We start from the raw sequence: 56595 nt of genomic DNA on the forward strand, positions 1-56595 counted from the left end.
TCTCGGACGTTCGGCGCGGTAGACGGGGCGGCGTCACCCCGTTAAATGTGCCCGCATCACAAGACAGCAGCGGGATCGCAGGTCTAGCGGAACGATTGCGCTCCGGCGGGAAGGATTGATCGAGAATGGGTGAGGCGGCAGAGACGACGCGGGCAGCGGCCCCCGGTACGCGGGACATGGCCAATGCCATCCGCGCGCTCGCGATGGATGCGGTGCAGAAGGCGAATTCCGGCCACCCTGGCATGCCGATGGGCATGGCGGACGTGGCGACCGTGCTGTTCTCCGAAGCCCTCCGTTTCGATCCCACCGACCCTGCCTGGCCCGATCGCGACCGCTTCGTGCTGTCGGCTGGTCACGGCTCGATGCTGCTCTATTCACTGCTGTATCTGACCGGCTACCCCGGCGTCGATATCGGGCAGCTCGAAAACTTCCGCCAGCTCGGCTCCAAGACCGCCGGCCATCCCGAGTTCGGCCACGCCGCCGGCATCGAGACCACGACCGGCCCCCTCGGCCAGGGCATCGGCAACGCCGTCGGCATGGCGCTGGCCGAGCGTCTGCTCAACGCCCGCCTCGGCGACGACCTCGTCGGCCATTACACGTACTGCCTTGCCGGTGACGGCTGCCTGATGGAAGGCATCAGCCACGAGGCGATCTCGCTCGCGGGCCACCTGAAGCTCGGCAAGCTCATCGTGCTGTGGGACGACAACTCGATCTCGATCGATGGACCGACGAGCCTTTCGGTCTCGGACGATCAGGTCGCCCGCTTCGCGGCTTCCGGCTGGAATACGATCCGCGTCGACGGCCATGATCCAAAAGCTATCTCGGCCGCGATCGCGAAGGCCCGCGCCGATAGCTCGAAGCCCTGGCTAATTGCTTGCAAGACCGTGATCGGTTACGGCGCCCCCAACAAGGCCGGAAAGTCCTCGACCCACGGTGAGCCGCTCGGCGCCGAAGAGATCAAGGGCACCCGGGAGAAGCTCGGCTGGGACGCCGCGCCGTTCGTCATTCCGGAGCCGATCCTGAAGGCCTGGCGCGCGCTGGGTGCCAAGGGCGCCAAGGAGAATGCCGCCTGGCAGGCGCGTCTCGCAAAGGCTCCGGCCGCCGCGAAAACTGCGTTCGAAGCACCGGCCGCTGCGTCGCGCAGCAAAACCATCGCTGACGCCATCTCTGCGGCCAAAGCGCAGTTTTTGGCCGACACCACAAAGCGCGCAACCCGCGTCTGGTCGCAGTTGACGCTCGAGCACCTGGTGCCGGCCGTGCCGGAGCTGCTCGGCGGCTCGGCTGATCTCACGCCCTCGAACGGCACCCGCACCAAGCATCACAAGGCCGTCGAGCCCGGCAACTTCGCCGGCGACTACATCCATTACGGCGTGCGCGAACACGGCATGGCCGCAGCGATGAACGGCATTGCGCTGCACGGCGGGTTCATCCCCTACGGCGCGACGTTCCTCGTATTCACCGATTACTGCCGCCCGTCGATCCGCCTTTCGGCGCTGATGCAGCAGCGCGTCGTCTACGTCATGACGCACGACAGCATCGGCCTCGGCGAGGATGGCCCGACCCATCAGCCGATCGAGCATCTGGCTTCGCTGCGTGCGATCCCGAACCTCCTCGTGCTGCGCCCAGCCGACGCGCTGGAGACGGCGGAAGCCTGGGAGATTGCGCTCACCAACACCAAGACGCCGTCACTGCTCGCTTTGTCCCGCCAGGCGCTCCCGACAGCACTGCGCGCCAATCCGGCCGACGCGGCAAACCTCACGTCAAAGGGTGGCTACGTCGTGAGCGGCGGCGCCAAGCGCGACGTGACGCTGATCGCGACCGGCTCGGAAGTGGGTCTCGTCACGGAAGCAGCCGTAGCCCTCGCGAAGGACGGAATTACCGCGGCCGTCGTTTCGCTGCCGTCGTTCGAGCTGTTCCGCCGCCAGGACGAGAGCTACCGCAACGACGTGCTCGGCACCGCGCCGCGCATCGCCGTCGAGGCGGCCGTCGCCCAGGGCTGGCACGAGTGGCTGCGCCCCGGAGATCGCTTCATCGGCCTTTCGGATTTCGGTGCATCTGCGCCGGCGCCCAAGCTCTTCGAGCACTTCGGGCTCACCGCCGCGAAGATCGCCGACGCCGCCCGCGCAAGCCTTTCCGCAAAGAGCTGATTGCCATGAACCTCGACAAGCTCAAGACCACCGACGGCCTCGATCTCGCAGGCAAGCGCGTGCTCGTGCGCGCCGATCTCAACGTGCCGGCCAAGAACGGCACCGTGACCGACGCAACGCGCCTCGAGCGCATCGTTCCGGGCCTCCAGGATCTCGCCAAGCGCGGCGCACGCGTCGTCGTGCTCTCGCACTTCGGCCGCCCGAAGGACGGCCCGGATAAGGAGAACTCGCTGGCTCCTGTCGCGGCTGTGCTTGAAAAGCTCGTCGGATTGCCCGTCTCGCACGCTGCCGATTGCGTGGGTGACGAAGCGGCTCGCGCGGTCGGCGCACTCGCGAACGGCGGCATCGTCGTTCTGGAAAACACCCGCTTCCACAAGGGCGAGGAAAAGAACGACCCGGCGTTCGCCAAGGCGCTGGCGGCGAACGGCGACGTCTTCGTCAACGATGCGTTCTCCGCTGCCCACCGCGCCCATGCCTCGACGGAAGGTCTCGCGCATCTGCTGCCGGCTTATGCCGGTCCGCTGATGATGGAGGAGATTAGCGCTTTGCGCGCCGCGCTCGAACAGCCCAGGCGTCCGGTTGCGGCCGTCGTCGGCGGCGCCAAGGTCTCGACCAAGATCCCGGTTCTGACCAACCTGTCTGCCAAGGTCGACAAGCTGATCATCGGCGGCGGCATGGCCAACACGTTCCTGCTGGCGGGCGGCGTCGAGATCGGCAAATCACTCGCCGAGCCGGACCTCGTCGAGACCGCGCGCGAGATCATGCATGCCGCCAAGGCGCGGAGCTGCGAGATCGTACTGCCGCAAGACATCGTCGTCGCCGAGCGCTTCGAGGCGGGTGCGCCGTCCCGCACCGTGCTCACCATCGAATGCCCCGCCAGCCAGATGATCCTCGACGTCGGTCCGAAGTCGGTCCGCCACTACGTCGATGTGCTCTCGCGGTGCGAGACGCTGCTATGGAACGGCCCGCTCGGCGCGTTCGAGATTGCCCCGTTCGGCGAGGGCACCTTCGCGCTGGCTCGCGCCGCCGCCGAGCGCACCAAGGCTGGGTCGCTGATCTCGGTTGCGGGCGGTGGCGATACCGTCGCCGCATTGAACACCGCTGGCGTAACCGGCGACTTCACCTATGTATCGGGGGCGGGCGGCGCGTTCCTCGAGTGGCTCGAAGGCCGTGAGCTGCCCGGCGTCGCCGCACTGGCGCGCTAGGCCATGATCGTTTCGGACCCAATCAGTCCGAAACGTGAATCATCGGTCTCATTGAAAAGTCAGAGTGGGATTGCCGTGCAAGGAAGAGCAATCACGCTCTAGAAACCAAGGGGCACGATGCTCGCTGAAGCTCATCTCTATCTCGGCGTGGCGCTCGCTGGCCTCGTAAGCTTCCTGTCTCCGTGCGTGCTGCCGCTGGTCCCGCCCTATCTCGGCTTTCTCGGCGGCACGACGTTCGAGGAGATGTCGCACGAGAAGGGGCTCGAGCGCGCGGTCTGGCGCCGCGTCGTGCTGGCCTCGATCTTTTTCGTGCTTGGCTTCTCGACAGTCTTCATCGCGCTCGGTGCCAGCGCGTCGCTGATCGGCCAGTTCATCCAGACCTGGCGCATGGAACTCTCGATTGCCGCCGGCATCGTGATCATCCTGTTCGGTCTGCACTTCCTCGGCGTGTTCCGCATTCCGCTGCTCCTGAGCGAGAAGCGCTATCACGGCCCTCAGACGGGGGCGAGCTACGCCGGCGCCTATGTCATGGGGCTCGCGTTCGCCTTCGGCTGGACGCCCTGCATCGGGCCGATCCTGTCCACGGTTCTGGCATTGGCGGCAAACGAAGCAAGCCTCGGCGCGGGCGTACGTCTGCTCGCGGTTTATTCGGCTGGTCTCGGAATTCCGTTCGTTCTGGCCGCGGTCGCGATCCGCCCGTTCCTGTCGTTCATGCAGCGCTTCCGCCGCCATCTGTCGTTGATGGAAAAGCTCATGGGCGTGCTCTTGGTGCTGACCGGCATCGCCTTCCTGAACGTCTTCGACTGGTTCTCCATCCAGGCGTTCGGGCAATGGCTGATCGAGACGTTCCCAGGGCTTGCCACGATTGAAGAGTGGATGACGCCTGCGAAGCTGCAGCAGGATCTTCGCAACCTAACGCCCTGACGTTGAGGATGCCGAGACATTGAGGGCGACGAGACGTTGAGCGCGAGACTTGGACGATGAGCGATCCTTACAACACGGGCACGGCCATCGCGCTGACCATCGCGGGCTCGGACAGCTCAGGCGGGGCAGGCATTCAGGCCGACCTCAAAACCTTCACCGCGCTCGGCGTCTATGGTGCATCGGTCATCACCGCCATCACCGCGCAGAATACGCAGGGTGTGCAGGGTGTGCTGACGCTACCCGGCAGCATCATCGCCGCGCAGATGGCATCGGTCGCGTCCGATCTACGCGTCGGCGCCATCAAGACCGGAATGTTGGGAGATCTAGCAACGGTAGAGACCGTGGCCAAAGGCCTCCCGCAGTTTGGTGGGGTGCCGCTCGTGGTCGACCCGGTCATGGTTGCAACGAGCGGTGACGTGCTGCTCGCACCCGACGCCATCGACGCCGTGCGAACGCGGCTGTTCCCGCTTGCCGACCTCGTGACCCCGAACCTTCGCGAAGCTGCCCGCCTGCTCGAGGGGCCGATCGCAACGTCGCTTGACGAAATGGAAGCCCAGGCCAAGAGCCTGCTCGCGCTCGGCGCCAAGGCCGTGCTCCTCAAGGGCGGACACGGCGACGGACCCGAAGCGACCGATATCCTCGTGACCGCCGAAACGACGAGGCGGTTTACGGCGCCGAGAATTACCACGCGCAACACGCACGGCACCGGGTGCACGCTCGCTGCCGCAATCGCCGCGCGGCTTGCCGAAGGCGATCCGCTGGCCGCCGCTGTCGATGCCGCCAAGGCCTACGTCTGGCAGGCGATCGAAGCAGGGCGGACGCTGAGTGTGGGCCAGGGTGACGGCCCCGTCGATCACCTCCATGCAATCCGGCGACACTTATCCTGACCCTCTAGAGGGCCAACCAAGCTCCGTCATTCGAACGCGATAGCCACTGCACTTCAGAGAGTTGCTGGAAATTGCGCGGGTTATGCCCAAGGCGAGCGATTCACCATCACCACACCCTTGTTGCGCCTTTGCATCGCTTCACGCGCAATGCGTGTCCCCCATCTTGTAAGCGCCCCTGGGTTCTGCAACTCTCCCCCTCGTGCAGCGCCGAGCGTCGGGGGGCGATCGAGCAGCGCACAAGCACTACACACTACTTTGGGGGGAGCTGGGCAGCGAACAGGGACGCTGCAGAGCTCGGCAAAAACCGGTCCGGACTATCCGGACCGGTTTTTTCTTTGCCGGCCGCTCGCCTCGGCATCAGCCCGCTGCTAAAAGTGCGCCCGGCCAAGAGAAGCCGGCACGAGGGCAAGGACCTCGCAAGCCGCAAGATCGGATAAATCGGCATGGGCGCAGTCGAGACCGGCGGGCAGAGACGCAAGCTTGCCGTGGGCAGCGCCGAACACAGCTTTGGCCTTCGCCTTGCCGGCTTTTACGCCGCCCTGTTCGTGATCTACGGCATCCATCTGCCATACCTGCCGGTCTGGCTCGACAAGCGCGGCCTGACCGCCGAAGAAATCGCCACCATCACCGCTGCCCCGTTCTTCCTGCGCGCCTTCATCACGCCGACCGTGGCCATGCTGGCAGACCGGACCGCGCGCCACCGGGCGCTGATCAACGCGCTCGCCTGGCTGACGCTGGTGCTCGCGCTTTTGTTGAGCCAGATGCAGAGCTTCTGGGCGATCTTTTTGCTGGCCGTGCCGTTCTCGATCACGCTCTCCACCATCATGCCGTTGACCGAGACCATCGCCGTCGCTGGCGTACGCGCGCATGGGCTCGACTATGGCCGCATGCGGCTCTGGGGCTCGCTGACGTTCGTGACGGCGGGCTTCGTCGGCGGCTGGCTGATCGACCACACCGGCGCCACCGCCGTGCTCGCCTGCCTGATCGCTGGTACCGTCGCGACCGTCGCCACGGCCTGGCTGCTGCCGGAGAAAGTCGAGCGCGCGCCCGCCGCGGATCCAGCAGCCGGTACGGATCCCGCCGAAACGCTTTCCCACCAGGCCCCGATGAGGGGAGGGAGCATCGAGGAAGCCTGGAAGCTCGTGAGCTCTCCCGTCTTCCTCGCGTTTCTGTTGGCCGCCGGCGCAGCGCAGGGCTCGCACGGCATGGTCTATACGTTCGGCGCCTTGACCTGGCGCGCCGAAGGCATCTCGACGGCCTGGGTCGGCGCACTATGGGCGATTGCCATCGGCGGCGAGGTGCTGCTGTTTGCCTATTCCGGCCGCGTCGTGCGCCGGTGGGGACCTGTTGCACTGCTGATCGGGGCAACGACGGCGGCAATCGTCCGCTGGATCGCGATGACCTTGAGCCCGACCCTTATCGGATTGATCCCGCTGCAGGTCCTGCACACGCTGACCTATGGCGCCTCGCACCTGGGCGCCATGCATTTCATCTCGCGGGCCGTGCCGGAAAGCGCGCAGGGAACCGCCCAGGCCCTCTATGCCACCGTCGCGTCGGGCGTGCTGATGGGCACGGCCACGCTGACGTCGGGCTGGCTTTACGGCAAAGTCGGCGCGCTCGCCTATCTGGCCATGGCCGCGCTGGCAACGGCCGGGTTTGCGGGCGCTCTCTACGTGGGCGCCCGTTGGCAGGGCGGTTTGTTGTGGAACGCAACGACGGCCACTGCGCGGCCGTGAAGCCGGCAAAACCAGCCGCGGTGTCTCAGCCCCAGAGCCTCGGCGACGCCGGTCGCAGCTTGCCGCCTTCGAAATGCAGCGGCGGATCGCGGTCAGTCGCGAGCAGCAGCGGGCCATCGAGATCGACCCAATCGGCGCCCTGGGCCGCGAGAAAAGCCGGCGCCACGGCGAGCGAAGTGGCCACCATCGAACCCACCATCACCTTGAGCCCGGTATCGCGCGCGACAGCCCGCATCGTGAGCGCCTCGGTCAAACCGCCGGCCTTGTCGAGCTTGATGTTGACCGCGTCGTAGCGGTCCTTGAGAGCCGCGATATCGGCGCTTGTATGCACGCTTTCGTCGGCACAGACCGGAACCGGGCGCGGAACACGCGCGAGTAGGGCGTCGGCGCCGGCCGGAAGCGGCTGCTCGACCAACTCGAAACCGGCCTCTGCGGCGGCGGCGAGAAACGGCGCCAGCATGTCCTCGCTCCAGGCTTCGTTGGCATCCGCGACGAGGCGCGCGTCGGGCCGCGTCTGCCGGACGGCCGCCATGCGCGCGATATCGCCGTCGCCGCCGAGCTTGAGCTTGAGCAGGGTGTGCACTTGCGCTGCCTGCGCGGCACGCGCCATGGCTTCGGGGCTGTCGAGGCTCAGCGTGAAGCAGGTATCGACGCCGGCGAGCGGCGCCAGTCCGAGCCGCTCGGCCGCTGGAACTCCGCTGGATTTTGCTTCGAAATCCCAGAGCGCGCAGTCGAGCGCGTTGCGCGCGGCCCCTGGTGGCATCGAATGCGCGAGGCTGTAGCGGCTGCTGAGCGCACCGGGAACGTGTTGAAGCGCTTCGATCGCCTGCGCCACGCCCTCCGGCGTTTCGCCATAGCGCGCATAGGGCGTGCATTCCCCGCGCCCCGTCGCCTGTCCATCCGAAAGCGAAACCGCGACCACCGTCGCGTGCGTTTTTGCGCCCCGCGCGATGACGAACGGCACCTTGAGCGGAAAGCGCTCGATCGAAACGGAAAGCGAAAGGGCGGCCATCGGCGATCAGGATTTCAAAGCGGCGGGGACGTTCAGGTGATGCGTCCGCTCACATGTGCAAGGAATAGGTAGACGCGGCCCATGTCCGAGAGGAGATGCGCGTTGATCGCCCGCCCGGATGGATCACGCTGCTCGGCGTCACGCCGGATGTTCTCGAAGTCCATGAGGTAGTGATTGATCGTCCGCTGCAGATCGCCGTCGACGCGATAGCGCATGCTGAGATCGTCGAAGATCGCGCGCCCCTCGGGCGAATAGATGCTGCGCACCATGACGCCGCGCTGCCCGGCCGCGATCCGTTGCCAGAGCGCCGCCGTCGTTGCGGGATCGAGTGCGCGCGCGATGATGTCGATCTGGCTGTGGAACGGCATGGGTGCTGCGGCTGGAATACCGCCCGCGCCTCCGTGTGCTTCCTCGTCGCGCGAGGCGCGCGCGAGAAGATCGCCAAGCGACCAGCCATCCCGGCTGTCGCCGCCCTGGCCCGCGGCAGCGGGGCGAGCCAGCGCCCCCTGACCCTGATAGGGCGGCTGGCCTTGATACGGCGGCGGCTGCCTGTAGCCGGGATCCGGCATGTTCGGTTGCGAAAGCGCGCTCAGTGCGCGCTGGCCACCGTCCGAGCCCCGAACCTCGGACATATAGCTGCCGGCAAGCGTCGAGGCGCCATGCGAACCGCCGGACATCGGCGACTGTTGGGGAAGGGTGATATCGCGCCCCGAGAGCGAGCGCGTCGTCAAATTCGAAAGCTGCTCGATGGCGCGGAGCTGATCCTGAAGCGCGTGCCGCATGGCTTCCGCGTTTTCGCGGGTCGCCATCGGCAGCCTGTCCATCTGCTCCTTGAGGCGCACCTGCTCGGCGGCGATCTCGGCGGCGGCGCGATTGGCCCGCTGGCGCACCTCGTCGGAGGTTTGATCGAACCGGCTCGTGAGGGTGGTAAGCTGCTCGTTGACGACATTCGAGATCGACGAGAACCGCGACCGCAGTTCGTCGAGCGCACGGTCGCCCTCGGCGCCTGCTTCGAGCCGGAAGCGTTCGAGATCGTCGAGCGCGGAGCGCTTGGCGACCTCGGTGCTGGCGCGCAACTGCTCTGCGGCCGCGCGTGCACGCTGCTCGGCGCTCGTGAGAGAGCCTTCCATGGTGGACGAAAAGCCTTCGACGAACCGGCCGAACTCGTCGGCCTTGCCGGAGAGGCGATCCATCGTGTTGGTCAGCTCGGCGTGGCGGCCCTGCAACGTGTTTTCGATCTTGAAATTCGCATTCTCGAGCGAGTTGGCGGCACGCATGATCGCCTGCCCCTGGCCCTCGAAACGATTGGTGACGGAATTGACCTGCGTCAGGAGATTTTCCGAAACGCGCTTCAGCATCTCGGACTGGCCGGCCAGCCCTTCGATGGCCTTGAGCGACTGGCGCGTGATGTTCTCGCTCGTCCGGCGCACCGAGTTGATGCCGTGCATCAGGCTCTCGTCGAGATTGACGGCCTGCCGCGAGATCGTCTCGCTGAACGTGCGCGCGTGGTTGTCGAGCGCGGAGGTGAGGGCGCGCGCCTTGTCGGCGACGGCGGAGTCGATGTTCATCGTCGAGCGCACGATCGACTCGTCGAACACCTTGAGACGCTGTCCGAACGCGGCATCGAGCGCCTTCGTCCGTTCGACGAGCTGAATGTCGAGCGCCTGCGCCCGGTTGGTCAGCGACGTATCGAGCGCACGCGCATATTCTTCGAATACGAGCTGCAACTTTTCGGTGCGGTTGCTGAGCGACGTGTCGAGCGTCTCGACATAACCGGCGATCGCTTCCTGCAGCTGGTCGGTGCGTGCGCCGAGTGCCGTCGCAAGCCCGGTCGTGTAGCCTTCGAGCATTCCCTGCAGCTGCTCGGTCTTGTTGCCGAGCGTGATCTCGAGCCGATCGGTGCTCTGTCCGACGGCGGTCTCGAGCGCGGTGAGGTTCTCGCCGGCACCCTGGATGATGTGCGCGAGCTTGAGCTGCTGGTTCGACAGTTTGTCGATCAGGGTCGGAATATCGGTGCCGAGCGTCTTCAGCGTGTCGGTCACGCGCTCGCTGGTCGAGAGCAGGGAGTTCCGCTCGCCAGCCAGCTCTTTGATGAGGCCGCGGATCTTGCGCTCGTTCTCCTCGTAGGAGCGTTCGAGCGCGGTGACTTCGTTGTGGACCAAAGCCTCGAGTTCGCCTGCGCGGCCGAGCGCGCGCGAGATGGCTTCGTTCATGAAGCCCACTTGCCGCCGGACAGCCTGACCGAGCGACGCAACCGACTGCTCGGCCATACGGTCGGGTTCGGCGAGGCGGATGGCCACTTCCGTCATCGTCGAGGAGCGCAGCCTCAGCTCGTCGGATCGCCAGGCGAGAAGCGCGAGCGCCCAAAGCACGGCGATGGGAACGATGATCGCGGTTGCGGTGAGGAAGGTCGAAGGCTTTTCGAGCAGCGACATAACCGTGCCGCCGTTCTCGAATTCCGCCCGCACGATCACCCACGAGAACGCGAGACAGATGGCGATCCAAACGCAGGTGGCGATCGCCGCATACTTGAACGGCGCCATCGAGGGCTTCTGCTCGAGCGCGTAGATCAGGCCGCCGATCGAAGGTGCATCGTCGTTCGCCGCGATCTTCCCGCGTGGCGGACCGGCCGGGCGCCGACGAGCCGCGCGCCGTGGTTGCGCCTCAGCCGGCTGCGCATCGCCCGGACGTTCGTTGCCGGCCGGGCTATTGGCGGAATTGCTTTGAGCCCGCGCCGCCATATTCGGCAACGGAGGCGGAAGGCGATGATGAACGGTTGCGGTGGGCGAGCCCAGATTGGGCGCGTTGGCGGGGGAAACGGCCAGCGTCAAGGCATCGGCAACTTCCGGTTTCGCGGAGTCGCTGGAGCCCCCGCCAAAGGGTGCGGTGAGGGGAGGAGGCAACGCCGGTAAGGGCGCAGCGGCACTTTTCGGTTCCGCGGATGCGGATCCGTCAGGCAGCGCCTTGGCAGTCGCTGCCGAGTCTGATTTTAGCTCCTGAGCCATCCACCCGTCCGAGCCGGAGATTTCCGGCAGCCCCACAAAGTCATGATACTGCAGTCCAAGGCTTGTGCTCAAACGAGTTTTCTCTCGCGAACGGCCCCATCAACGCCCTTTTTCCAGGGCTCCGGGGCGGCCCGTCGGACTATGCCGAGTAGGCCGCCTTTGGGGCCAAATGAAGTTCAGATCCCCTCCCTCCGGAACCAAACCTCTTAACGCAGCCTTCTCGGATTGGCTCGACTTAGAGATATAGCGTTTACAAATATTTAGAGATTTAAGTTCAGGTTAGATGTTAACATATCGGATACCGCGTTTTCCAACGGCGCAATGTTGAGGCCGCAACCCATCGGCCATCCACCCCACCGTTAACGAGCCCTAAGGGATTAGGTCGATCCTATGAGCACACCGCGTCAAAGCACGCTCCGGCGCCGCATCAATGCTGTGATGGCCCCTGAGGCCCCCGTCTCGATCGTCCCGTCGACCGATCCGATCGATCGCACCCATCTGGCCCGCTACACCCTCGGCAGCCCCACGTTGGAGCGCGAAATCCTGGGTCTTTTCATGGCCCAACTTCCCCTGAGCATCGAGCAGCTGCGTTTTGCCGCGACCGACCGCGAATGGCAGATCGCCGCCCACACCATCAAGGGCTCTGCGCGCGCTGTCGGCGCCCGGCACGTGGCCCGCTTGGCGCTCGAAGCCGAGCAGACCTCGGGCGTCGTGGACGACGAGCAGGACCGCGAGCGGATCCTGACGCTGCTTGAGGAAGCCTGCGAGGAAGTCGAGGGTTACGTCGAGGGCGCCTTCCCGTCCCACGAGACGCCCCGCGCCTGATTAGCTCCCGATTACTTAAAGCCTTTTCGGCCAACGCGTTTTCCTAAACGCGCGTGGAAAGCTTGAATTCGGCGAACGAGCCCATTAATCCTGCCGCGACCGCTCCCCCGGAACCGTGGGGACGAGAGGATTTGGAGCCGCCGTCGATGGTTAAACTCACTTTCATCCAGCCCGATGGCGCGAGCCAGACCGTAGAGGTCGAGGCCGGCCTGACAGTCATGGAGGCGGCCAAGCTGAACGATGTCGCGGGCATCGAAGCCGAATGCGGCGGCGCCTGCGCCTGCGCGACCTGCCATGTCTACATCGAGCCGGGCTGGGTTGAGAAAACCGGCAAGCCTGCCGACATCGAAGAGGATATGCTCGACTTCGCCTTCGACGTACGCAAGGAAAGCCGCTTGAGCTGTCAGATCAAGGTCACGACCGACCTCGACGGGCTTACGATGCGCGTGCCCGCCAAACAGTTCTGAGAGCGCGAGCAAGCCGCGGCAAAACGAGAAACCGAACCGGGAGATCACACATGGCGCTGGACGACGCCGGCCAGAACGTGACGACAGGCGCAACCGAATTCGACGCGGTGGTCATTGGTGCCGGTCCCGTCGGGCTCTTTGCCGTGTTCGAGCTTGGCCTCGTCGACGTCAAGACCTGCGTGATCGACATCCTCGGCAAGCCGGGCGGCCAGTGCTCCGAGCTCTATCCCGAGAAACCCATCTACGATATCCCCGCGCTCCCGTCCGTCACCGGCCAGGAGCTGACCGATCGGTTGATGGAGCAGATCAAGCCGTTCGGCGCGGAGTTCGTATTCGGCGAACGCGTCGACGAGCTGCAGCGCCGGGAAGACGGCCGCTTCGATCTCAAGACCGACGCGGGACGCACGATCGTCACCAAGGTTGTCGTCATCGCGGCCGGCGGCGGCTCCTTCACGCCGAAGCGCCCGCCGCTCGATGGCATCGAGGCCTATGAAGGCGCGTCGGTGTTTTACGCCGTGCGCCGCATGGAAGACTTGCGCGGCAAGGACGTGCTGATTGTTGGCGGCGGCGACTCCGCGCTCGACTGGACACTCAACCTCGCGCCGATCGCCAACTCGCTCACGCTTCTGCATCGCCGAGACGAATTCCGCGGCGCGCCTCACTCTGTGGAGAAGATGCGCGCGCTTGTGGCGGAAGGAAAGATCCGCTTGCTCATCGGCCAGATGACGAAAGTGCACGGCGATAACGGCGTGCTCGAAGCCGTCACCGTCAAGACCGCCGACGGAGAGGAGCGTGTTGTCGCCAACGCCATGCTGCCGTTCTTCGGACTTACGATGAAGCTCGGCCCGGTCGCCACCTGGGGCCTCAACCTCAACGAAAACCTGATCCTGGTCGACACCGAGAAATTCGAGACCAGCGAGAAAGGCATCTTCGCCATCGGCGACATCAACTGGTATCCGGGCAAGCTGAAGCTGATCCTGTCGGGCTTCCACGAGGCGGCCTTGATGGCGCAGCAGGCGCACAAGTACGTGCACCCCAACAAGAAGCTGCTCTTCCAGTACACGACCTCGTCGTCGAGCCTGCAGAAGAAGCTCGGCGTGAAGTAACGCGCCGCTGGCAGCACCGATGTGATCCGGCGTCGCTCCGTTTTCTGCCTCGGTCTCGTTCAGCTCGTCTCGTGGGGCGTTTCCTACTACCTGATCGGCGTGTTCGGCGACGCCATCGCCGCCGATCTCGGTTGGTCGCAAACGACGGTTCACGCCGGGTTCTCGGCCGCACTCCTGGTGATGGGTTTGAGCTCGCCGCTCGCCGGCAGCCTGATCGACCGCTACGGTGGCCGCCGCGTGATGATGATCGGCGCGGCTCTGAATGCGGCAGGCTGTGCTCTGCTCGCTGTTTGCGAAAATCTCCCGGTCTACTTTACAGCCTGGCTACTGCTCGGGCTCGGCATGCGACTGACGCTCTACGATGCAGCGTTCGCCGCGCTCGCCCGCATCGGCGGACCTGCTGCGCGCCGCCCGATGTCTCAGATCACGCTCCTTGGCGGCCTCGCCTCAACGACATTCTGGCCGTTGGGCTATCTCCTGATCGAACAACTCGGCTGGCGCGGAGCACTCGGCTTTTACGCAGTCTTGGCGTTGTCGGCTGTGCCGCTGTTAATCGGGCTCCCCGATGGCCGCTATGACGCCGAAGCGGCGCCAAGAGAACCACGCGTCGCGCCGCTCGCCGCAAATGACCGCGAGCGTTTTGTTGCCGGCGCCCTCTATGCGCTGATCGTAACGCTCGCAAATTTTCTCGCTTCCGGCCTTTCTGCCCACATGATCCCGATCCTGACCGGGCTTGGTGTCGGCGCCGCCGCCGCGGTTTCGATTTCGGCGCTGAGAGGCATTGGGCAATCTTTGGCACGCCTCTGTGAGGTGCTGTTTGGGCGGCACGTTCATCCGCTCGCGCTCAACATCATCGGAACGCTTCTGCTGCCGTTTTGCTTCGTCGCAGGATTATGGTCTGGCGAAAGCATCGTCGCTGCGGTCGCCTTCGCGTTCTTCTATGGCGCCGGCAACGGCTTGCTCACGATTGCGCGCGGAACGCTGCCGCTGGTCCTGTTTGATCCTCGCACATACGGCAGCTTTGTCGGGCGCTTGCTGACGCCAAGCTTTCTGCTGTCGGCCGCTGCGCCGTTGATCTACGCCTGGGCGATTTCGCGGTTCGGCGAGGTTGCCGCGCTCTACATTTCGCTTGCCGCAGGTCTGGCCGCACTATCCGCAGCGCTCTATCTCAATCTCGCCTTTCGCGCCAAGGGCCCGAGTGCCGTCTGAACGTCAGCGTCCTGCGATCGAGCGCTCGTAGACCAGTGCGAGCTTCGCGAAATCGCGGACCGGAACCTGCTCGGCCCGCAGCGTCGACCCGATCCCGGCTGCATCGAGCAGTTCTTCCGGATTAGGAACCAGCGTCTTGAGCGAAGCACGCAGCATCTTGCGGCGCTGTCCGAACGCAGCCGCCGTCACGCGCCCGAGCGCCTTGACCGAGCACGCCGGCTGTGGCGCGGGCCTCGGCGTGAACACAACGACGGCCGATGCAACTTTCGGCGGCGGCGTGAAGGCCTCGGGCTTGAGAGTGAGCGCAATTCTCGCTTCGCTGCGCCACTGTGAGATCACCGAAAGCCGGCCGTAGTCCTTGCTGCCCGGCGCCGCCACGATGCGCTCGGCAACCTCCTTCTGAAACATCAGCACCATGCGGTCCCACCACGGCGGCCACGGCTCGGTTTCGAGCCAGCCGATGAGCAGCACCGTCGCGACGTTGTAGGGAAGATTGGCGGCGATCACCGCCTTGCCGGAGGAAGAACCCAGCAGCGCGCTCCAATCAGTCTCGAGCGCATCGCCTTCGTGGACCTGAAGCTGATCCGGATAGCGAGCGCTGATCTCGGCAAGCGCGGGCAGGCAGCGCGAATCCCGCTCCACCGCAATGACGCGGCCCGCGCCTTCGAGCAGCAGCCCGCGCGTGAGCCCGCCAGGTCCGGGACCGATTTCGATCACCGTGCGGCCGGTCACCGGCCCGCCGGCACGCGCGATGCGGCGCGTCAGGTTGAGATCGAGGATAAAATTCTGGCCGAGGTTTTTCTTGGCGGCAAGCTCATGCCGGCGGATCACGTCCCGCAAAGGATCGAGCCCATCCGGGCTTGCGCCCTCGCGTGCAGGACCTCCGGCCGTATCGTCGCCGGTCAGCGTGCTCATGGCGCAGCCTCCGCGCGAAGCGAGGAGGCGCCGCGGCGCGCGCCGATGTCGCCGGCGAGCTTCAACGCTTCGATAAGGCTGCGGGCATTGGCTTGTCCGCTACCCGCAATCGAAAATGCAGTGCCGTGATCGGGCGACGTGCGCACAAACGGCAACCCGATGGTGACGTTGACGCCGCGGTCGAACGCCAGCGTCTTGATCGGGATCAGCGCCTGGTCGTGATACATCGCGAGCACCGCATCGTAGGTTTCGCGAGCGGCGGCATGAAACAGCGTGTCGGCCGGATGCGGCCCCGTGACAGCGAGCCCACCGTCCTGCAAAGCTGCGATCGCTTGCGCGATGATGCGGCTGTCCTCGTCGCCGAGTTTGCCGTCCTCGCCCGCATGCGGATTGAGGCCGGTCACCGCAATGCGCGGATCGGCAACGCCGAAATCCTCGATCAGCGAGCGATGCAGGATCTGCGTCGTCTCGATGATACTGCGCGTGGTGATCGCGCGCGGGACGTCCGAAAGCGGAATGTGCACGGTGAGCGGCACAACCTTGAGCTCTTCGGACGCAAGCAGCATGACCGGCGTCGCAGCCGACACGCCGAAATGCGCTTCCGCCAAGGCGCCGAGGAATTCCGTATGGCCGGGGTAGGCGAACCCGGTCTCCATCAGCACGCTCTTGGCAATTGGGTTGGTCACGACGGCGCGGGCTTCGCCGCGCTTGACAGCGAGCACGGCCGCTTCGATCGCCGCGATCACAGCTGGCGCGTTTCGCGGATCGGGCTTGCCGGCGCGGACCGTCGCCGCGACCGGCACCGCAAAGACAGGAAGGCGCGTTTCGAACAGAGCGGAGCCTGCCCGCAAATCAGAAACGGTGTCGATCGGGACGGCGAGGCGAAGCATCTCGGCACGCGCCGCAAGCGCATCGGGGTCGCCGAGCAGCACGAACGGCGCCAGCCCATGCCGGTGCCGCTCAGTCCAGGCCGCGAGCGTGATGTCGAGACCGATACCGGCCGGATCGCCCATACTGAGCGCGAGCGGCGGCGCGCTGTCGGGATCGCGTGTCATCAGCGGATCTCGATCGAGGCGTCCTGCCGCAGATCCTTGAGATGCTTCTGGGCGAGAACTTCGAATTCCTTCTGCCGCAACTCGTTCTGGGCGTTTTCACGCACAGACCCATCGCCGCCGCCTTGCGCCTTGCGGCTGCACAGCGCCCAAAGCTCGACGGTCGATTGTCCGATGCTCGCCGGCAGCAGGTCGCCGGCCGACGCGTTGAGCAGCAGGCTGCGCGTGGGCTCGGGAATGGAGGAGGGTTTACGCGTACCGAGATCCTCGAACTTTGCGCCCGGCACCGAAGCGGCAAGGCCTGACATCGTAGCGCATCCGCCGTAGCGCTGATGCAGCGCATCCGCTTCCGCGATACGCTGCGCGATCGCCGATTGGTTACCCACTGGCAGCGTGATGCGCTGGACCTGCAACTCGACGTCGGCCTGGGCCGTGGAGGTGTTGGCGACGAACTGATCGACGTCGCGCTCGGTGATCGCCACGAGACTTCCGAACTTCCGGCGCACGACTTCGCGCCACGAGATCTCCGCCCGGAAACGGGCCTTCATCGTGTTGATGTCGACGCCCATGCCCTTCATGTGCTGGGCGAACTGATCAATCGTCATCTTGTTGCGCTCGGCGATGCCGGAGACGATGCGCGTCACCTCGGCTTCGTCGGTCGTGGCGTTGAGGCGCTTGGCCTCCTGCAGCTTGAGCTTTTCGTCGATCAGCTCGTTCTGCGCCTTGACGCGCGACCCCGCGACGGCGCCAGACCGCGCCTCGCGCTTCAGCTGGTCAACCATCCGCGCCTGCAGGTCCTTCACGTACTTCGTTTGAAGCGCGCGGGCTTCTTCCTGCGATTGCACGTTGTTCTTCTTGAGCAGCTCCTTGAAGCGCTCGTTGGTCTTTGGATCCTGGACGATGGCTTTCCAGCGCGCTTCCGCCTTGGCCTTGAAATCCTGGCCACCGCCGCCACCCTGGAGCGCAATGAAGGAAGCTCGCTGCTCGATTTCATAGGCGGTAATCGGCTCGTCGTTGACGAGCACGGCGATCGACTGTCCGCCTTTGCGCGACGACTTGCCGGCGCCGCCCTTTTCGGCGGGATTAGCAAGCTCCGCGTTTGCGGTCCGCCCTTTGGATTTCGCTGCATTGGGTTCGGCACCCGCGCTCCCGGAGATCAGAAGACCTCCGGAGACAAGAAGCAGGGCGCGGAAAAGATAGGACATGGAAGCTGTCTCGCCAGCAAGAAACGGATTACGGCGCGACAGGATGGAAGAGAGTTAACGCTCGGCCAGATCCATGAGGCGCCGGAAAACCCGACATTAAAGCGTGACCAGCATAAGCGCAAAGGTCACGCCCGTTATCCACACGAACCATGGCGCGGGCAAGGCGGGCACGAAGCCGCAACCGCCTTCAAAATCAGTTGCCGTTGAGCGCGCCGCCAATCGAGGAGGCGTCCTCGCCACCCATGAAGTCGACCACGTTGGTCTGGTAGTTGAAGCCACCCAGATGCTTGAACTCGAAGCGGAGCATGACGACCTGATCGGGCTCGATATCGCGCGAAGCGTCGGTGATGAACGTCTCGCTGTAGGTCGCGCTCAGCATGAAGCACTCGTCGAGATAGGCGATCCGGATCGAGTCCGTGAGCGTCCGGGAAGCGTCGAGATCGTAACGGAGAGCCCCCGACAGGGTCCAACGATCGGTCAACCGGAGCGACGCGAACGCAAGAATGTCCTGCTGATCTTCATACGATAGGGTCGTGTCGTCATAGATCGAAGCGTAGGTGTAGGTTACCTGGGCAGCGAGTGGGCCGTAGTTGAAGGCCGCCGTCAGATCCTCACGACGAAGCGTCAGGTCGTCCTCGTCGAACCGCGACTGCGAGATGATGCGGAAGGTATCGGTCGGCGCAAGATAGGCGCCAAGAACGTAGTCGGACTGGTCGCTCTCGAGACCGCTCTTGGGATTGAAGCCGTTATTGATCTCGTCATAAGCGTTCGTGCCGCTGAGATGGTAGCTCTGGCCTGCGAGAACGCGCGCATAGCCGACCGGTCCCTGGAAAGTGTACTGCACGCCCACGTTCGCGCGCACGCCCGTCTCAAGCCGGTCATAGCCGGAAAACTTGGTGGTCTCGAACAGGTTCGTATCGTCGAAGATCAGGCTCTGCGCATCTTCGTTTGGCAGAAAATTCTGGTCGACGTGCGAGTTGTGCGCCACCACCTGCCCGATGGGCTCGATGACGTGCGAGGTCGAACCCGCATTCGCGACCCATGGATACGATACGGTGGCACCGCCCGTCGCGAGGCCGCGCACGAAGCTATCGTCCAGCGTAACGACGCTCGGATCGTTCGGATTCTCGTAGTTGACCTGATAGGCGTCGCCGCGCAGCTCTCCGAACGGCGTGTAGGTGATGCCGATCGCGTCCGTGAAGCGCCGGCGCCACTTGACCTCGGTGATCACGCGGTTCATGTCGCCAGCGACGAAATTGCCGGGACCGAGGTTGGTGAGATCGGAGCGCGAGAGGCTCAACGCGTTCGATTTCCAAGACAGCTCGCCGCCCAGCACCGGATCCTTGAACACGTAGTTGTGGTCGATGACGGGATGCACGAGCGACTCAGTCGAGTCGTCGTCTTCCACCAGGAGGCCGCCGAACTGGTACATTTTGGCGCTGAAGTAGCTGCGCTCGGAAAGACCGGTCAGCCACACGTCGTTGACGCGATCGGTCAGCAGAATGCCGTCGAGCTTGTAGAAGCGCCGGAAGGTGTCGTCGCTTTCGATGATGGCGTTCCAGCCATAGCTCCACCAGCTCGACAGCGAAAACTTGCCGTGCGTCTCGACGCTGCCGCGCCAGCCGTCCAGGTTATCGTTGCCGCTAGGCAGATCGCTGGCATTCTGATCGATGCCGGCCAAGCTGACCGTGTATTCGCCGTTTGCGAGCTTTTGGCGCCAGTCACCCTGCCACAGGATGCCCTGCTCGCTCATATAGCGCGGGCGGAACGTGAAATCGTAGCTCGGCGACAGCGCGAAATAATAGGGAAGCTCGACGAACACGCCAAGGTCGTTGGAGTTGCCGTAGACCGGCGCCAGGAAGCCGCTCTTGCGCTTCACCGACGGATCGGGGTGCTCGAAGTAGGGCAGGTAGGCGATCGTGGTGCCGTAGATTTTGACCTCGGCATCCTGGTACGAGATCGTCGCGTTGGCCTGATCGTGAATGATGCGCTTGGCGCCGATGCACCACAGCGGCGGCGTGTTGCCTTCGCTTTTGCAAGCCGTGAAGGTGGCTTCCGAGAACTCGGTCACATTGCCTTCGCGCCGCTCGCCGCGCTCGGCGGTGATGCGCGACTGATCGCTGGTGACGACCGACAGCGATTGCACGAAGCCATCGCGGAAATCGTCCGTCAGGGTGTAATTGTCGGCGCGAACGATGTTGCCGTTGGCTTCCTTGAGCTCAACGTTACCGCGCGCGGTCAGCGTGTTCGCGCTCTGGTCGTAGATGACCTCGTCGGCGGTCAGCACGTTCTTGTTGTAATAAATCTCGACGTTGCCGCGTGCGATCACGCGGTTGCCCTTGGTGTCGTAGACGAGCTCGTCGCCCTGCAGATAGAGCGGCAGGGACTTGTCGAGCTTCTGGGGCTTTCCGAAAATTCCGTCCTTGGATTTCGGGAACGCCGACTGCGCGAGTGCAGGCGCCGGAGCGAGAGCCAGGACAGCCGCCAGCGCGCCGCCGAGCGCGGCAGCTGCAAACGAGCGCAAACGCCCGTATCCTACAATCTCTCGACGAGGACACGAGGTTTGAAACTCAGTGCATGTCGCCAGCATTTTGCGCGCAACACGCATCACTCAGCCGTCCTCCTGGTGCAACAGCACCGTCACCGAAATTAGAATAGCGAGTACCACCGGAACCCAAACCGCCGCCCAGATTGGGGCGAGGCCCGCGGTCCCGATCTGCCTTGAAATCTCCATGAAAAGGAAAAATCCAAAGCCCCCGATCATCCCTGTGACAACCATAGTCTGGATCCCGCCCGAGCGGAATGACCGCAACGACACAGTTGCCGCCAAAAAAACCATCGCGACGCAGAGCAGGGGGCGGGTAAGGAGAAGTTCATATTGAATTCGCAAGCGGCTTGAGGAAAGGCCCGCTTTTTCCGCCACATAAATCAGGTCCGGAAGCTCCCAGAACGAGACTGAGATGACGCTTCCCAGGGCATCCACGACGCGCTCGGGAGTAAGGTACGTAGAAAGCAAGTACTTTCCGAAGGTCTCGGGCTCTTTTCCGACCCTCGATACGAGGGCGTTCTCCAGGACCCAGAAGCCCTCTTCGAGCTTGGCCTGCTGGGCATCGACCCGCTCCGAGAAGCGCCCCGATTTGTCGTAGACGAAAGCCGTCACCGTGGTGAGTTCCGTCCCCCGCCGCCGCGCGGAGGCGGCGTTGAGCACCGATTGCCCGTCGGCCCCGTCCTGGCGCAGCCAGGTCCCTGACCCGCCCTTGCCGAGCAGGCTCGACTCGCGTCCGAAAACCTCGGAGTAGAGCCGCTCGGACCGGTCGCGAGCGGAGGCCGCCATCGGATTGAACACCGTTGAGCTGAAGATCCCGAGCAGTACGGCCACCGCGATGCCCGGTCTCAGGAACTGCCAAACCGACATGCCGCCGGCCCGCATGACCGCAAGCTCGCTTTTGCGGGCGAGCAGCAAAAGCGAGCTGATCGAGCCGACCAGGACCGCGAACGGCAGCAGGATTTCCGTGTAGGCCGGCAGCCGCAGGAACGTGATCCACGCCAGCATGTACGCGGGAACGCTGCCGTACTTGCCGGCCTGTCGCAGCAACTCGACGAAATCGATCATGAAAATCAGAACGGTGCAGAGACCGAACACGCCGAAAATCGCGGTCAGGAACCGCAGCCCGATATAGAGCGAAAGAGTGGAAACGCCCGGCATGGCCCGCTAACCCCTCGAACCTGCGGACGCGGGCTGACCCCGCCGGAACCGCTGCCGGAGATTGCCGCCGACCTGGGTCGCCCAATCGGCGAACCTTTCGAGCAGCGCCGAGCCGCGTGACGGACGCGCGCCCCGCACGATCAGCATCAGCGAGACGCCGATTGCGGTGAGCGGGATCAAATAGAGGATCGGAACCGCACTCGCGTTCAACACCACGACGTTGTTGACCGCGAGCCCTGACAGCCGCAGGCCGACGCCGATCAGGAAGCACATTCCCATGCGCAGCGTCCGGTTCTGGCGCGTGCTCTGGGCCTGGCCGATGAGCGCAATCGCGAGCAACACGAACGCGAGCGGATAGAGCGCGCTCGAAAAGCGCTCATGCAACTCGGACCGGAACCGTCCCGGTTCCTGTTTGAAGGCCTGACTGTTGGGAGCGGGATTGACCAGCTCGCTATAATAGCGCTCGCGCGGCTTGAGATCGGGTGGCCCCACCGCGCGCTGCTCGAAACGGTCGAGATCGACGGCATACTTGTCGAACGCGATGATCTGCGTCGGCTCGCCGATTCCTCCATCGCGGCGCAGGATGTGCCCGTCCGTCATGAACAGGTACGCGCCGCTGTCGTCCTTCAGGATGATGCCTTTGTCCGCCAGATACGACTGCACCTCTTTTTCTTTGCGGGCGTCATGCATGACGAGCCCCTGCAGGGTGCCGTCCAGCGAGCGCTCGCGGATGTGAAAGGTGAGGCCCTTTTCGGGGCTTGAGAAGCGGCCAGGCTGGATCACCTGGGTCAGAAGATCGGTGCGCACGTCGACGACGATGTCGCGCAAAAGCCGGAGGCTCCACGGCATCGCGATGTGGTTCACGAACGAGATGAAGACGCAGACGATCACCGCCAGCGCGACGAGCGGCTTGACGATCGTCCAGGCGGTGGCACCGGAGGCCGTCAGAACGATGATCTCGCTGTCACTGTTGAGGCGGTTCAGCGTATGGATCACCGTGATTAGAAGCGCGAATGGCGTGATCACCGCGACGAAGTTCGGCAGACCCAGCGTCGTCATGGTGACGAGGGTCAGAGCGCTCTGGCCGAGGCTGGTCACGACATTGAGCTCGCGCAACGCCAGCGAGATCCAAACGATACCCGTCAACGACAGCAGCACGAGCAGCAACGCGCTGCTCGTCTGCCGGAAGACATATCGCGAGAAGATCCTCATGAGATGGCGATCACGCTTGGCTTCGGCTGCGAGGTGACTTCGGCTGAGAAGGCGGCGATGCTCGACGGTTGGATGGCGAGGCGGCCCGGCGCGTCCGAAAACACGAGACACGCCCGAAAACGTGACAAAGCCCCCGAAACGTTACTGCCAGCCGTAGAACGGATCACCCCCGTGTCCGTCGTTCCACGCGAGAATGGCGGAATTTCGACTGTACTCCAAGCCACTAGCCACCGTCCCGCGACACAGAAGACGCTCTCTTTGCCGAAGCAGCCGCAGCCAACCGGCCCGCTCCTCGAGGAGGAGATTAATCCTGAAACCCCACTTTTAGGCCGTCTCGGCTTGCACTTCGCGTCCAAGCGTCTAATTTCCACAGCGAAGATCGAAACCGCATATCTCTGTTCGAGATCCGCCCGGCTCTCACGCTGGCGCCGAGTTTTTGGCTCGCGCCCGTGCCTGGATCGCTGCCGACGGACCCGAAAAAGGGATCCCGTCCGCACCCGCCACCAGAGAGTATATCCAGACGAGCCTTGCATCCCCATGCTGTCGGAGTGTCGAGAAGCCAAATGACGATTGCGATCCGTCCCCTTACGGACAACCGCAATTCCGCACCGACCCGAGCTTGCCCCGCACACGCAGGGCAAAGACGGCATGAACCCGCCCAGGATCTAGCCCACGATTACCCCCCGAGGAGCACCACAGACCGATGACCATCGCTCTTGAAATCACGTTCGCCCGTCTCGACGCCGCGCACGCCGCCACCACGGCCGCGTTCATCGGCCAGGACCTCATCCTGTCTCCCGCCGTCCAGGTTCTGAACACGCGCAGCCAGGGGCAGATCCTGAAGGCTGCGGAAGCCGCCGATTTCAAGGGCAAGAAGAATGCGGCCTTCGAGATCCTGGCACCGCAGAAGCTCGATGTTCAGCGCCTCGTGCTGATCGGCGCGGGCAAGGCCGCGGATCACGGCGATAGCGATTGGGCGAGCCTGGGCGGCTATGCCCTTGGACAGATCACTGCCCGCAAGGCTGCCGAAGCGAGCCTCGTCGCCGAAGTCGGCGGCGCGACCGACAAACCCGAGACGATCGCCGCAAACCTCGCGTTCGGCGCGCTGCTCCGCCACTACGCGTTCAAGAAATACCTCACCAAGAAGAATGGCGAGGACAATGCGGCCAACAACGGCGCGGGCGATCAAAAGCCCACCCAAGATCGCCTGACGCGCCTCGTCGTCCATTGCGCCGACCCGGACAAGGCCCGCGCCGCCTTCGAAAGCAAGCGGGCGCTCGCCGAGGGCGTCTACATCGCGCGTGATCTCGTCAATGAACCGGCCAACGTTTTAGGCCCCGTTGAGTTCGCCGACCGCGTCAAGGAACTCGAGCGGGTCGGCCTCGAGGTCGAAATTCTCGACGTCGACGCGCTGACCGAACTCAAGATGAACACCCTGCTGTCCGTGGCACAGGGCAGCGTCCGGCCCGCCCGCGTCGCCGTCATGCAGTGGCACGGCGCCAAGTCGAAGCGGGCGAAGCCGCTGGCCTTCATCGGCAAGGGCGTCGTGTTCGACACCGGTGGCATTTCGATCAAGCCCGCCGCCGGTATGGAGGATATGAAGGGCGACATGGGCGGGGCCGCCTGCGTGGTGGGCCTGATGGTGGCGCTCGCCGAGCGCAAAGCGCCGGTCAACGCCGTCGGCATCATCGGCATCGTCGAGAACATGCCGTCGGGCTCCGCGATCCGTCCGGGCGACATCGTCGTCTCGATGTCGGGCCAAACGGTCGAGAACCTCAACACCGACGCCGAAGGCCGCCTCGTGCTGGCCGACGTGATCTGGTATGCGCAGGAGCGTTTCAAGCCACGCTTCGTGATCGACCTCGCGACCCTTACGGGTGCCATCATGGTCGCGCTCGGCAAGGATTTCGCGGGCCTTTTCGCCAATGACGACAAGCTCGCCGATCAGCTGGTCGCGGCGTCCAAGCTCACCGGCGAGAAGATCTGGCGCATGCCGCTCGACAAATCCTACGACCGCCTGCTCGACAGCAAGAACGCCGACATGAAGAACATCGGCGGCCGCTGGGGAGGGGCCTGCACCGCCGCGGCCTTCATCGGACGCTTCGTCAAGAAGGAAACGCCGTGGGCGCATCTCGACATCGCGGGCACCGCAATGGACGCGCCGAAGAACGAGATCAACACCAGCTGGGGCTCGGGCTGGGGCGTCCAGCTTCTGGATCGCTTCGTCGCCGACAACTTTGAAAAGTCGGAGAAGTAGATCGACACGCCCTGAATGGCGGGCGCGGATCCCAGCGGATCAACGCCCGCCATCGACACCGGCAGACCAGGATGCCAGCGGCCGCATTTTACGGCGGTCTGGATCATAGTCAGCAACATACTGTTAACGCGTAATCTAGATCTGCTATTTTCCATAATATATATTATGCGAATGACGGACGGGCTTAATTTGGACGCCGGCCGCATTGAGCTGCGTGAAATTGAATGCGCAGATCCCGAAATCCGCTTCGCCGAATCCGACGCCGCACGATCGGACCACACGATCGGATTGTCCCCGGCTGACAAACTGAACGCAGCAAAGTGATCCCCAGGCTTCAATCACGAGCTGCTTCCCCACCGGCCGCGAGTCGCTCAGTTTGCCCGATGCAAGATTTCTTCCTCTCGATTGCCCGGATCACCCCGCGATGCTGCCCGCACCCAAAAAGCCGGTCCTCATTCACGACGTCATCGCCAGCACGACACGCGTGCGCCAATCCGCAGCGAAGAACATCGATGGCATCCACAGCGTCACCACCCAGCTTCGCGTCCTCGCCCTCAATGCCCTGATGGAAGCGAGCCGCGCCGGCGATCACGGCCGCGGCTTTGCGGTGGTTGCCGAGGAGGTCAAGAAAATCTCCGGCGACGTCGAGACCTTCGCCCGGGCGCTTTCGAAGGACCTCGGCGGCGAGATCACCTCGCTCGACGAGCTGACGCGCCGGATGGCGGCCGAGGCCAACGGACGCCGCATGATCGATCTCGCCTTGAATGCGATCGAGCTTCTGGACCGCAATCTCTATGAGCGAACCTGCGACGTACGCTGGTGGGCCACCGATTCCGCCGTCGTAACCGCGCTCGACCGCCGTGCATCCGAAACCGCCGACCACGCGGCAACCCGCCTTGCCATCATCCTCAAGGCCTACACCGTCTATCTCGACATCTGGATCTGCGACTTGGATGGCAATGTCGTCGCCAATGGCCGGCCCGACCGCTATCGCGTCGCCCAGACATCCGTAGCCGATCGATCCTGGTTTGCACGCGCCAAGGCCCTGCCCGACGGAGACGCTTACGCCGTCGGCGAGGTTGCAGCCGAGCCCGGACTCGCCGGCGCGCAAGTGGCAACTTACGCAGCGAGCATCCGCCGCAACGGCAACAGCTCCGCGCCACCACTTGGCGTCATCGCCATCCATTTCGACTGGCAGCCTCAGGCCCACGCCATCTTGCGCGGCGTCCGCCTCACCGACGAGGAGCGCAAGCGCTCGCGGGTTCTGCTTGTCGATTCCGGCGGCCTCGTATTGGCATCTTCGGATGGACAGGGCGCACTTGCCGAGCGGATCCCGATAGCATTCGACGGACGCCAATCCGGCTGCGATATCGACGCCCGCAGTCGCCTGATCGCCTTCCATCATACGCCGGGCTACGAAACCTACGAAGGCCTCGGCTGGTACGGTGTCATCATCCAGGATGCCGACCGCTCGACGTAACCGCCTACGGCAGTCCCTCTTCCGCGGTCCGCACGCAGGCCGCGATCACCGCGGCATAGACCGACGCCACGAACCCGGTCAGCACGTTCACGCTGATGACGACACCGACGAGCCGCGCCCATTCCTGCGGCATGACGGTCGCGAGCAGCGTCACGATGAAGTCGTCGAACGCCTGTTTGAGCTGGAAGAACAGCTCGCTGACCTGGCTGACGGACGGCTTTTCCGGCAACTCCCACACCAGCTTCCAGCCGATTTCCCCAACGCTCGCCGCATGGATCAGGCCGACTGCCGCGAACGCGGCAAGGCCCGCCGAGAACAAAAGGCCGAGCGGCGGCCCGAGCCGGAAATAGCCCCACCGCCAAGGCTGCGCGCGGAAAGAGACCGAGAGCGCCCGGAGCGCGCTCGATCCTAGGTAGGTCGTAAGGCCGAACACGACTGCCACCCAGAACAGGCGCGAGCTGTCCGTGCCGCCGAAGGTGAAGAGAGCGGCGAGCCCCGCGAGCACACCCTTCATCAGGGCTTCGACACCGCCCACGAGCGCGACGAGCAGCCGCCGCGGCGAGCGCTGCCCCTCGAAATAGAACGGCAGCTCATATGACAGCCGCGCCATTTCGAGCCGGAGCCCGAGCAGGAAGCTGAGCCCCGCCGTCAGCGCCGCGAATAGAAACGGATGATAGAACCCGAGCGCTGCGACGCCCGCGACGGCGGCAATCTCGGCCGCCATGATCACGCCATTGAGCAGGATGCGAAGGACGAACATGGTACCCGGACGGGCGCTGGCGAGAAAATGAAGACATCCCGGCTGCGTTCCCACCGCTCCCGGGATCGAAAGCAATGTTCAAAAATCTAGAGCGCTTCCGGAAAAGTGTGTAGCGATTTTCCGCGCCCGCCCTCAATCGAGCAGCGAGACGGTGCTTTCCGGGCGGCAATGCGCATCTCCAGAGCGCACCAGCGTCGCATTGTACGGGAACGAGCGGCGGAACATGCGGAACTCGCCGCCGGTATCGCCGGTGATCTGCAGCTCCGTCTTGGGATCGTCACCGCGGCCCGGCATGAGATAGACCTCGATCACGTATGGCTCAGTTCCTTTGGCAAGTTCCAGCTTGCCCTTGAACAGCGTGCTGGTGCCGGCGGTCGCCTGCCCGCCGTCGAGCTTCAAGGCCGTCGTGCCGCAGCGCCGTTCTGTGCCGATCACCTCGACACCGCACCAGCCGCTCTGGCAGCGGGCAATGTCCAGCACCAGCGTGCAGCGCTCGTCGCTGCAATCCGCCACCCGCCGGGCCAGCTCGAAGCTGCGGCCTTCCCAGCGTCCGGCGAGATCGACCGCGGCAGGTGGTGCCCCCGCCCCGGCGTCAGCCGCGCCAGGTTCATTCGCGAGTGCCGCGCCCGCCGTAGCCAGAACACAAAGTACGGCAAAGCTCGAAACGATCCGACCAGCCCGTGTGCCCATACCCACCATGACGCGACTTGAAACCTCCGAAAGATTGATCACGGAACCGATCAAATCATCGCGGGCAGGCGAATTTGTGTCGCGCATGTGTCTCTTCGCGGCTGTCGCGGTTCTGATCGCCCTCGCCGTTCCGACCGGTGTGATCGCCGTGGTGGAAGGCGTAGGCGCGATGCCGCTTCCATATAACCTGCATGTTGTGGACATGAGGTTACCGGGAATCTTTAAAATCCACATGTTGGCATCCGGTGCTGCGCTGGTCCTGATGCCCGCCGTCATCGCGGTTCGCCGGCATCGTCGCTGGCACCGCCCGCTCGGACGCGTGACGGCCTTGTTCGTGATCGCCGGCGCATTGACGTCGTTCCCCGTCGCCTACGAAAGCATCTCCGTCTGGCCGGCCCGCGTCGGCTTCGTCGCGCAAGGATTGGTCTGGCTCGCGCTCCTCGTCGAGGGCGTGCGCGCCATCCGCAACAAGGAGCGCGCCCGTCACGCCACGCTGATGCTGGCCATGGCCGCGGTCGCGTCCGGCGCCATTTGGGTGCGCCTGACGACCGCGGTCGCGACCGCCTGGGATCTCCCGTTCGATCCGATCTATGCGTGCGCGACCTGGCTCGGCTGGCTGCTCCCGCTGGCGCTCGTGCTGGCGTTCGCTCCGACGTCGATTTTGCCGCGTCGCGCCCCCTCGCGGACTGCTCTCGCCACCTGAGGTTTGCTCGTTTAGGGTCCGCCGAATGAGATCCTTGAAATCGGCCGAACCTGCATGACCCCTTCCAAAGACATCGCCCGCCTGATCGAGATCATGGCGGCGCTCCGCACCCCCGAAACCGGCTGCCCGTGGGACCTCGAGCAAACTTTCGAAACCATCGCTCCCTACACCATCGAGGAAGCCTACGAGGTGGCCGATGCCATCGCCCGTGGCGACATGCCCGATCTCAAGGATGAGCTGGGCGATCTCCTGTTGCAGGTCGTCTATCACGCCCGCATCGCGGAAGAAGACAACGCGTTCGCGTTCGGCGATGTCGTCGAAGCGATCACCAGCAAGATGATCCGCCGCCACCCACACGTGTTCGGCACCGAGGAAGAACGCGCCGCCGGAGCTGAGCCGGGCTTCTGGGCCAAGATCAAGGCCGAGGAGCGCGCCGCCAAAGCCGCCGAACGCGAAGCCTTACCCTCTGCGTCCCGGTCGGCCAAATCTCTCCCGATCGGCCGGCGCGGAGAAGGGCTGCTTGCCGACGTCTCGCTTGGGCTGCCCGCCCTCACGCGCGCCATCAAGTTGCAGGACAAAGCCGCCAAGGTCGGCTTCGACTGGCCGTCGCTCGGCCCCGTGTTCGAGAAAATGCGCGAGGAGCTGGCCGAGCTCGAGGAAGTTGCGGTTCCGGCCGATCCGCGCGGCGCATCGTCGGATCGATCGCCGGAGCGCATCGAGAAAATCGAGGAGGAATTTGGCGACCTCCTGTTCGTGATGGCCAACGTCGCGCGCCATCTGAAGCTCGATCCGGAAGCAGCCCTCCGCGCCGCCAATCAGAAATTCGTCCGGCGCTTCGACCACATCGAGCGACGCTTGGCCGAAGCGGAGCGCACACCCACCGACGCAACCCTCGCCGAGATGGATGCCCTTTGGGACGAGGCAAAAGCCAACGAGCGGAACGGCTGAGCGCGCGTGGTCAGCCGTTCCCGACGCGAACCGCGCCCGACACGCTCTCGCGCCGTACGCCGAGACCGAGCACCCGCGCGGGCAGCCGCTGCAGCACCGGAAACATCTGCAGGAGCCTTAGCGCGAACGGAGGTTTCGGCTGCTCGCGCAGCTTGAGCGTACCCGAGATGATGGTGTTCTGCATCGCGAGCTGGATCGCCTGCGTCACGCGCGTCGGAAGCATCCGGCGCTTCTGCACGGCCGCGAGATCGGCTTCGCCAAGAGTTCCGTTCCGCAACGGCTCGACTAGGATGTTCGCCGCCGCCACCGCGTCCTGAACGGCCAGGTTCACGCCGACGCCGCCGATCGGGCTCATCGCGTGAGCAGCATCCCCGATGCAGAGGAGCCCCGGCCGGTACCATTTCAATAAGCGATCGACACGCACCGTCAGAAGCTTCACGTCGTCCCACGATCCGATCGCATTGAGCCGCTCGCGCTCGAACGGCGACGCGGCGGTAATCGCATCCTGGAACGCCTCGAGGCCCGCAGCCTGCAGCGCAGCGAGCGATCCCTTCGGAATGACATAAGCGCACTGCCAGTAATCGCCGCGATTGAGCAGCACCAGGATCGAGCCGGCGCCGAACCGGCCCATCGTCTGCCCGTCCTCGCCGGGCCTCATCGGCAGCTTGAACCACAGCACATCCATCGGCGCACCGAGGTTCTCGCTTTGGAGGCCGGCCTTTTCGCGCACGATGGATCCGCGCCCGTCGGCCGCTACGACCAGATCGGCAAGAAACTCCTGCTCGCCGTTGGGTCCGGTGGCTTTGACGCCGACGATCCTGTCGCCCTTTTGGATGAGGTCCGTGACTTGGGTATTCGTCTTGAGCGTGAAGCTCGGGTAACGCGCTGTCTCCGCCGCGATGAAATTCAGGAAATCCCACTGCGGCATCATCGCGATATAGCGCTCGCGCACCGGCAGATGCGTGAAGTCCGCGATGGTCACCGGCGTCGTGCCGACGAGGCCGCCGAGCTTCTCCACCCTCTGATGTGGCAGCTTGAGGAAACGATCGATGAGGCCGAGTTCGACCATGATTTCGAGCGTCGAGGGATGCACCGTGTCGCCACGAAAATCGCGCAGGAAATCCGCGTGCTTTTCGAGAACCGTCACGCGAACGCCGGCGCGAGCGAGCAGGTAGCCGAGCATCAGCCCCGCAGGGCCTCCGCCAGCAATACAGCACTGGCTTCTGGAACTCTCCGTCATCGCGACTGACCTCTATCGACGCCGCACGCCGGTGATCAGTGTACTATGGAAGCGAAATCCCGGCGCGTTCGAGTTGCTGAACGAGGCGGATTTTCTTCTCCGACGCGATCCGGACGCGAACCACGATCTCGCCCTCCTCGTTCGCCTCCTGGTGGAGAACATCCGCGTTTTCATGAAGCCAGGCGATCAGGCGACCGTCGTGCGCGGGCAGCGAAAGCGTCAGAATTTCGTCGCCTTGCCCGAGCCTTGCATCGATCCGATCGAGCAGACGGTCGAGCCCGTCGCCTGCCACCGCCGAGATCAGCACCGGCTGCGGATCACGGAAACGGGCGGCAGCTTCCGCCTCCTCCCGCGTAACCGGCGACAACAGATCCACCTTGTTCCAGACTTCGAGAATGGGCGCATCCGCCGCGATCGTATCGATGCCGAGATCGCGCAGCACGCCTTCCACGTCGGCCGCCTGCGCCTCCGTTTCGGCGTGCGCGATGTCGCGCACATGCAGAACGAGATCCGCTTCGATCACCTCTTCCAGCGTCGCGCGGAACGCGGCGACGAGTTGTGTCGGCAGGTCAGAGATGAAGCCCACCGTGTCGGAGAGAATGATGCGCCGACCGGAGCGGAGCCGCACCTCGCGCATGGTCGGATCGAGTGTCGCGAACACCTGGTCCATCGCCAGCACGCCGGCGCCAGCGACGCGGTTGAACAGCGTCGACTTTCCGGCGTTCGTGTAGCCGACGATCGCCACGATCGGATAGGGAACCTTGCGCCGCCCCTTGCGATGCAATTCGCGCGTGCGCACCACGCCTTCGAGTTCGCGCTTGATCGCGATGATGCGCTCGTCGAGCATGCGCCGGTCGAGCTCGATTTGCGCTTCGCCCGGACCGCCGAGAAAGCCGCGGCCGCCACGTTGCCGTTCGAGATGGGTCCAGGCGCGAACCAGGCGGCCCTTCTGATACGAGAGATGCGCAAGCTCGACTTGCAGCCGTCCTTCACGTGTGCGGGCACGGCGGCCGAAGATTTCCAGAATGAGCCCGGTGCGATCCAGCACCTTGGCCTTCCACGCGCGCTCGAGATTGCGCTGCTGCACCGGGCTGATGGCATGATCGACGATGACAAGCCCGGCTTCGAGCTCCGTGACGAGATGCTGAAGCTCCTCGACCTTGCCTGAGCCGAACAGCGTGCCCGGCTTCGGCTGCGCGACCGGCACCAGCATCGCGCCGACGACATCGAGATCGATCGCTTCGGCAAGCCCCTTTGCTTCAGCCAGACGATCCTCCGGCGAATGCAGCGAGATCGCGCGCTCCGGTTTCGGCGATGTTCCCTCGCCAGAAGCCGCGCGCGCACGCGCCAGCACAGGCACGAGCACCAGCGTGCGCATCGCGCCTGCTCGTGTTGTCACCAGCTCTTTGTTGCCCGATTGCTTCTTGGGGCTTTGGTCCGGGACGCTACCCGGCTTCGTGCTGCGGTCGATGGGACGTGCTCACGCTTACTGACCGTCGGTCTCCGCATCCATGAGATGAACGGGAGCGCCCGGCATGATGGTCGATATCGCATGCTTATAGACGAGCTGCGAGTGACCGTCGCGGCGCAAGAGAACACAAAAGTTGTCGAACCACGTCACAATGCCTTGAAGCTTGACGCCATTGACGAGGAAAATCGTAAGGGGCGTTTTGCTCTTTCGAACGTGATTGAGAAAGGTGTCTTGAAGGTTTTGAGCGCGTTCTGCAGCCATCGTTCGTTGCCTCTTTTTTTTAGCCTCTTCCTGGACTTTGATCTTGGGCGTCAGGCGCGACCTTCATCGTCGCCTGACAAGCCGCGAGCACGCCGAACCACTCGGGACTCAGGAGCAGCTAACTTAGCTTAATTGCAGGACAATAGGCGGGAGTGTGCGCCGCGACAACATGGAGAATTCGCACAGTTGGAAGTCAGCGGGAAAATTCGACAGCTTGATGAAAGTTTGAGCGTAAGCGCCGCGTCAATTCCCCTGGATGACCATTCCCGATTGGCCGTCCGTCGATCGCGACAACCGGCATAACGGTGCCGGAAGCCGAGGTAATGAACGCTTCGCGTGCGGAAAAGGCTTCCTCGACGCGAAACGGGCGTTCCGTGAACGGGATTTTTTCCCCCATAAGCAAATCAAAAAGCGATCTGCGTGTGACGCCGGGCAGGATTGCATTTCCGGTCGGTCTCGTGATCAGCGTTCCTGAAGCGTCGACGATCCACGCGTTGCTCGACGCCCCTTCGGTAATGAACCCTTCGGAATCGACCAGCCACGCCTCCTGCGCGCCGTCTGCGGCTGCAGCTTCCTTGGCGAGCACCGCAGGAAGCAACATGACGGTTTTGATATCGCACCGGCCCCAGCGGATGTCGGGCATGGTCTTCACCGCGATACCCGCAGCAGCGCGCGCCGCACGCTTAGCCCCGTCCACACGGCGCGCCAGACAAACGATGGTCGGCGCGATGTCACCCGTTGGAAACGGAAAGTCGCGAGGTGCTGCCCCGCGCGAGATCTGCAGATAAACGAGCCCAGTTTGCACCCGGTTGCGCTTCACCGTTTCGCGCAGAACATGCCCAAGCGCACGGCGCGACATCGGCATCGGAATGCGCAATTCGCCGAGCGAGCGTTCGAGCCGTTCGAGGTGACGCGTCTCATCGACGAGACGGCCCTGATCGACCTCGCACACCTCGTAGATGGAATCGGCGAATTGAAATCCGCGATCCTCGACGTGAACGCCGGCCTGCCCATAGGGCAGATACTGCCCGTTGACGTACACGACCCGCGTCATGCCCGCTCGTCCCCCTGCCCGCTGCCTGTTGCCAGCTAAGCTACCTATTACCCGACCTTCATCTCGTTACCGCGCTGATCCGACGAAACGCCGAGCGCGCGCAGCTTGCGATGCAGTGCCGAACGCTCCATGCCGACGAACTCCGCCGTGCGCGAGATGTTGCCGCCGAAGCGGTTGATCTGCGCGAGCAGATACTCGCGCTCGAAAATCTCGCGGGCTTCACGCAGCGGCAGGCTCATCAGATGCTCCGCCCCGCCATTCACCGGCAGCGGCACGTTGGAGCCGATCTCCTCCGGCAGCATGTCGGCCGTGATCACCGCACCGGGATCACCGCCCGCGAGGATCATCAGCCGCTCGATGTTGTTGCGAAGCTCGCGCACGTTGCCGGGCCAGTCGTGCGCCTGCAGCACAGCGATGGCGTCCTCGCCGATGCGCCGCGGCGAGAGGCCCGACGCCTGCGAAAGCTGGTTCACGAAATACTGGATCAGCTCGGGAATGTCCTCGCGCCGTTCGGCGAGCCCCGGCACGCGCAGCGGCACGACGTTGAGCCGATGATAGAGATCTTCGCGGAAACGCCCCTCGCTCATGTCACGCTCGATATCGCGGCTCGTCGACGAGACGATGCGGACGTCGACCGAAACCTTCTGCGCACCGCCGATGCGCTGAAACTTCTGCTCGACGAGCACGCGCAGCACCTTGCCCTGCGTCTCGAGCGGCATGTCCGCCACCTCGTCGATGTAGAGCGTGCCGACGTGCGCTTCTTCGAGCGCGCCGACCTTGCGCGGACCGCCAGAGCGATCCTCGGTGCCGAACAGCTCCTCTTCCACGCGATCCGGCGCCATCGAAGCCGCGTTGAGCACGATGAACGGCCCATCCGCGCGATGAGACTTCTGATGCAGGAGGCGCGCGGCCAGTTCCTTGCCGGCCCCCGACGCGCCGCGGATCAGGATACGGCTGTTGGTTGGCGCCAAGCGATCGATCGCGCTCTTGAGCTGGTTGATGGCCGGCGACTTGCCGATCATTTCGGCCGACACCGTCGAGCGCTCCTTGAGCTCGCGCACCTCGCGCTTGAGCTGCGAGGCTTCGAGCGCGCGCAGCGTGACGAGCACCAGTCGGTCAGCCTTGAACGGCTTCTCGATGTAGTCGTAGGCGCCGCGCTTGATCGCCGTCACCGCCGTCTCGACGTTGCCGTGCCCCGAGATGATCACCACCGGCAGATCCGGATAGGTCCGCTTGATGACCGACAGCACCTCGAGGCCGTCGAGCCGGCTTCCCTGCAGCCAGATATCGAGGATGACGAGCTGCGGCCGCCGTTCCTCGATGATGCGCAAGGCTTCGTCGCTGTCGCGCGCAAGGCGCGTACGATGGCCCTCGTCCTCGAGAATGCCCGCGACGAGTTCCCGAATATCCGCCTCGTCATCGACGATCAGAATGTCTGCAGCCATCTCTCAACTCCTAAGTGTCGTCTGGTGTGCATCAGATCTCGCGATTGCCGGCCGCAAGCTTGCGCTCGCTCGGGTCGCTGTTCGAATTGGCCGCTGCCTCCGACGTCAGGATCGAGATCGGCAGCGAAAGCGTGACGCGGGCGCCGGAGGTCCGATGCGCATCGAGCGGCGCATCGTCCAGCAGCAACTGCCCGCCGTGTTGTTCGATGATCTTCTGGACGATCGCGAGGCCGAGCCCCGTACCCTTGTGGCCCTTGGTCGTGACGTAGGGTTCGAGCAGCCGCGAGCGGTTCTGCTTCGGAAGCCCGGGGCCGTTGTCGCAAACCTCGATCGCCACCGTCGTCGCATCGAGCCGAAGCTCGACGTCGACCCGCCCTTGCCGGCCGGGGTCGCTGTCAACGGAGCTCTCGACGGCCTCGGTGGCGTTCTTGACGAGGTTGGTCACCGCCTGCGTCAGCAGCCGGCGGTCGAAGGAGGCGTAAACCGGCTGCTCGGGCATCTTGAGCCCATAGACGACGCTGCCATGGCTCTCGCGGAACAGGATGACCGAATCCAGCACAGCATCCCGGAGATCGTTGTGCTCCATGACCGGCTTCGGAATGCGCGCGAACGAAGCGAACTCGTCCACCATCGTTTTGATGTCGCCGGCCTGCCGTTCGATCGTCGCCGTCAGCTTGTCGAAAGTCTCGCGGTCTTCGAGAATGACCTTTCCGTATTTCCGGCGAATGCGCTCGGCGGAGAGGATGATCGGCGTCAGCGGGTTCTTGATCTCGTGCGCGATGCGCCGCGCGACATCGGCCCAGGCGGATGTGCGCTGAGCAGAAACCAATTCGGTAATGTCGTCGAAAGTCACGACCGAGCCGACATCGCCGGGGCCGGCTTTCTCGCGCGTGACGCGCACGGCGAACGTGCGCTCCTCGTCGCCGATCGCAATCGAGATTTCGTGTGCGCCGCGCGCCTTGACGCCGGGCTCCTCGCGCCGTTCGAGCGAAGGCGCCAGCATCGGCAGCGCATCGACGAGCTTCTTGCCGACGATGTCGGCTTCCTGGGTCGCAAGCAATTGCTCAGCGGCGCGCGAAACGAGGGTGATGCGATCCTGGCTGTCGAGGCCGATCACGCCGGCGGAAACGCCCGACAGCACTGCCTCCATGAACCGGCGGCGATCGAGCAGCTGCTCGTTCGCCATGACCAGCGCGTCGCGCTGGTGCTTCAGTTCGCGCGTCATGGTGTTGAAAGTTGTAGAGAGGCGCCGGAGATCGCCTTCGCCGCGCCGTTCCGGCAGCTCGACCCCGAGATTGCCACGCGAAACATCGAGGGCCGCCTCGATGAGACGGCGGATCGGCGCCACGAACCGGCTCGCGAACCACAGGCCCACCCAGATTGCGGCCAGCAGCGCCGTCATCGAGATCATCGTGTAGATGAGGCCGTGCGCGAACTTGAGGCCACCGCGCGCCGCTCGAAGCCGGTTGAACTCGTCGACACTCTGCGCGGTCCTCTGCAGGTGTCCCATCACCTTGGGGCTCAACAGTCGCGACACATAGAGGTAGCGGTCCGGATAGCTGTTGAGCTTGGCAACGCCCGACACCTGCGAGGTGCCGGACGGCGAGAACAGCGCCACCTGCCCGTTCTTCACTTGCGCCAGATAGGGAAACGGAACCGGCGTGAACGGCTGCGCCTGATCCTCGAGCGCCGCGATGAGCGGGTCTCCATTGCCGTCGAGCACGTATGCGGCCGGAATGTCGCGAAGCCCCGCCTGGGCGATCACCTGCTGGCGGAATTCCGGGCTATCGATTGCAATGTGATCGGCCGCCGCATCGACGTCGCGCACCATGTTGGCGAGATCGGTGCGGAGCAATTGCCCGTGCTCGTCGACATAGGCCTGCGCCACCTCGACCGAGTTGTTGATGATCGCGCGCGTTCGGGTTGAGAACCATCCATCGAGCGAACGCGAGAAGGTCGTCGTGGCCGCCACCGCGAGCAGCATCGCGGGCAACGCCGCGATGATCGAGAACAGCAGAACGATGCGGACATGCAGCCGGGCGCCAGGCAGCCTTTCGCGCCAGGCCCGCCACATGCCGTAGCCCTGCCACGCGATGACGGCGATCATGGCCGCGATCAGCACGACGTTCACGAGCAGCGCGCCGAGGACAATATCGTCGCGCGGCGCGATCGGCGTGAGACCGGTGAGAATGAGATAGGTCGCGAGTGCCGAGATCAGCGACAGGACGACGACGACGAGGCCGATCCAGAACGCCCGATCGGTAAGATCGAGCAACGGCGACGCAGCGCCGTGCGTCCACTCGGCTTTGCTCGTGGTACCTCTACCGACCATTCGACCTTCCGTCACTTTGCAGCAGATGCTCAGCAGAGCGTATGACCAGCGGGAGTGTTACTCGCCGATCACGAACGTTCCGTCCGGACGAGGCGTGTTCGCCACTGCCGCCACCCATACTGGCGTGCGCCGGGCACAAGTGACAGTGTAACTGTGACATTCCTGCGACGCAATCGGTGCGACAGATGGACTTTTCTTGCAAACTCGCAACGCCCGATGGCGGGAATGTTACGCATTCCCGCGCGTTGCGAGGATCAACTGATCGGAAGCCACCCTGGCAGCGACCAAAAATAATCGTGCCAGGGTGCGTGTCCGATGTTGTAGCCCGAGGTCGTCAGGGCATCGGCGTTCTGAAAACGCGGATGTCGAGGGCTTTGATCCGGCTGCGGAGCGTGTTGCGGTTGAGACCGAGCAGCTCGGCGGCTCGAATCTGGTTGCCGCGCGTCGCCGTCAGCGCTGCCGACAGCAGTGGATGCTCGACCTGCCGGATCACCCGATCATAGAGGCCGGGCGGCGGCAGCTCCTTGCCGAAGCCGGCGAAATACTGAGCAAGGTAGCGCTCCACCAGCTCCGAAAACTCCTTCGGCTCCGTGTCCGACGTCGGGCTCCGTTTCGGCAGCACCTCCGCCAGCTCCTGATCGATGATCTGCTGGGTCAGCGTGTCTTGCGTATAGAGCGCACCCACCCGGCGCACGAAGTTTTCGAGCTCGCGCACGTTCCCCGGCCACGGATGCGCCTTGAGACGCTCGATGGCCGCTGTCTCGATCGATTTCTGACCGAGACCCTCGCGTGCCGCCTGGCGCAGGAAGTGACGCACGAGATCGCCGATGTCCTCGACCCGCTCGCGTAGCGGCGGCAGACGCAACGGAACCACGTTGAGCCGGTAGTAGAGGTCCTCGCGGAACAGCCCCTGCTGGATCTGGCTCCGGAGATCGCGGTGGGTCGCCGCGATGATCCGGACGTTCGTCTTGATCGGAGTACGCCCGCCGACAGTTGTATATTCGCCCTGCTGCAACACGCGCAAAAGCCGTGTCTGGGCTTCGAGCGGCATGTCGCCGATTTCGTCGAGAAACAGCGTGCCGCCCTCGGCCTGCTCGAAGCGGCCGGGCGTGCGCGTCTGCGCGCCCGTGAACGCGCCCTTCTCGTGGCCGAACAGTTCGCTCTCGATCAGCTCGCGCGGAATGGCCGCCATGTTGATGGCGACGAACGGCCCCTGCCGCCGCTTGCCGTAATCGTGCAGCACGCGCGCAACCAGCTCCTTGCCGGTGCCGCTCTCGCCCTGGATCGTGACCGTGAGATCGGTCTGCGTGAGGCGCGCCAGCGCCCGGTAGATTTCCTGCATCGCGGGCGAGCGGCCGATCAGCGGCAGCTCCTCGCCCTCCATTTCCGTGCTGGTAGCGGCACGCGGCCGCCGGCCCTGCCCCGCAAGCGCCCGCCCGACGACCGCCACGACCTCCGAAAGATCGAACGGCTTCGGCAGATATTCGTAGGCGCCCTTCTCGGCGGCCGTCAGCGCCGTCATCAGCGTGTTCTGCGCGCTCATGACGATGATCGGAAGCTCGGGCCGCACCTTCTTGATGCGCGGAATGAGATCGAACGCGTTTTCGTCGGGCATCACGACGTCGGTGATCACGACATCGCCTTCACCCTGGCTCACCCAGCGCCAGAGCGTTGCGGCGTTGCCGGTCGCGCGTGGCGCGTATCCTGCTCGCGCCAGCGCCTGGTTCAAGACGGTCCGGATCGCGGTATCGTCGTCGGCAATGAGAACAGTGCCACGGGCCATGGATCAGCCTCTCCTGTCATTGGCGAGAAAGGGGCGCCTGCTGATCGGCGCGTCCTTTCGGCTTCGGTCTTGCATCGGCAGGAGGACGCGGAACACCGTACGATTGGCCTCGCTCTCGCACTCGATGATGCCGCCATGATCGCCGACGATCTTGGCAACGAGCGCCAACCCGAGACCTGTGCCGTTATGCTTGGTGGTAACGAAGGGATCGAACAGGTGCGGTTTCAGATGATCCGGCACCCCGGAGCCGTTGTCCTCGATCTGGATCATCAGCGGCAGGCTCATGCGCGCATCCGCGCCCGGTACCAGCAGGCGCACGCCGGGACGAAACGAGGTCTGCATGATGATGCGACCCTGTCCCTCATCGTTGTCGCCGATCGCTTCGACCGCATTCTTGAGAAGGTTGAGGAAGGCCTGCACGAGCTTGTCGCGATTGCCCGGAATCGGCGGCAGCGAAGGATCGTAATCCTCGATGATGCGCACGCTCCGCCCGAACCCGGTTTCGGACAGGCGGCGCACGTGGTTCAGCACGTCGTGGATGTTGACCGGCTCCTTGGCCAGCGGCCGCTCGTCGCCGAATACTTCCATCCGATTGACGAGATTGCGGATGCGGTCTGTCTCCGAGCAGATCAGCTGCGAGAGCGCGCGGTCCTCGTCCGAAAGACCCTGCTCGAGAAGCTGGGCCGCACCCTTGATGCCCGAAAGCGGGTTCTTGATTTCGTGGGCCAGCACCGCGGCCATGCCCGAGACCGATCTTGCCGCCGCCCGATGCGTGAGCTGTCGCTCGATCATCTGCGCCATCGTGCGTTGCTGGAGCATGATGACGATCAACTGGCTGCTGTCGTTCATCGGGCCGGCGTAGACGTCGACCAGCTTGGCGTTCGCGAACTTGGGGCTCGCCATCTCGACGCCGTACTCGTTGACCGTCGCCCCGCTCTCGCGCACCTGCTCGACGAGCGTGAGAAGCGGGCAACCGAATGCGATGATGTCGTCGAGCTTCAGCCGCGTCAGCATCACCGCGCTGGTCGAAAGGAAGGATTCGGCCGCGGCGTTGCCGTAGATGATCTGATTGCCGTCGCTGACCACCAGGATCGGATGCGGTAACGCGGCGAGCAGCATATCGTGCTCGACCACGGCCTTGCGGATAGGGATAGGACGCTCCACGGCTCTCTTGCTCACGCAGCTTTCTCCAACACGTCTGCTTCCGTCGCGTCTCCGTAGAACGCCTCGATCAGCGCCAGGACGCGAGCCGGGCTCGCCTCCGTGCACAGCTCTCGGCGCCACGCCTTGATCGACCCCACGCGATGGCCGCTCGATTCGAGATACCAACCGATATGCTTGCGCGCATTGCGAAGCCCGATGAACTCGCCGTAGTGGGCGAGCATCGCTTCCACATGAGCGCGAACCACACGGCTCTGCTCCGCGAGCGGAGGCAACTCCGTCTCTCCGCCCTCGGCCAGCGCAGCCGCGATGCGACCCAGAAGCCAAGGCGCGCCATATGCGCCCCTGCCGATCATCACGCCATCCGCACCCGAAGCGGCGAGTGCCGCCCGCGCATCCGCGACGCTCAGGATGTCGCCATTGACGATCACCGGAATGCCCACCGCCTCTTTGACTGCGCGAACGGCCGACCAATCGGCACGGCCTTTGAAGAACTGCTCGCGTGTACGTCCATGCACGGTAAGGAGCTGGATGCCGGCCGCTTCCGCCCGCTTCGCAAGCACGGGCGCGTTGCGGGAGCGGTCGTCCCAGCCGAGACGCATCTTGAGCGTCACCGGAACCGACACCGCCCCGACGACAGCCTCGATCAGGCCCAGCGCATGATCGAGATCGCGCATCAGCGCCGACCCCGACGCCTTGCCCGTAACCTCGCGGGCCGGACAGCCCATGTTGATGTCGATGATGTCGGCGCCCTTAGCTTCCGCGATCCGCGCCCCCTCTGCCATCCAGTGCGGATCGCAGCCGACGAGTTGCATCACGAACGGCGCGAGACCTTCGCCCTCGGCCCGCCGCAACACGTCCGCGCGGCTGCTGACCAGCTCTGCGCTCGCCACCATTTCGGAAACGACGAGTCCCGCTCCATACGAATGCGCGAGACGCCGGAACGGCAAATCGCTCACGCCTGTCATGGGCGCGAGAAACACATTGTTCTCAATTGGTTGCTGGCCAAGCTTGATCTTTGTCAAAGCCGCGCGTCTCGCGTTTGCCTAGGTCTTGAGCACATTCATGAGGTGCCTTGGATTTAGGCACAATATGCTGGCGCATAGCATTGTGCAAGCGCGAAGCTTACCGGGATGATTGCCCAATTGCCGCGTCACGGCTAAGTCCGATACCTGGACTGAACCCCTTTTCGGGACGCTTTCGTGACTGCAGTTGCCCTGATTGTCGCCGCCGGCCGCGGTGCTCGCGCCGCGCGCGACCTCATCCAGCCCAAGCAGTATGCACCGCTCGCGGGCCGCCCCGTGCTTGCGCACACGCTTGCCGCCTTTGACGCCTGCCCGGCCGTCGGCGCCATCGTCGTCGTCATCCACCCCGACGACCGGGCCTTGTACGCAGCCAGCACCACCGGCGTATCGTCCAAGCTGGCTCCTCCTGTGTTGGGAGGCGCGACGCGGCAGGAGTCGGTGCGCCTCGGTCTCGAAGCCCTCGCGACCGCCGCACCCGAGCACGTCCTGATTCACGATGCGGCCCGCCCGTTCGTGACACCGGACATCGTGGCGCGCGTCTTGGCAGCTCTCGATACCCACGAGGGCGCCATCGCCGCCGAGCCGCTGTCGGACACCCTGAAGCGCGATGACGGTGCCGCCGCGATTGCCGAAACAGTTCCCCGCGCCGGCCTCTGGAAGGCGCAAACCCCACAAGGCTTCCGGTTTCCATCGATCTTGGCCGCACACGTCCGGGCCGCCGACGACGGACGCGAGGATTTCACCGACGACGCCGCGATTGCCGAATGGGCCGGCCTGAAGGTCGCCCTGGTTCCAGGCGCTAGCCGCAACTTCAAGCTCACCACGCCCGAGGACATGCAGATGGCCGAACGCCTTTTGAGGCCCGAAACGCCGGCCTGGGAGCCTCGCACCGGCACCGGCTTCGACGTCCACGCCTTCTGCGCGGGCGATCATGTCTGGCTCGGCGGCGTGCAAATCCCGCACGACAAGGGCCTCCTCGGACACTCCGACGCCGATGCCCCGCTGCACGCCTTGACCGATGCCCTGCTCGGTGCCATCGGCGACGGCGACATCGGCCAGCACTTTCCGCCGTCCGATCCGGCCTGGAAAGGCGCGCGCTCGCGCCTGTTCGTTGAGGACGCCGCCAAACGCATCGCCGCCCGTGGCGGACGGATTACCAACGTCGACCTCACCGTCCTGTGCGAAGAGCCACGGATCGGCCCCCATCGCGACGCCATCCGGGCGGCAATCGCCGACATGCTGGGGATCGAGGTCGGTCGCGTGGCCGTCAAGGCAACCACCACGGAACGACTGGGATTTACCGGGCGCAAGGAGGGCATCGCCGCCCTTGCCACGGCGACCGTTCTGCTGCCGCTCTGAGACCAGCATCGCTTAAGGTCCGGCGCATAGGCTGCCGCGAGCAGCCGCCTTATCCTCAGCCGTGAGCGAGGCGCGCGTTGACCCCCCGTGCAGAATCGCGCCATCACCGTGTCAGGTGGTTGTATGACCAAAAGCGATACGGGGGCTAACTCCATGAATCTGATGCATACTCTCGAGCGTCCTGCGACGGAGCAGTCCGGTGGCGCCAATATCGCCGACATCGCCGAAACGACGTCCGCGACCTGCTTGGCAACGCGCGTCCGTCAGCTCTCGCGCATCATCACGCGTCTTTACGACGACGCCATGCGCCCGCTCGGCATTACCGCGAGCCAGTACACGCTGCTCGCCCAGCTCGCTTCGCGCGACGGCATCACCGCCGTCGAGATCGGCCACGAGCTCGACATCGAGAAGTCGACTCTCTCGCGCAATCTGAAGCGCCTCCTCGCGCTCGGCATGATCATCATGGATCCGCCGGCCGGACGCCGCGGACGTGGCCTTCACCTGACGCCGAAGGGCCAGGCCGTGCTGAAAGACGCCTATCCGGTTTGGCAGGCGGCCCAGGCACGCTCGGTCGCGATGATGGGTGTCGATACCCGCGCTAAGCTCGACGACCTGCTTCGCCTCGCCGAAAAGCTGATCGCGGAATAACCGGACGCGCGCGTTGCGCGCGGCAATCGGATTTGACTACTCTCGACGAGGTGCGCCGCAAGGCGCACCTCGTTTGCTTTTGGGAAAGCCTCGCCCGGCACGACTGGAGAGCCATGCAAACCACCGATCTCATGCCGAAAGCCGAACGGCTGATCGCAGTGCTGCGCGCCCGCGGATGGAAGCTGGCAACCGCCGAGAGCTGCACCGGCGGGCTAATCGCAGCCACCTTCACCGAGGTGGCCGGCGCCTCCGACGTCTTCGAGCGAGGTTTCGTCACCTACTCCAATGCAGCCAAACTTGGCGATCTGGGCGTCGACTTCGAAACCCTCTACCGGCATGGCGCGGTGAGCGCCGAGGTGGCTGAGGCGATGGCCAGGGGCGCGCTCCGCGCATCCGCAGCCGATATCGCGCTCTCGGTAACCGGCATCGCAGGCCCTGGAGGCGGATCGGCGTTAAAGCCGGTCGGTCTCGTTTACATTGGCTTGGCAGCCCGCGGACTTCCCGCCGTGGCCCATGAATTCCGCTTCGGCGATCTCGATCGCGCCACGATCCGCGCCAACACCGTTGCCGAGGCCCTTACCATCCTGGAGCACGCAATCCGCGCTTGAGCCCCAGACCATGATCGCTTCGAACCCTACCAGTCCGGAGCGTGAAACATCGGTCTCAAAGGCACAGATCCTTTTGCCGATCCCTTACGTAATGCGTGATGGTCAGGCAAAGGCTCCGCCGCTACCATGCGCGCCTGTTGCCTTCGCCAGTGATGGGCCTTCAGCACAGAGGTGCGCCTTGCCGAGCTTCCTGCGTTCCGCCTCGCTGCCGCTCCTCGCGTCTGGCCTCTTCGCCCTAATGGCAGCGCCGAGCCACGCCGCTGACTTCACCGCACGCCAGATCACTGAACAGCTCTACAAGGCCGCCGCAGGCGCGAGCATCGATTTCAGCGGCCGCGATCTTGAAGGCCTCGATCTCGCCGGCCTTGCCTTCAAGAAGGCCCGTCTTTCCGAAGCAAACCTGTTCGGCGCCGATCTCAGCGGCGCAGATTTGAGCGATACCGATCTCCGCTCCGCGAAGCTCGACCGCATCAACGCCATCGGCACCCGCTTCGATCGCGCCAACCTTGCCGGCGCGAGCCTGCTGCGCCCAACGACTGCCACGACTTTCGACGGCAGCAGCACCGGAGAAGCCCCGAGTTTTATCGGTGCCGACCTCACCAAAGTGCGCATGTTCGGCGTTTTCATCGGCGGCAATTTTTCCGGGGCCAAGATGGCGGGCGTAACGCTGGCCCCCGCAAACGACAGCGGCTTCATCGAGGTTCTTTGGCGCTCGCGGCTCGATTCCGCCGACATGAGCGGCACCGACCTCTCGGGCGCCAATCTCACGCACGTCTCATTCCGCTTCGCAAACCTCAAGGGCGCCAATCTCGCCGGCGCGAAGCTCAAGAATGCCGACCTCAGCCATGCCGATCTGACCGGCGCCAACCTGGCGGGCGCCGACCTCAGCCACGCCGATCTCGACAGCGCGAAGCTCACCGGCGTCACCGGTCTCGACACCGCCTCGGGTCTCGACAGCGCCCGCAACCGAGACAAAGCCATCAACTGAGATTGACGCGACCATGATCGCTTCGGACCTTATCAGTCCGAAGCGTGAATCATCGGTCGCGTCAAAAAACTGGAGCGTGATTGCGATTCAAAGAAAGGCGATCATGCTCCAGGCTTTCACGCGCCGGCAGGGGATCCGTAGAGCGTCCGGGCCCGCGCTTCGAACGCATCGGTATAGCTGCGCACCGCCTTGTCGAACGCCGCCCCGACGATCAGCGATAGCATCGCCGAGCGAAACGCGTAGTCGATTGCGAAATGCACGTCGCACCCGTCGCCCGCAGCCACGAACCGCCATTGGTTTTCGAGGTGAGTAAACGGCCCGTCGAGATTACGCACCCGGATCAGGTTCTGCGCCCGGTCCAGCACGACATGCGTCGTGAAGCGCTCGGTGATGGCCTTGTAGCCGACCGTCATCGTCGCCCTGAGCTCTTCTCCCGCCTCGCCGGCTTTGCGCTCATGCACGACGAGCCCTTCGCACAGCGGCAGAAACTCGGGATAGCGTTCGACATCGGCCACGACATCGAACATCTGCTCGGACGTGAACGACACGCGGCGAACGGTGCGGAAACTCGGCAAGAGATCAATCCTGGATGCTTGACTTGAGGGGGGCGACTGCGATCAGGCCTTGGCAATCCCGCCGGCCCGCGCAGCCTTGAGGCGGCGGAAATCGTCGCCCGCATGATACGAAGACCGCGTCATCGGGCTCGACGCCACGACGAGAAAGCCCTTTGCGAGCGCGACCCGGCGCAGATCCTCGAACTCCTCCGGCGGAACGTAGCGCTTGACCTCGGCGTGTTTCGCTGACGGCGCCAGATACTGCCCGATGGTCAGGAAATCCACATCCGCCGAACGCAGATCGTCCATCACCTGCAGGATTTCGTCACGCGTTTCGCCAAAACCGACCATCAGGCCGGATTTCGTGAACAGCGACGGATCGATTTCCTTGGCCTGCTGCAAAAGCCGCAGCGAATGGAAATAGCGCGCCCCCGGCCGAATGCGCACGTAGAGACCCGGCACCGTTTCGAGATTGTGATTGAGCACGTCCGGCCGCGCCTCGACGACGTGCACGAGCGCGCCATCCTTGCGCAGGAAATCCGGGATCAGCACCTCGATGCTGGTATCTGGCGCGCGCCGCCGCACTTCGCTGATCACCGAACCGAAATGCACGGCTCCGCCGTCCTCGAGATCGTCCCGGTCAACCGACGTGATGACCACGTGTTCAAGGCCGAGGGTCGCCACCGCCTCCGCCACGCGCTGAGGTTCACCCGCATCGAGCGGCAAAGGTCGCCCGGTCGTCACGTTGCAGAACGCGCACGCCCGCGTGCAGATCTCGCCCATGATCATCATCGTGGCATGGCGCTTCTGCCAGCACTCGCCGATGTTCGGGCAACCCGCCTCCTCGCAGACCGTCGCAAGGCCATTCTGGCGCACGATCGCACGCGTCGCGAGAAACCCGTCGGACGAAGGCGCGCGCACGCGGATCCACGGCGGCTTCGGCAGCATCGGCTTGTCCGGCCGATGCGCCTTCTCGGGGTGACGCGGGCGCTGGGCGCCGTCGCGTGGCGCCCGCGTGTCGATGAGTGTGACCATGACCGTCCTCTGCCGGACTCGCTCTGACACGAGTTTAGCCTCGGATCGTCGCCGATGCGAGGCTACGCAAGTCGACGATAACCCAGGGCCGTTCCGACTTTAGGGGTAGCGCGGGCCTTTTCAGCGCCCGCCGAGGAAGCGGGCCACGATGACCACGATCAGCGCACCAACCGTCGAAACCGCGATCTGGTTGCCATAAGGGATGATGGCGTCGAAATCGTAGGGCACGGTGAGCAAGCCGGCGGAAACCAGATAGCCGCCGAGCACTGCGCCGATCAAACCGACCAGGAGGTTGCGGATCAGTCCGCCGCCGCCAAGCAAAAGCCCAGCCAGCCAGCCCGCGACCAGGCCGTTCAGGATCATGATGATCCAGGCCTTGTTGTCGCTCGCGAATTGTACGTAGTCCATCGAATGCTCCCCTAACCTCTACCGACCGGCCTTAAAGGCCATAAGTCTTTCAGACCATGACTGCTCCGCGCCCTTTGAGCCTGACGCGTGAATCACTGACGCATCAAGGCACCGGACTTCGGCGGAATTTACATCGGAAGAGTACAAGGTTCGCGAAAAAGTGGGACCACAGTCCCACGGCGACCAAACGCCCAAAAAACCGCAACGGTTACAGAGGCTAGAACGCGCCCCGCACCAATGCAGCAGCGGATCAGACGTGGCAGCGTGCGCCGAGATAGTCGTTCAAAAGGCGGTTGTAGAGGTCGGCATCGGCCTTCTGGGCCGGGCTGATCTTCTTGCCCGACGCTTCAGCCTGCACCGAGGACGGCACGCCCTTGGCATCGAGCCGGTTCAACTGCTGCTTGATTGAGCCGCAAGACTCGCCATTCGCCAACGCCTTGCTGGTCGGTCCGCTGCCGCCACCGGACGCGCAGCCGCCAGCCGATACGGCAACGCCCAGCGCGCCCAACACGGCAAGACGAAATGCGCCTCCGCGCATCATCGCAATCATGGATCGAAAGCCCTCTCGAAGTAGCATCGACAGACAAGGTAGGGTGTTCGGCAAATCAGTTGAACCCCTGCCCGCTCTAAGCAGGCCTTTCGCGCAAAAGTGTGGCCGACCTGCAGCAGTAACGTCTACGGGTCACAGCCCCTGCCGATACGCTATCCGGAACCCTACGCGGAACAGCCGAACTCTGTCCAGCACGGGGGACCGGCGGACAGAACTCGGCTGTCGGATTCACGCGGTACGGACAACGCGTCCGGCCCGGCTTATGCGGAAATCAGGACGACCCGCCGAAAGATCAGCGGTTTTGCTGCACGACCGGCGGAGCCGTCGCGGAGACCACCTGCGAAGAATTCGTGGCCGGTGTCCCGGGCGCGACCTGCGCGGTCGTCTGAGCCGGCGGCCTCGGACCGAAGGCCGAGCACTTGGCCTGGAATTCGGCGTTGGCCTTGTCGAGCTCAGCGGCCTGCGCGAGCGAGACGCGCTTGATCTGCACCGTCGACGACTTGCCGACCGAAGCCTTCTCCAGGCGATCGGTCAGCCCATCCTTGCGCAGCGTGTCGATGCGCTGCGAGAGCGAGTAGCAGGCCGGATCGACCCGCGGCGCTGCCGCGACAGCCGTTGTGCTGGCGTTCGTGCCGATCGATTGAGTTGTCAGCGACGAACCGAAAAGGTTGCCGTCCGACGAGCAGCCGGCGAGAAGCGTTGCGCCGAGTGCAGCAATGGCGAGTGCTGGCGATTTCTTCATGATGTCCCCCGTGACGTACTGCCGTGGCCTGTGTTGCCTGTACGTGCTCCAGGTCTAAGGGCGAAGCCGAGCTCGTAACAAGAAGACCTACGTAAAATGCCGGTGTATTGGCCAAATTGACAGACCCGAATCTGTGGAAAGCAGGCCCCCGTGGCGAGCAAGCCACAAGGCATCCAAGGTGTTGTCAGTAAAACCAAAAAGCAAAACGCTGTATTTCGGGCTGGCGAATCGATTCGATGCAGATCTTCAGACGGGGAGCCGCATGACCTCGGCCCGAAATCATTGAGGAAGCTGGACAATCCGACGATAAGCGCGTGTTACGCGCCCCGCACCGTCGCCAGAATGGCTTGAAATGCCTGCTTCGCGGTAGGAAGGGCGAGCGCCTGCAGCTCGGACGCATAGGGCATCGGCACCCCGGCGCCGGCAAGCCTTACCGGCGCGCGCTTGAGCGCGCCGAAGCAGCGCTCGACGATCGATGCCACAAGCTCAGCTCCGATCCCGCCGTCACCCCAGCCGTCTTCGAGCGTCACCAGCCGCCCGGTCCTCAGCACCGAGGCCGCGACCGCATCCCGATCGAGCGGACGCACGCTCATCAGATCGACGACCTCCGCCTCGACGCCCTCTGCGCTGAGCAAGCTTGCGGCTTCGAGCGCGAGCAGCACCGCGCGACCGGCTGCCGCGAGGGTCACGTCCGTTCCGGCCCGCCGAACCCGCGCCACGCCGAGCGCCACCACCTCCTCAGGCTCGGCCGGCCCGCGGACCGCGTAAAGCTGATCATGCTCGAGCACGGCGACGGGGCCGGGATCCCGGATCGCAGCCGCGAGCAGCCCGTAAGCTGCGGACGCAGTCGCCGGCTGGGCGACCTTGAGCCCAGGGATCTGCGCGAGTTGCGCGGCGACGCAACGCGCGTCCTGCCCGGTCAGCCCTGGAGCGAACCCATTCGGCCCCCGCAGCACGATCGGCACGGGCAGGCGTCCGCCAGAAAGATAGAACGTCTCGGCAGCACTCGCCACGTAAGGCGCCCACGCCTCGAACGAGGCCCCCCAAGATGGAAGCTCCACGACCGGCTTCAATCCCGCGTACGCAGCCCCGACCGCAATACCGAGTACGGCCTCCTCGATCGACGACACCGAAACCACGCGCGACGGACCGAACGCATCGAGCAGTCCCTGCGCGACTTTCGGCGCCCCTCTGTTTTGGGCGACATCGACGCCGATCAGGAACACATCCTTGTCGCGCCGCATCTCGTCGGCGAGCGCATCGCGCAACGCCTCGCGGTAGCTCAAGTCGTTGCCTTCCAGGTGCGCGGCGGCAGGGCGCGCGGCAGTCCTCGATGGCTCCGGCAACGGTTCGAGCGCGGCGAAGGAAAGCGGCTGCCCCAGCGACGAACGCTGCGCGTCACGCGCGGCATTGAGCAGAATGGCGATCGGCGTGTTGACCTTCACGCCTTCGGTCCCGGCCGGAAACAGGATGCGTTCGACCCGCCCCTCGTCTTCCGCCTCGATCTCGACGGTTGCACTGGAGGTCGCGATCTCGACCAGGAGATCGCCCGCGGCCACCGCCTGCCCTTCCGCGACGTGCCAGCGCGAAATCTTTCCGTCCGTCATCGACGGCGTCACCGGCGGCATGAGAATTTCGCGACGCATGGGGCACCTCATGCCTCGACGAATGCGAAGAGATTGGCTGGATCTGGCACAGGTGCCGCCCGAGCCGCCGCAGCCGCCGCCGTGACTGTTTCCTTGATTTCCTTTTCGAGCGCCTTCAGCGCCTCGGCGCTCAAAATGGAAGATGCCAGGATGCGGCTCCTTGCCTTCGACACGGGATCGGCGTCCTCGATGCGCCGCTCGGAGGCACCAGCACGCGCTGGTCCGCCACCATGGCCGCGATAGCGATAGGTCAGCATTTCGAGGATGGTCGGGCCTCCCCCCTGACGCGCGCGTGCAATGGCGCGGCGGCCGGCAGCGAACGCGCTCCGCACATCGATACCGTCCACCTGCTCGCCGGGAATGGCCGAGGAGGAACCGCTTGAAGCCAGCGCGGAGGGGATCTGACCCAGCGCAATGCTGGCGCCAGGTGCCGCGGTGTTGTTGTCGATGACGAACACGATCGGCAGCGACCACCGGGCCGCCATTCTGTAGGCTTCTGCCACCCGCCCGCGCGAGGCCGCCCCATCGCCGAAAAAGCAGAGCGTGACGGCGCCGTCGCCGCGATAGCGTGACGCGAAGGCAAGGCCCGCGCCGATCGAGGCACCGAGCCCGGCGCGCCCATGCCCGCCGTAAAGCTTTTGCTCGGGCGCGAACATCCTGACCGTTCCGCCATTACCCCCGGCAATGCCGGTCTTGCGGCCGAGCAGTTCCGCCATGACCCGCTTGGGATCGATGCCGCGCGCCAAAAGCGGGCCATGCGTGCGGTAGCCGGTGATCACGGGATCCGTGTCGCGCGCCGCCATCATCATGCCGACGATGGACGCCTCCTGTCCGATCGAAAGCGGACAGACGCCGTGGATCGCCTGCAGCGCATAGAGCTGACCGGCCTTTTCCTCGAAACGGCGGATCAACAGCATCGCCCGATAGGCCGCAACCTCTTCGTCCGGCGAGAACAAGCTGTTCTCTCCATCAACCGGACCAAAAGGTTTCCCCGTCATCTTGGCTCCTCGTGCACTTCGGGTCGTCTGCTTCCGATGCGACCGGACGTCGGCTTCGGCGTGAGACTCAGGGCCGCAATCAGCTCCCTATCTCTGCCATCGAACGACAAAACTTACACGACGGAATGGCCGCGAAGCCAGCATCACTCATGTTGCGGCGCAACGAAGCGAGCGTAGACCATGATCGCTTCGGACCTTATCAGTCCGAAGCGTGAATCATCGGTTTCACAAAAAACCACAGTGATCGCTTCGGACCCACGCGCTCCGATCGTCGCGGCCCCTATCGGCCGCGGCGTGAATCGGCAGCGCAGGAAATGTCCGCGTAGCGCGAACATAAGCACAACATGAGCGATGACGAGAGGGGTTAGAAGGCCGGGCGCAACGACTTGGCTATCCGGCGGGAGAATTGTCCACGACGACACGATCCCGTGGGTCGGCGAAGCCGAGCACCTCACGGGCGATTTCTTCGACGAAATCAGGGTCGGGAAGATCCGGCCGCAACAGCGCCACATCACGCTCGAGTTTGGCGCGCACGGCCTCGAGGCTTTGGATCTCGAACTGCAGAACGCTTTCGCGCTCCAGCAGCCGATCTCTCGCCTCGAGGCCGTGGCGGCCGTTCAAGGTGTGATAGGCGAAATAGGCCGTCAATCCGAGGCAGAGAAGCAACACCAGCGCCTGCCGCGACCTGGCTCGCCCATCATATGTTTTCTGACGCAGCACGAATGTTCGACGTTACGCGTTATGAGAAACCGGGAACGAAGTGATCCTACGTGGATCACCTTAAGACGAGGTAAAGCACCGTACCGGCCCGGAATTTCGGAAGGCCATCAGATCCCGCAATGAAAACGGCGCCGCTGCTGTCGCAGGGCGCCGCAATTTCACGCGCGTGGCCTTGGCGTTTACGCCACGGCGCGATCACCGCGCAGGATGCTCTTGCCCGCATAGACCGCGACATCGCCCAGCTCGCCCTCGATACGGATCAACTGATTGTACTTCGCGAGCCGGTCCGAGCGGCAGAGCGAGCCGGTCTTGATCTGCCCGCAGTTGGTCGCGACCGCGAGATCGGCAATCGTCGAATCCTCGGTCTCGCCCGAACGATGAGACATGACGGCCGTGTAGCCCGCGCGCTGGGCCATCGACACGGCGTCGAGCGTCTCGGTCAGCGTGCCGATCTGGTTGACCTTGACCAGGATCGAGTTTGCCGTCGCCGCCTTGATGCCGCGTGCGAGACGCTTGGTGTTGGTCACGAAGAGGTCGTCACCAACGAGCTGTACGTTCTTGCCGATAGCGTCCGTCAGCGCCCTCCAGCCGGCCCAATCGTCCTCGCCCATGCCATCCTCGATCGAAATGATCGGGAAGCGCTTTGCGAGGTCTTCGAGGTAGCGCACCATGCCCGCGCTATCGAGGCTCTTGCCCTCGCCAGCGAGCTCGTACTTGCCGTTCTTGTAGAACTCGGTCGAAGCGCAATCGAGCGCCAGCACCACGTCTTCGCCCGGCTTGTAGCCGGCCTTCTCGATCGACTTCATGATGAAGCTCAGGGCCTCGTCGGCGCTCTTGAGGTTGGGCGCAAAGCCGCCCTCGTCGCCAATGCCGGTGTTGTGGCCGGCGTCCTTCAGGGCCTTCTTCAGCGTATGGAAGATCTCGGCCCCGACCCGGATCGCGTCCGAAACGGTCGGCGCCGAAACCGGCATGATCATGAATTCCTGGATGTCGATCGGATTGTCGGCATGCGCACCGCCGTTGATGATGTTCATCATCGGCACCGGCAGCACGTGGGCGGAGGTGCCACCGACGTAACGGTAGAGTGGCAGCGAAGCGGCTTCCGCGGCGGCCTTTGCGGCCGCGAGCGAAACGCCGAGAATGGCGTTGGCGCCGAGGCGGCTCTTGTTCTCGGTATCGTCGAGCGAGATCATCGCCGCATCGATCCCGCGCTGATCTTCCGCATCGAGCCCGATGAGCGCGTCCGAGATCTCGCCGTTGACGGCATCGACGGCCTTCTGCACGCCCTTGCCGAGATAGCGCTTGCTATCCCCGTCCCGCAGCTCGATCGCCTCGTGGGCACCCGTCGAGGCGCCCGAAGGCACCGCCGCCCGCCCCATGGAGCCGTCCTCGAGCATGACATCGACCTCGACGGTCGGATTGCCGCGGCTGTCCAGAATTTCGCGGCCGAGAATGTCGACGATGGCGGTCATGAGCGGTTCCTCGAGAGGATGATGGAAGAAAGTTTTTTGTGGGAGGACGGATAGGTGTTGCATGGACCATTGAAGGCATCACACAACCGGTCGGAGCGCGTTTTAGCCGGGTTCGCCAGGCACGGAAAGACCCCATTGGGTAGGCCTTCCTACCCCACCCGCGCAACAACCTGAGGAAGCAAAGGCACTCAAACCATGGACGAAGCCCTGACATACCATGGCTCCTGCCACTGCGGCGCCGTGCGCTATACTGCAAAAAGCCCGGCCATTACTGCGGCGATGAGCTGCAATTGCTCATTTTGCCGGCGTTCTGGCGGTCTGCTGGCGTTCGTTCCCGTGCATGATTTCACGTTGCATTCCGGAAGCGAAGTCCTACAGGACTACCAATTCGGCAAGAAGGTCATTCATCATCTTTTCTGCGCGGCCTGCGGCATCGGCAGCTTCGGCCGCGGCAGCCTGCCTGATGGCACCGAAATGGTGGCCCTCAACGTGCGCTGCCTTGATGAGATCGATGCCGATACGCTGGCAATCAAGCATTTCGACGGCAAGAGCTTGTGAGACTTATGAGCAAAGAAGGAAGCGCCCTGGTTCTCTTCTCCGGTGGCCAGGACAGTACCGTATGCCTGGCCTGGGCGCTCGACCGCTATGAGCGCGTCGAAACCCTCGGCATCGCCTACGGCCAGCGTCACGCGGTGGAGCTTGTCCAGCGCCGCGTCGTTCTCGATGCGATCCGAAAAACATTTCCCGCCTGGGCCCAACGCCTCGGCCCCGACCACGAGATCGAGCTCGGCGAATTGGGGCGCATCAGTGAGACCGCGCTCACGCGAGAAACCGAGATCGAGCTGACCAGCGCCGGTCTTCCGTCTACGTTCGTTCCGGGGCGCAACCTCCTGTTCTTCGTTTACGCCGCAGCGATCGCCTACCGGCGTGGCATGAACGTCCTCGTCGCCGGCATGTGCGAGACCGACTATTCCGGCTACCCCGATTGCCGCAACGACACCATCCGGGCCCAGGAGCAGGCCATCACCCTTGGCCTCGACAAGCCGTTCACGATCGAGACGCCGCTGATGCACGTCGACAAGGCGGGCACCTGGGCCATGGCGGATGCACTCGGCGGCCAGCCATTCGTGGACCTCATCCGCGAGGAGACCCACACCTGCTATCTCGGCAATCGGACGCTTCGCCACGCTTGGGGCTGGGGCTGCGGCACCTGCCCGGCTTGCGAGCTGCGCGCCAACGGCTGGGAAATCTGGCACGGCGACAAGGCTCCCGCCTCGCCCGGCTGACGAGCAGCAGCCGGCTGCCCCATACCGTTAACGGCGCAATGAGGCTATGCGGAACCGGACGCTTCCTTTCCACGTCTCGTCTCCCTACCTTAGCGATCGATAGCCCCCACCTGATGGAGCCCCCCATGGCAGAAACGAAGCCCGATCTGAAAAAGGCCGCGGAACGCCGCAAGGCCCCCCTCACCACGCCGAGCGACCTTGGCGACAACGCCGTCCGCGACCTCACTGGCGCCCTCAACGAATTGCTGGCCGACGTATTCGCGCTCTATCTCAAGACCAAGAATTTCCACTGGCACGTCAGCGGTCCCCACTTCCGCGACTACCATCTGCTATTCGACGAGCAAGGCGGACAGATCTTTGCCATGACCGACCCCATCGCAGAGCGCGTGCGCAAACTTGGCGGCACCACGCTGCGTTCCATCGGCCAAATCAGCCGCCTCCAGCACGTAAAAGACAATGACGCAGATTACGTGGATCCCGAAGGCATGCTGGCCGAACTTGCCGAGGACAATAAGAACCTCATCGCGCGCTTGCGCGAGGTCCACGGCCTGACCGACGAGCATCGCGACTACGCGACTTCGAGCCTGCTCGATGTCTGGATCGACGAAACCGAGCGCCGCCTATGGTTCCTGTTTGAGGCGAGCCGCCGCGAAGTGTCGGGACATTGAGACCAAAGAGGCAGCAGGCAGCCGGCAGTTGGCAGGATCATTCTGCCGCTGCCCGCTTAGCTCATACTCGAACGGCTGTCGCAATCACTGGCTTCGCGCCGCTATCAGCCGCGGCCTTCGCATCATTCAGCGCCGCAACGCGCGCGTCGAAATCCAGTCTCAGAAAATCGTTGAGCGCACCGTCTGCCACGGCGTAGTGGCCGCATCTCTTGCAGCCCACGATAAGGCCGTCGAAATCTCCGGACGACAGATCCTCGGCCTCGGCTCCGCAAATCGGACACTGCATGTTGAACCTCGCTTTGCGCTCCAGGTTATGGGAAACGCGCAAGGCTGGATCCGGGTTCAATGGAGGCAGGAAGCGTGCCGGCGCCGATGTGCCGCTTGACACCCGCCCGCGAGGTTCTAGGGATCAGCGCACAGCCCACGGGTCAGTGCCATGTATGCGGTCAAAGAGATTTTCTACACGTTGCAGGGTGAGGGCACCCACGCCGGCCGCGCCGCCGTGTTTTGCCGCTTCGCGGGCTGCAATCTGTGGTCGGGCCGCGAGGTGGACCGCGAGCAGGCCCAGTGCACGTTCTGCGACACCGATTTCGTCGGCACCGACGGCGACGGCGGCGGAAAGTTCCGGACGGCCTCCGATCTCGCCGGTGCCGTGCTCGCCGCCTGGCAGGGCGGCACGGGCGAACGTTTCGTTGTCTTGACGGGGGGAGAACCGGCGCTCCAGGTCGATCCCGCGCTGATCGATGCGTTGCATGAGCATGGCTTTGCCATCGCCATCGAGACCAACGGCACCCTGCCCCTCCCCCAAGGCCTCGACTGGATCTGCGTCAGCCCGAAAGCCGGCACCGAGATCCGCCAGACCGCGGGAGACGAGCTGAAACTGGTTTACCCCCAGGCCGACCTCACCCCTGAGAGCGTGGCTGGCCTCGATTTCCCGCGCCGATTCCTGAGCCCCATGGACGGCCCTCGCCTGGCCGAGAACACCGCCGCCGCGGTGGCCTACGTCAAGGCCAACCCCCTCTGGCGCCTTTCGGTGCAAACCCACAAGCGGATCGGAATTCCTTAAGGCGGGCAAGCAGCAGTGTTAACGTCCTGCCCGTTGCCCGCTGCCTCCTGCCTCACCCCAGGGGGTGGCATCTCGGGCGGAAATCCCTTATTTGAGCGCCATGCGCATCTATAAGGAATTCCTGTTCGAGGCAGCTCACTACCTGCCGTCGGCCCCCATCGGCCACCCCAATTCGCGGGTGCATGGCCATTCGTTCCGCGCGCGCGTCGTCATCGACGGCGAGCCGAACGCAGAAACCGGCCTCGTGTTTCACTTCGACGATCTCTCGGCCGCCATCGCCGAAGCCCACGACGCGCTCGACCATCGCCTCTTGAACGAAGTCGAGGGCCTTGAATTCCCTACCCTCGAGCGCATCTCGATCTGGCTCTGGAACCGCCTGCAGAACCGCGTTCCCGGCCTCGCTGAAATCCACGTCTCGCGCGACAGCTGCCATGAGGGCTGCATCTATACCGGGACGCCGCGCCCCAAAGCGCTCGCCGCAGAGTAAAGCTTCCAGAGGAGCAACGCGCGATGGGTCGCGAAACAACGGGCATCACGCTGCTGGGCGGCGCCTCGCAAATTCCGGAAAGCCCGGAGAAGGCGCTGCTGGAGCGCGTCGCCAATCCTCATGCCGACACCGCCTAC

At 64.4% G+C, this 56595-nt stretch carries 52 protein-coding genes (1 of these 52 only partly in view); 23 read left to right on the forward strand and 29 right to left on the reverse strand.

Annotated features, from left to right (window positions below; all coding sequences use genetic code 11):
- Positions 1-125: 125 nt before the first annotated feature.
- From tkt to RCO24_RS16725, 5 genes are all read left to right on the forward strand, one after another.
- Positions 126-2147 (forward strand): transketolase, encoded by a 2022-nt coding sequence (gene tkt / locus RCO24_RS16705; RefSeq protein WP_308963716.1) that lies wholly within the window; start codon positions 126-128, stop codon positions 2145-2147.
- A 5-nt stretch (positions 2148-2152) separates the two neighbouring features.
- The gene (locus tag RCO24_RS16710) at positions 2153-3352 is read left to right on the forward strand and encodes a phosphoglycerate kinase (protein WP_308963717.1); all 1200 of its coding nucleotides are present in this window, start codon (positions 2153-2155) and stop codon (positions 3350-3352) included.
- Positions 3353-3469: 117 nt separating this feature from the next.
- Positions 3470-4276 carry a cytochrome c biogenesis protein CcdA gene (locus tag RCO24_RS16715; protein ID WP_308963718.1) on the forward strand — a complete coding sequence of 269 codons (807 nt, stop codon included), beginning with the start codon at positions 3470-3472 and terminating at the stop codon, positions 4274-4276.
- 56 nt (positions 4277-4332) lie between these two features.
- Positions 4333-5163 carry a bifunctional hydroxymethylpyrimidine kinase/phosphomethylpyrimidine kinase gene (gene thiD / locus RCO24_RS16720; protein WP_308963719.1) on the forward strand — a complete coding sequence of 277 codons (831 nt, stop codon included), beginning with the start codon at positions 4333-4335 and terminating at the stop codon, positions 5161-5163.
- A gap of 443 nt (positions 5164-5606) precedes the next feature.
- Complete coding sequence (locus RCO24_RS16725; RefSeq protein WP_308963720.1) at positions 5607-6899, forward strand: MFS transporter; 1293 nt, start codon at positions 5607-5609, stop codon at positions 6897-6899.
- 25 nt (positions 6900-6924) lie between these two features.
- Here RCO24_RS16725 and dgcA read toward each other — a convergent pair whose 3' ends face one another.
- A complete protein-coding gene (dgcA, locus tag RCO24_RS16730; RefSeq protein WP_308963721.1) occupies positions 6925-7911 on the reverse strand; it encodes an N-acetyl-D-Glu racemase DgcA in 987 nt (328 codons plus the stop codon).
- 32 nt (positions 7912-7943) lie between these two features.
- A complete protein-coding gene (locus tag RCO24_RS16735; protein WP_308963722.1) occupies positions 7944-10988 on the reverse strand; it encodes a hypothetical protein in 3045 nt (1014 codons plus the stop codon).
- A 318-nt stretch (positions 10989-11306) separates the two neighbouring features.
- Between RCO24_RS16735 and RCO24_RS16740 the strand changes: the two genes are divergently transcribed.
- The 4 genes from RCO24_RS16740 (at position 11307) to RCO24_RS16755 (ending at position 14523) form a co-directional block, all read left to right on the forward strand.
- Positions 11307-11741 (forward strand): Hpt domain-containing protein, encoded by a 435-nt coding sequence (locus tag RCO24_RS16740; protein ID WP_308963723.1) that lies wholly within the window; start codon positions 11307-11309, stop codon positions 11739-11741.
- A gap of 146 nt (positions 11742-11887) precedes the next feature.
- Positions 11888-12208, forward strand: coding sequence for a 2Fe-2S iron-sulfur cluster-binding protein (locus RCO24_RS16745; protein WP_308963724.1), 321 nt, complete (start codon positions 11888-11890; stop codon positions 12206-12208).
- Between the two features lie 50 nt (positions 12209-12258).
- Positions 12259-13314, forward strand: coding sequence for an NAD(P)/FAD-dependent oxidoreductase (locus tag RCO24_RS16750; protein WP_308963725.1), 1056 nt, complete (start codon positions 12259-12261; stop codon positions 13312-13314).
- Positions 13315-13335: 21 nt separating this feature from the next.
- Positions 13336-14523 carry an MFS transporter gene (locus RCO24_RS16755; protein WP_308963726.1) on the forward strand — a complete coding sequence of 396 codons (1188 nt, stop codon included), beginning with the start codon at positions 13336-13338 and terminating at the stop codon, positions 14521-14523.
- 3 nt (positions 14524-14526) lie between these two features.
- Here RCO24_RS16755 and rsmA read toward each other — a convergent pair whose 3' ends face one another.
- From rsmA to lptF, 6 genes are all read right to left on the reverse strand, one after another.
- The gene (gene rsmA / locus RCO24_RS16760) at positions 14527-15438 is read right to left on the reverse strand and encodes a 16S rRNA (adenine(1518)-N(6)/adenine(1519)-N(6))-dimethyltransferase RsmA (RefSeq protein ID WP_308963727.1); all 912 of its coding nucleotides are present in this window, start codon (positions 15436-15438) and stop codon (positions 14527-14529) included.
- On the reverse strand, positions 15435-16493 hold the full coding sequence (gene pdxA, locus RCO24_RS16765) for a 4-hydroxythreonine-4-phosphate dehydrogenase PdxA (RefSeq protein WP_308963728.1): 1059 nt from the start codon (positions 16491-16493) through the stop codon (positions 15435-15437). Before pdxA ends, rsmA begins: the two co-directional genes overlap by 4 nt.
- The gene (locus tag RCO24_RS16770) at positions 16493-17695 is read right to left on the reverse strand and encodes a peptidylprolyl isomerase (RefSeq protein WP_308963729.1); all 1203 of its coding nucleotides are present in this window, start codon (positions 17693-17695) and stop codon (positions 16493-16495) included. The genes pdxA and RCO24_RS16770 overlap by 1 nt, the downstream gene beginning before the upstream one ends.
- 193 nt (positions 17696-17888) lie before the next feature.
- On the reverse strand, positions 17889-20219 hold the full coding sequence (locus RCO24_RS16775; RefSeq protein WP_308963730.1) for an LPS-assembly protein LptD: 2331 nt from the start codon (positions 20217-20219) through the stop codon (positions 17889-17891).
- An 87-nt stretch (positions 20220-20306) separates the two neighbouring features.
- Positions 20307-21401, reverse strand: a complete 1095-nt coding sequence (gene lptG / locus RCO24_RS16780; RefSeq protein WP_308963731.1) for an LPS export ABC transporter permease LptG — start codon at positions 21399-21401, stop codon at positions 20307-20309.
- 6 nt (positions 21402-21407) lie between these two features.
- Complete coding sequence (gene lptF / locus RCO24_RS16785; protein WP_308963733.1) at positions 21408-22613, reverse strand: LPS export ABC transporter permease LptF; 1206 nt, start codon at positions 22611-22613, stop codon at positions 21408-21410.
- A gap of 703 nt (positions 22614-23316) precedes the next feature.
- Here lptF and RCO24_RS16790 point away from each other — a divergent pair.
- Together RCO24_RS16790 and RCO24_RS16795 are read left to right on the forward strand one after the other, a co-directional pair.
- The gene (locus tag RCO24_RS16790) at positions 23317-24870 is read left to right on the forward strand and encodes a leucyl aminopeptidase (RefSeq protein WP_308963735.1); all 1554 of its coding nucleotides are present in this window, start codon (positions 23317-23319) and stop codon (positions 24868-24870) included.
- Between the two features lie 424 nt (positions 24871-25294).
- Entirely contained in the window at positions 25295-26350 is a 1056-nt protein-coding gene (locus tag RCO24_RS16795; RefSeq protein ID WP_308963736.1) for a methyl-accepting chemotaxis protein, read from the forward strand.
- A 4-nt stretch (positions 26351-26354) separates the two neighbouring features.
- Here RCO24_RS16795 and RCO24_RS16800 read toward each other — a convergent pair whose 3' ends face one another.
- Both RCO24_RS16800 and RCO24_RS16805 read right to left on the reverse strand, forming a co-directional pair.
- Positions 26355-27110, reverse strand: coding sequence for a hypothetical protein (locus RCO24_RS16800; protein WP_308963737.1), 756 nt, complete (start codon positions 27108-27110; stop codon positions 26355-26357).
- Positions 27111-27242: 132 nt separating this feature from the next.
- Entirely contained in the window at positions 27243-27887 is a 645-nt protein-coding gene (locus RCO24_RS16805; RefSeq protein ID WP_308963738.1) for a hypothetical protein, read from the reverse strand.
- Here RCO24_RS16805 and RCO24_RS16810 point away from each other — a divergent pair.
- The gene (locus tag RCO24_RS16810; protein WP_308963739.1) at positions 27886-28503 is read left to right on the forward strand and encodes a DUF2306 domain-containing protein; all 618 of its coding nucleotides are present in this window, start codon (positions 27886-27888) and stop codon (positions 28501-28503) included. The two genes, RCO24_RS16805 and RCO24_RS16810, sit on opposite strands and share 2 nt — an antisense overlap.
- Positions 28504-28557: 54 nt before the next feature.
- Positions 28558-29451 (forward strand): nucleoside triphosphate pyrophosphohydrolase, encoded by an 894-nt coding sequence (gene mazG / locus RCO24_RS16815; protein ID WP_308963740.1) that lies wholly within the window; start codon positions 28558-28560, stop codon positions 29449-29451.
- 10 nt (positions 29452-29461) lie between these two features.
- On the opposite strand, the gene RCO24_RS16820 is transcribed toward mazG, so the two are convergent.
- The 9 genes from RCO24_RS16820 to dusB form a co-directional block, all read right to left on the reverse strand.
- Positions 29462-30691, reverse strand: a complete 1230-nt coding sequence (locus tag RCO24_RS16820) for an FAD-dependent oxidoreductase (protein WP_308963742.1) — start codon at positions 30689-30691, stop codon at positions 29462-29464.
- Between the two features lie 43 nt (positions 30692-30734).
- Positions 30735-32069 carry a GTPase HflX gene (gene hflX / locus RCO24_RS16825; protein ID WP_308963885.1) on the reverse strand — a complete coding sequence of 445 codons (1335 nt, stop codon included), beginning with the start codon at positions 32067-32069 and terminating at the stop codon, positions 30735-30737.
- Positions 32070-32177: 108 nt separating this feature from the next.
- Complete coding sequence (gene hfq, locus RCO24_RS16830; RefSeq protein WP_308963743.1) at positions 32178-32423, reverse strand: RNA chaperone Hfq; 246 nt, start codon at positions 32421-32423, stop codon at positions 32178-32180.
- 193 nt (positions 32424-32616) lie between these two features.
- A complete protein-coding gene (locus RCO24_RS16835) occupies positions 32617-33477 on the reverse strand; it encodes a D-amino-acid transaminase (protein ID WP_308963744.1) in 861 nt (286 codons plus the stop codon).
- A gap of 47 nt (positions 33478-33524) precedes the next feature.
- Entirely contained in the window at positions 33525-34922 is a 1398-nt protein-coding gene (locus RCO24_RS16840) for a sigma-54 dependent transcriptional regulator (protein ID WP_308963745.1), read from the reverse strand.
- Between the two features lie 31 nt (positions 34923-34953).
- A complete protein-coding gene (locus RCO24_RS16845) occupies positions 34954-37254 on the reverse strand; it encodes a PAS domain-containing sensor histidine kinase (protein ID WP_308963748.1) in 2301 nt (766 codons plus the stop codon).
- Positions 37255-37588: 334 nt separating this feature from the next.
- Complete coding sequence (gene ntrC / locus RCO24_RS16850) at positions 37589-39037, reverse strand: nitrogen regulation protein NR(I) (protein WP_308963750.1); 1449 nt, start codon at positions 39035-39037, stop codon at positions 37589-37591.
- A 3-nt stretch (positions 39038-39040) separates the two neighbouring features.
- Complete coding sequence (locus tag RCO24_RS16855; protein WP_308963751.1) at positions 39041-40216, reverse strand: ATP-binding protein; 1176 nt, start codon at positions 40214-40216, stop codon at positions 39041-39043.
- Positions 40213-41166: a tRNA dihydrouridine synthase DusB gene (dusB, locus tag RCO24_RS16860; protein ID WP_308963887.1), complete on the reverse strand. Its 954-nt coding sequence runs from the start codon at positions 41164-41166 to the stop codon at positions 40213-40215. The genes RCO24_RS16855 and dusB overlap by 4 nt, the downstream gene beginning before the upstream one ends.
- Before the next feature lie 234 nt (positions 41167-41400).
- Between dusB and RCO24_RS16865 the strand changes: the two genes are divergently transcribed.
- The 4 genes from RCO24_RS16865 to RCO24_RS16880 all read left to right on the forward strand — a co-directional run bounded on the left by RCO24_RS16865 (position 41401) and on the right by RCO24_RS16880 (position 44826).
- Positions 41401-42582: a bifunctional 2-C-methyl-D-erythritol 4-phosphate cytidylyltransferase/2-C-methyl-D-erythritol 2,4-cyclodiphosphate synthase gene (locus tag RCO24_RS16865; protein WP_308963753.1), complete on the forward strand. Its 1182-nt coding sequence runs from the start codon at positions 41401-41403 to the stop codon at positions 42580-42582.
- A gap of 123 nt (positions 42583-42705) precedes the next feature.
- Complete coding sequence (locus tag RCO24_RS16870) at positions 42706-43230, forward strand: MarR family winged helix-turn-helix transcriptional regulator (protein ID WP_308963755.1); 525 nt, start codon at positions 42706-42708, stop codon at positions 43228-43230.
- A gap of 113 nt (positions 43231-43343) precedes the next feature.
- Positions 43344-43838: a CinA family protein gene (locus tag RCO24_RS16875; protein WP_308963757.1), complete on the forward strand. Its 495-nt coding sequence runs from the start codon at positions 43344-43346 to the stop codon at positions 43836-43838.
- 178 nt (positions 43839-44016) lie between these two features.
- Positions 44017-44826 (forward strand): pentapeptide repeat-containing protein, encoded by an 810-nt coding sequence (locus tag RCO24_RS16880; RefSeq protein ID WP_308963758.1) that lies wholly within the window; start codon positions 44017-44019, stop codon positions 44824-44826.
- A gap of 116 nt (positions 44827-44942) precedes the next feature.
- On the opposite strand, the gene RCO24_RS16885 is transcribed toward RCO24_RS16880, so the two are convergent.
- The 9 genes from RCO24_RS16885 to eno all read right to left on the reverse strand — a co-directional run bounded on the left by RCO24_RS16885 (position 44943) and on the right by eno (position 52951).
- Positions 44943-45401, reverse strand: a complete 459-nt coding sequence (locus tag RCO24_RS16885) for a type II toxin-antitoxin system RatA family toxin (protein ID WP_308963760.1) — start codon at positions 45399-45401, stop codon at positions 44943-44945.
- A 42-nt stretch (positions 45402-45443) separates the two neighbouring features.
- The gene (lipA, locus tag RCO24_RS16890) at positions 45444-46415 is read right to left on the reverse strand and encodes a lipoyl synthase (RefSeq protein WP_308963761.1); all 972 of its coding nucleotides are present in this window, start codon (positions 46413-46415) and stop codon (positions 45444-45446) included.
- Between the two features lie 120 nt (positions 46416-46535).
- On the reverse strand, positions 46536-46823 hold the full coding sequence (locus tag RCO24_RS16895; protein ID WP_308963762.1) for a GlsB/YeaQ/YmgE family stress response membrane protein: 288 nt from the start codon (positions 46821-46823) through the stop codon (positions 46536-46538).
- 250 nt (positions 46824-47073) lie between these two features.
- Positions 47074-47373, reverse strand: a complete 300-nt coding sequence (locus tag RCO24_RS16900; protein WP_308963764.1) for a hypothetical protein — start codon at positions 47371-47373, stop codon at positions 47074-47076.
- 292 nt (positions 47374-47665) lie between these two features.
- Entirely contained in the window at positions 47666-48115 is a 450-nt protein-coding gene (locus RCO24_RS16905) for a hypothetical protein (RefSeq protein ID WP_308963766.1), read from the reverse strand.
- A gap of 317 nt (positions 48116-48432) precedes the next feature.
- Entirely contained in the window at positions 48433-49761 is a 1329-nt protein-coding gene (locus tag RCO24_RS16910) for a pyruvate dehydrogenase complex E1 component subunit beta (protein WP_308963768.1), read from the reverse strand.
- A gap of 8 nt (positions 49762-49769) precedes the next feature.
- On the reverse strand, positions 49770-50759 hold the full coding sequence (locus RCO24_RS16915; protein ID WP_308963769.1) for a thiamine pyrophosphate-dependent enzyme: 990 nt from the start codon (positions 50757-50759) through the stop codon (positions 49770-49772).
- Between the two features lie 390 nt (positions 50760-51149).
- Positions 51150-51479, reverse strand: a complete 330-nt coding sequence (locus RCO24_RS16920) for a septum formation initiator family protein (protein WP_308963771.1) — start codon at positions 51477-51479, stop codon at positions 51150-51152.
- Between the two features lie 179 nt (positions 51480-51658).
- The gene (eno, locus tag RCO24_RS16925; RefSeq protein WP_308963773.1) at positions 51659-52951 is read right to left on the reverse strand and encodes a phosphopyruvate hydratase; all 1293 of its coding nucleotides are present in this window, start codon (positions 52949-52951) and stop codon (positions 51659-51661) included.
- 195 nt (positions 52952-53146) lie between these two features.
- Here eno and RCO24_RS16930 point away from each other — a divergent pair, with 195 nt between their 5' ends.
- The 3 genes from RCO24_RS16930 (at position 53147) to RCO24_RS16940 (ending at position 54905) form a co-directional block, all read left to right on the forward strand.
- On the forward strand, positions 53147-53509 hold the full coding sequence (locus RCO24_RS16930; RefSeq protein ID WP_308963776.1) for a GFA family protein: 363 nt from the start codon (positions 53147-53149) through the stop codon (positions 53507-53509).
- A gap of 5 nt (positions 53510-53514) precedes the next feature.
- Positions 53515-54237 carry a 7-cyano-7-deazaguanine synthase QueC gene (queC, locus tag RCO24_RS16935; protein WP_308963778.1) on the forward strand — a complete coding sequence of 241 codons (723 nt, stop codon included), beginning with the start codon at positions 53515-53517 and terminating at the stop codon, positions 54235-54237.
- Positions 54238-54362: 125 nt separating this feature from the next.
- Positions 54363-54905: a DNA starvation/stationary phase protection protein gene (locus tag RCO24_RS16940; protein ID WP_308963779.1), complete on the forward strand. Its 543-nt coding sequence runs from the start codon at positions 54363-54365 to the stop codon at positions 54903-54905.
- A gap of 61 nt (positions 54906-54966) precedes the next feature.
- On the opposite strand, the gene RCO24_RS16945 is transcribed toward RCO24_RS16940, so the two are convergent.
- Complete coding sequence (locus tag RCO24_RS16945; RefSeq protein WP_308963782.1) at positions 54967-55191, reverse strand: hypothetical protein; 225 nt, start codon at positions 55189-55191, stop codon at positions 54967-54969.
- A gap of 150 nt (positions 55192-55341) precedes the next feature.
- Between RCO24_RS16945 and queE the strand changes: the two genes are divergently transcribed.
- The 3 genes from queE to queF all read left to right on the forward strand — a co-directional run.
- Positions 55342-55971, forward strand: a complete 630-nt coding sequence (queE, locus tag RCO24_RS16950) for a 7-carboxy-7-deazaguanine synthase (protein WP_308963784.1) — start codon at positions 55342-55344, stop codon at positions 55969-55971.
- Positions 55972-56071: 100 nt separating this feature from the next.
- The gene (locus RCO24_RS16955; RefSeq protein WP_308963785.1) at positions 56072-56458 is read left to right on the forward strand and encodes a 6-carboxytetrahydropterin synthase; all 387 of its coding nucleotides are present in this window, start codon (positions 56072-56074) and stop codon (positions 56456-56458) included.
- 23 nt (positions 56459-56481) lie between these two features.
- Positions 56482-56595: the 5' portion of a preQ(1) synthase gene (queF, locus tag RCO24_RS16960; protein WP_308963786.1), read on the forward strand. The gene runs 348 nt beyond the window's last position; only the first 114 of its 462 coding nucleotides appear in the window; the start codon lies at positions 56482-56484; its stop codon lies beyond the right edge, outside the window.

The sequence above is a fragment of the Hyphomicrobium sp. LHD-15 genome (assembly GCF_031157355.1).
Classification (GTDB): Bacteria; Pseudomonadota; Alphaproteobacteria; order Rhizobiales; family Hyphomicrobiaceae; genus Hyphomicrobium_C.

Excerpts from the sequence above, each read along its gene's own strand:
- RCO24_RS16710 (WP_308963717.1), top strand. The coding sequence starts at position 2,153 with ATGAACCTCGACAAGCTCAAGACCACCGACGGCCTCGATCTCGCAGGC.
- tkt (WP_308963716.1), top strand. The coding sequence starts at position 126 with ATGGGTGAGGCGGCAGAGACGACGCGGGCAGCGGCCCCCGGTACGCGG.
- RCO24_RS16800 (WP_308963737.1), bottom strand. The coding sequence starts at position 27,110 with ATGTTCGTCCTTCGCATCCTGCTCAATGGCGTGATCATGGCGGCCGAG.
- queE (WP_308963784.1), top strand. The coding sequence starts at position 55,342 with ATGTATGCGGTCAAAGAGATTTTCTACACGTTGCAGGGTGAGGGCACC.
- eno (WP_308963773.1), bottom strand. The coding sequence starts at position 52,951 with ATGACCGCCATCGTCGACATTCTCGGCCGCGAAATTCTGGACAGCCGC.
- RCO24_RS16820 (WP_308963742.1), bottom strand. The coding sequence starts at position 30,691 with ATGACGGAGAGTTCCAGAAGCCAGTGCTGTATTGCTGGCGGAGGCCCT.
- RCO24_RS16910 (WP_308963768.1), bottom strand. The coding sequence starts at position 49,761 with ATGCGTCGCGAAATTCTCATGCCGCCGGTGACGCCGTCGATGACGGAC.
- RCO24_RS16770 (WP_308963729.1), bottom strand. The coding sequence starts at position 17,695 with ATGTCCTATCTTTTCCGCGCCCTGCTTCTTGTCTCCGGAGGTCTTCTG.
- RCO24_RS16930 (WP_308963776.1), top strand. The coding sequence starts at position 53,147 with ATGGACGAAGCCCTGACATACCATGGCTCCTGCCACTGCGGCGCCGTG.
- lipA (WP_308963761.1), bottom strand. The coding sequence starts at position 46,415 with ATGGTCACACTCATCGACACGCGGGCGCCACGCGACGGCGCCCAGCGC.
- lptG (WP_308963731.1), bottom strand. The coding sequence starts at position 21,401 with ATGCCGGGCGTTTCCACTCTTTCGCTCTATATCGGGCTGCGGTTCCTG.
- hfq (WP_308963743.1), bottom strand. The coding sequence starts at position 32,423 with ATGGCTGCAGAACGCGCTCAAAACCTTCAAGACACCTTTCTCAATCAC.
- dgcA (WP_308963721.1), bottom strand. The coding sequence starts at position 7,911 with ATGGCCGCCCTTTCGCTTTCCGTTTCGATCGAGCGCTTTCCGCTCAAG.
- rsmA (WP_308963727.1), bottom strand. The coding sequence starts at position 15,438 with ATGAGCACGCTGACCGGCGACGATACGGCCGGAGGTCCTGCACGCGAG.
- dusB (WP_308963887.1), bottom strand. The coding sequence starts at position 41,166 with ATGACAGGCGTGAGCGATTTGCCGTTCCGGCGTCTCGCGCATTCGTAT.
- RCO24_RS16750 (WP_308963725.1), top strand. The coding sequence starts at position 12,259 with ATGGCGCTGGACGACGCCGGCCAGAACGTGACGACAGGCGCAACCGAA.
- RCO24_RS16945 (WP_308963782.1), bottom strand. The coding sequence starts at position 55,191 with ATGCAGTGTCCGATTTGCGGAGCCGAGGCCGAGGATCTGTCGTCCGGA.
- RCO24_RS16840 (WP_308963745.1), bottom strand. The coding sequence starts at position 34,922 with ATGGCTGCAGACATTCTGATCGTCGATGACGAGGCGGATATTCGGGAA.
- RCO24_RS16810 (WP_308963739.1), top strand. The coding sequence starts at position 27,886 with ATGTGTCTCTTCGCGGCTGTCGCGGTTCTGATCGCCCTCGCCGTTCCG.
- hflX (WP_308963885.1), bottom strand. The coding sequence starts at position 32,069 with ATGCGCACGCTGGTGCTCGTGCCTGTGCTGGCGCGTGCGCGCGCGGCT.
- pdxA (WP_308963728.1), bottom strand. The coding sequence starts at position 16,493 with ATGACACGCGATCCCGACAGCGCGCCGCCGCTCGCGCTCAGTATGGGC.
- RCO24_RS16745 (WP_308963724.1), top strand. The coding sequence starts at position 11,888 with ATGGTTAAACTCACTTTCATCCAGCCCGATGGCGCGAGCCAGACCGTA.
- RCO24_RS16845 (WP_308963748.1), bottom strand. The coding sequence starts at position 37,254 with ATGGTCGGTAGAGGTACCACGAGCAAAGCCGAGTGGACGCACGGCGCT.
- thiD (WP_308963719.1), top strand. The coding sequence starts at position 4,333 with ATGAGCGATCCTTACAACACGGGCACGGCCATCGCGCTGACCATCGCG.
- RCO24_RS16870 (WP_308963755.1), top strand. The coding sequence starts at position 42,706 with ATGACCAAAAGCGATACGGGGGCTAACTCCATGAATCTGATGCATACT.
- RCO24_RS16790 (WP_308963735.1), top strand. The coding sequence starts at position 23,317 with ATGACCATCGCTCTTGAAATCACGTTCGCCCGTCTCGACGCCGCGCAC.
- RCO24_RS16915 (WP_308963769.1), bottom strand. The coding sequence starts at position 50,759 with ATGACGGGGAAACCTTTTGGTCCGGTTGATGGAGAGAACAGCTTGTTC.
- RCO24_RS16835 (WP_308963744.1), bottom strand. The coding sequence starts at position 33,477 with ATGACGCGGGTCGTGTACGTCAACGGGCAGTATCTGCCCTATGGGCAG.
- lptF (WP_308963733.1), bottom strand. The coding sequence starts at position 22,613 with ATGAGGATCTTCTCGCGATATGTCTTCCGGCAGACGAGCAGCGCGTTG.
- RCO24_RS16875 (WP_308963757.1), top strand. The coding sequence starts at position 43,344 with ATGCAAACCACCGATCTCATGCCGAAAGCCGAACGGCTGATCGCAGTG.
- RCO24_RS16940 (WP_308963779.1), top strand. The coding sequence starts at position 54,363 with ATGGCAGAAACGAAGCCCGATCTGAAAAAGGCCGCGGAACGCCGCAAG.
- RCO24_RS16955 (WP_308963785.1), top strand. The coding sequence starts at position 56,072 with ATGCGCATCTATAAGGAATTCCTGTTCGAGGCAGCTCACTACCTGCCG.
- RCO24_RS16895 (WP_308963762.1), bottom strand. The coding sequence starts at position 46,823 with ATGGACTACGTACAATTCGCGAGCGACAACAAGGCCTGGATCATCATG.
- RCO24_RS16905 (WP_308963766.1), bottom strand. The coding sequence starts at position 48,115 with ATGAAGAAATCGCCAGCACTCGCCATTGCTGCACTCGGCGCAACGCTT.
- RCO24_RS16740 (WP_308963723.1), top strand. The coding sequence starts at position 11,307 with ATGAGCACACCGCGTCAAAGCACGCTCCGGCGCCGCATCAATGCTGTG.
- RCO24_RS16715 (WP_308963718.1), top strand. The coding sequence starts at position 3,470 with ATGCTCGCTGAAGCTCATCTCTATCTCGGCGTGGCGCTCGCTGGCCTC.
- mazG (WP_308963740.1), top strand. The coding sequence starts at position 28,558 with ATGACCCCTTCCAAAGACATCGCCCGCCTGATCGAGATCATGGCGGCG.
- RCO24_RS16900 (WP_308963764.1), bottom strand. The coding sequence starts at position 47,373 with ATGATTGCGATGATGCGCGGAGGCGCATTTCGTCTTGCCGTGTTGGGC.
- queC (WP_308963778.1), top strand. The coding sequence starts at position 53,515 with ATGAGCAAAGAAGGAAGCGCCCTGGTTCTCTTCTCCGGTGGCCAGGAC.
- RCO24_RS16795 (WP_308963736.1), top strand. The coding sequence starts at position 25,295 with ATGCTGCCCGCACCCAAAAAGCCGGTCCTCATTCACGACGTCATCGCC.
- RCO24_RS16805 (WP_308963738.1), bottom strand. The coding sequence starts at position 27,887 with ATGCGCGACACAAATTCGCCTGCCCGCGATGATTTGATCGGTTCCGTG.
- ntrC (WP_308963750.1), bottom strand. The coding sequence starts at position 39,037 with ATGGCCCGTGGCACTGTTCTCATTGCCGACGACGATACCGCGATCCGG.
- RCO24_RS16725 (WP_308963720.1), top strand. The coding sequence starts at position 5,607 with ATGGGCGCAGTCGAGACCGGCGGGCAGAGACGCAAGCTTGCCGTGGGC.